The following is a 54193-nucleotide window of genomic DNA, read 5'->3' on the forward strand; positions in this document are numbered from 1 at the left end:
CCGCCGGCGAAGTCGCCGGGGGTGTAGCGGCGGCCCCGCCAGGGGACGCCGGTGCGGGTGGCCTGGGCCCGGTAGCAGTCCTTGAGCCGTCGGCCCTCGCGGCCGAGCAGTTCGTGACGGGTGAGGCCGGCCGGGTCCTCCTCCGGGAAGCGCAGCCGGTACATCTCGCGCGCCAAAGCGAGGCGGCTGCGCGGGTTGGCCCACTGCCTGGCCTGGGCCTCCATGAGGGCGGAGGAGCGGCTGAGGGCGCGGCCGGAGGCGTAGTAGCGCACGCCGTGTTCGCCGACCCAGCAGACTGCCGCACCGGTCTCGCCCAGCACGCTCATGGCCTGGTGGGTGACGCGTGTGCCAGGGCCGAGGAGGAGGGTGCCGATGGTCGCCGAGGGGATGTGGGTGGTGCCCTCGGCGTCCTGGGCGGTAATGGCGTTGGCGTCGCGGTGGACCGTGCAGCGTTCCAGGTAGACGAAGGAGAGGCGTTCGTCGGTGCGGGTGAGCTGGCGGGGGGTCAGTGCCGGGCGCTGGGCGGGTGTGCTCATGGCGTTTTCGGGGTCAGGGGAGCGAGGGTGAGGAGGCCGCAACCGTAGGCGCGGGCCCGGCCGACGCCCTGGGTGAGGGTGCGGCGCAGAGCGTCGGGGTCGGTGATCTCCAGGCGTCCTTCGAAGGTGACGGTGACGACGGTGACCGGCTTGTCCCGGCGGCCGCCCGGGCTGCGGGACTTGTCGAAGGCGAGGGGCCGTGTGTCCCGGATGGCCAGTTCGTAGCGGTCGCCGGGGTGGGGGCGTTTTTGGTGGGTGGTGCCCTCGGGCAGGAGCCGGCTCTCGGCGGGTTTCTCGCAGATGCGGAAGCCCAGGCGGTTTTGGCGTTTCTCGTCGAGCAGCCAGCCCATCTGGTGGATGGGGGTGAGATGGGCGGTGACCTTGCGGGGTTCGCCTTCTGTGCGGCGGATGGTGTGTACGGGGTTCGCGGTCAGGCGGAAGGCCCAGCGGTCACCGGCGGCCAGCCGGTCAAGGAGGGGGGCGTAGGGACGGGTATGCCAGCCGGGGTTGTCGGGGCCGGTGACGGCGGGCCATCCGGCCTGCTCGACCAGGTGGGTCAGGTCGGGGCGCTCAGGGCTGACGATGTACAGCAGAACCTCGGCGCGGGCTTGCTGGTCCAGGCGCCACAGCACGCGCGGTGCGCCGGGCTGCGGGGTGTCGGAGGGCAGGATGTGCGGGAAGGACGACATGACGGCGGCGTGCATGGCCTGGGGTGAGGACAGCAGGCGGCGGGCGCCGGGCCGTGCGGTGTTGACGCGGAAGCGGGTGAGGAACATCAGGCGCTGTCATCCTCCAGGGCAGCGAGTGCGGCGAACGGATCGTGCGTGCCCTGCGGGCTGCCGCCGGCCGGGACGGGGGCGGGGGTGGGGACGGTGGTGGTGGCGATGGTGCGCAGTGTGTGCCGCCGGTGTGCGGCGTCGAAGCTGACCGGCTGGTCGCGCAGGACGTCCGCCGCTGCGACGGATTCGCCGGGGGCCGTCTCGCGCAGCACGGTCAGGGTGCGCGGGGTGGGGTGGCGCCTGCGGTACCAGGCGGATGCCTGCCAGGGCACGCGCGTCAGTACATCCTCCAGGCGGGTGTCCTCGTGCAGTCCGAGGCCGACCGGTTCGGTGGGCGGGCAGGAGCGTCGTCCGAGGTAGGGCGGGTACGCCGGGGTGCGCAGGGCGTTGTGCAGGGTGGTGAGCAGGTTGTGGTCGCCTTCGAGTGCGGCGACGAAGACGGCGTCGGCGAGGTAGATGCGTTCGGACAGGGGCATGGACGTGCCGGTGACGCCGTGGTGGGCGGTGTGGAAGTCCCGGACGCGGGTGCCGGGCTGGTCGACGCGGACGCCGAAGCGGAGCCCCGCCAACGGGGCGAGGCGCATGTCGTCGCCGCGTTCGATGCCGGCGGCCGCGGCGAGCAGGCCGACGACGCCGCTCTTGGTCGGTGCCGATTCGGTGGTGCGCCGGGTGAAGCGGGAGGAGGCGCCCCAGGACTGCAGGGGGCCCGCCAGGCGGAGGGCGAGGACGCCTGTGCCGCTCATGCGGGCTTCTCCAGGCGTTCGGCGACGGCCCGGGCGACGGAGGCGGCGAGTTCGCGCTGGGTGCCGGCCTCGGTGCCGAGCTCGGCGAGCTTGAGCGTGGCGGGGCCGACACGCAGGACCCAGGTGAGGGTCGTCTCGGGGTCGCCGTAGGCGCGCTCGACGTCGGCGGCGTAGGCGGCGAGCCGGTCGGCGGCCTCGCGCAGGTGGCCGCCGTTGCTGCGGACCGGGTCCTCGAAGGCGGCGACGTAGCTGATCGGCCGGGTGGTGCGCAGCCTGACGACGACGGCGTCGGGCTGGGTGTGGTGCCCGAAGGTGTTGATCTTCCCGGTGGGCAGGGAGGAGACGAAGGCGTGCACGAACGCCTCGACGGCGCGGCGTACCGGCTCGGTGCGCGGTTCTTCCTCGCGCAGGCCCTGCCCGAGGTTGGCGGCGAGCTGATGCACGCCGAGGGCGGCGTAGCGGTACAGGGTCGCGGAGTTGAAGTCGACGGTGCCGATCATTCCGGCGCCGGTCTCCTCGTCCCTGTTTTCGTCGTCGACGGCGGTGTAGTAGTCGGACTCGTTGTCCACCCGGTGGACGCTGAGGGCGTGCGCGACCTGCACGGCGGCGTCGACGTTGATGTCGGCGACGTCGGCGACCATGCGGCCGAACAGGGCGATGTCCACGGAGTGGCGACTGTCCGCGAGTTCCCTGGCCCGCGCCTTGTTCTCCTTGGTCTTCAGAAACGCGGTGATGTCGGCTGCGCCTTGGAGGGCGTGGCGGGCCAGGCCGTCGAGCTGCCGGGAGCTGAGGAAGACCAGGTACTTGCTCTCGGGAGCGGGGAGGGGCCCTGCGTCCTTCTTCGCCTGATCGACTTTCCGCCTGGGGACCTCGGTCTTGATGCCCGCGGCCCTGATGGTCTTGTCGGCGAGCGTGAGCGCCGTCTCCTGTGCGACGGACGGGTCGAGGGCGGTGATCCGGTCGGCCAGGAGTTCCACGACCTTCTTGGTCCGCACCCCCAGCTCGGAGGGGTCGAGGAGGTGCTCGTCCTTGAAGTAGGTGCGGATGGCCCGCTTCCACGCCTGGCTGGAGACACGGGCACGGGGGACGCCGCCGTAGACGGCAGTCTTGGGCGCGCCCGTGTCGTCCCGGTTGAGATTGCTGGGCGGGACGGTCTGCAGGGCGTGTACGTCCAGGAAGATACGGTTCACGAGGCGTCCTTATTCACTGTCCAAGGTGGTGTTCTCGTCCGAGGCCGGCCGGGTCTGCCGCTGCTCGTGAAAGGAGCGGCCCCACGCGCGGCGGACGGTGGCGGGCCCGTCCGGCCACTGCCAGACATAGAGCTGGCCGGCCAGGAGGGCGTAGTCGAGCGGGATGTCGCCGCGGCGCAGCAGGGCGACGATGTCGCGCAGCCGCTGGGCGAGCGTGACGAGGTCGGAGGCGGTGCCCGCCCGGACCAGACGCTTACGGGCCGGCTCGTCGGTGCCGTCGGCCGGCATCAGACGCCGGACCGCCGCGCCCAGACCGCCGGGCCGTTCCCGGCTGTGCCGGCGGTGCATGGGCGCGCCGCGGGACTGCTGGTGGAACGCCCACAGGGTGCAGGCGGCGTGCAGCGCGTTCTCGGCGCGCACCAGCTCCACCTCGCTCAACGGCCGCGTCCCCTCGGGCCGGGTGTGCAGCGGATCGGTGTCGATCAGGCCCCACAGGTCGGGCGTCTCGCCCGCCTCACGGCCCGCACCGCGGCGCAGGCGGGCCAGGGCGGCCACGGCCTGGGGTCTGTCCTGGAGGTATCCCTGCTGCCAGGATCCGATGTGCGCGGCGGCGAGGTCCGCGACCCGCCGGTGCACCGGGACCACGGCGGGCGCAGCCGCTGGGGATACGGGCGTTACGGACGTCATACGGGCACCTCCGGGTCGGTCGCGGCGTGATCGGTTTCCGGCAGCAGGCCGGGGCAAACCGTCGTCGTCCGGGACGGCGGTACTTCCGCCGGTGCCCGTGGAGTTGGGAGCGTCGGGGTCCGCGAGCGCTCTGGCCAGGCGTCCGCGGAACCACACGTCGGCCAGGCCCGCGTTCAGCCAGTAGGTGCCGCCCTTGTCGCCAGTGTGGAGTCGCCCCTGCCACGCCGCGTCGCCCGCGCCGGCGATGAGACGGTTCCCGAGACGGCCCACCGTCTGCCGTACCAGGCGCTGCCAGGTCTCGCGGTGCTCGAACGGGTCGTCAACTGTCGCCAGTTCGGACAGCCAGCCGCGGTACGGGTGGTCCAGCGCGTCGAACCCCTCGGCACGGGCCGCGGCCTTCGGTCCTTCCTGCTCGGCCCCGGTGGCTCGGGCCAGGTCGGCCGCGAGGTCCCCCAGGGCCCGCACCGCCCGGTCGGCGTCCTCCGCCGCGGCGATGGCCTGCCGGGCGTACGTGGGGTCCTGCCCGTGGAGCAGGACAACCGGCATGACCAAACGGTCATCGACAATCTCCTCGATCACGGACTGCTGGGTCCCGTACCTGACCCCGGCCACCCGGGCCCGGATCAGGAAACGGCGGGGCAGGTGGCCTTCGGTCACCACACGGGCGACCCAGTCCAGGATCCGCGGCCGCAGACGCGACGGCCCGCCGGCACCGCCACTCTCCTCCAGCCGGTCGGCCAGGAGCGCGGCGATCCCCCGCCAGGCCGAGCGAGCCGGATCGTGCTCCAGGGGCAGGTACACGGGTGACTGCCCCAGCTTCTTCTCCTGCGCGTGGCTGCGCCGCCACGCGGTCATCGGCTCACTGCGGTGCCTGTTGCGCCAGGCGAGCGGGTCACCGTAGCCGAGGACGACACCGTGGACACCGTCCGCGTCATGATGCAGCCGCACCCGGCGCGACTGCCACGTGTACAGGTCGCGAAGCCCGCTCGCGGCGCGGCCGTCCGAGCCCGGCCCGCACGGCTCCCGGCGCCAGGCCGGCCGGTCGCCGTCAGAGAAGTCGAGGGCTTCGGTGTCCGCCGCCACCAGATTGAGCAGCAGCGTCTCGCGCAGCGTCGCGCCCTCCACGAAGACGCCGCCGAGCCCGCCCGCCCAGCCGGTACCCAGCGGATACACCTTGCCGCCCTTGACCCGGGCGTCACCCACCATGCCGGTCTTGATACCGGAGGTGTCATAAGCGTGGACGTGCACGAGCCAGCGCGCGGCCTCGGCGAAGGACAGCCGCTCCACATCCGGCATCCGCGCGGTGAAGAACGGCTCCCCGGCGGGCACGTCGGCCACGATCCGGTTCAGGGAGAACACCTCGTCCTTCCCGGTACGCAGCCCGGCACTCTGCAGAAACGGCGTGCGCGGGTGCAACAGGTCGAACCGCTCACGGTGCTCCTCCAAGTACCCCTGGACGGGAGCGAAGCAGTCAGGGTCCTCCCACAGCTTTGCCCACTCCTCGACGCTGCCGGGGCCGTCCAGAGCATCGTGCGCGACGGCCAACAGGAGGCGGATGAGAGCGAATTCCTGAGTGGCCAGGTCACCCACCACGCGCCGCAGATCACCTGCCTGGTCGAAGACCTGGCACAGCGACAACTCGTGCTGGGAACCGTCGCTGTGCAGCACCGGGATCCACGGCCGGCGGGTCAGGTCGAAGGACGGAGTCTCGCCCGCACCGACATTGGGTAATTCAGTCTGCATGCTGGGTCACCTTCAGACCGTCGTCAGGGCTGTACTGGAGCGAGAATCCTGCCAGCCGGGTCTGACAATCCTCGTCGAGAGCGAGAATCAGCTGGTCAGAGAGCCAAGGGCTGTCCTTGCCCTGCCACGTGGGCATGTACAACTGCTCCAGCTCCTGGATGGCTTGGTCCATGGTCTCGCCGGAGAACTGCATGGGCAGCCGCAGGGCGCAGCTCGCGGCCGTGCGGGCCGCGAACCGTGTCGGTGTGGCGTCCTGCGGCAGGGCGAGGCCGGCGCGTTGCCGGTTCTTGCTGTCCGGCTTGAGCCACGGCAGGGTGACGAGACTTCCATCACCGCGGCGCTGGACGACGACGACCTCCAGGCTGTCGCGGCTGTCGCGGACCTGGGCCCGCCCGGCGGGGGTGTCGTCCGTGTCCCCCACCCCGGCGGCGACCCAGCCGAACAGCGGACGCCCCGGTTTGCCGACGTCTCCGAGGCGGAACACGGCGGCGCGCGCGGCCTGGTCGTCGCGGTGACGCTCGAACTGTTCGCGTGCCTTCTTCAGCGCGTCCTGCCAGTGCTCCGGGCCGACCGGGGTCTCCCCGTAGGCGCTCTGCACGAGAGGGCTGATGTCCTCCGGGAGCCGCACCGGCCGCCCGGACGCGCCGTCCAGGTGCGGGAGGAGCACCGCGGCCGATCGCAGCAGGGTGTACTGCCCGTACACGGCGACCGAGCCCCGCACCGGGGCAGGCACGTCCGCCGTCCAGTCGGCACCCGTCACCAGGCAGCGCGCCGCCCGCAACCGTACGGGCCGCTGCCCTTGCCCCGGGCCGCGCTGGTGGCGGTGCAGGCGCCCCATGCGCTGCAGGAGCAGGTCGACGGGGCACAGGTCGCTGACCAGCAGGTCGAAATCGACGTCCAAGGACTGCTCGGCGACCTGGCTGGCCACCACGATGTGCCGGCCCGCGGGCCTGTGACCGGGCTTCTCCGGCGGCCCGAACAGGCGCAGCAGCGAGTTGTCCTTGTCGGCCCGGTCGAGGTCGACGAAGCACGAGTGGGCCACGGTCACGTTGTCGGCCCCGAACCTTTCGCGCAGCGCGTGAGCCGTCTCCAGCACCCGTCTGACCGTGTTGCGGATCACCAGGGCGCACCCGCCGTCGGCGAGCTCGCTCTCCAGCCGGTCGGCAAGGACGTCCAGGCCGTCGTCGAGGCGCTCCAAGCAGACGGCCGTCGACCGGGCCGACGCCTGCGGGCGGCGGCACAGTGCGGTGCCGCCCGGAGCGACGGCCGTCAGCAACGGGTACGCGTCCGGTGCGGCCGTGTACGGCTCGGCATCGGCCCGGCCGGAGTACGCCTCGACGAGTTCGCGTCTGCGGGAGGCCGGCAGGGTCGCGGACAGCACCACCACCGGCACCCGGTAGGCCCCCAGCCAGGACAGCACCCGGTCCAGGTACACGCTCATGTACGTGTCATAGGCGTGCGCCTCGTCGATGACGACGACCTTCCCCGCCACGGCCAGGTGCCGCAGCGCCAGGTGCCTGCTCTTCAGCCCGGTGAACAGCAACTGGTCGATGGTGCCCGCGACGAACGAGGCCAGCATGGCCTTCTTGTGGCCACGCAACCAGGCATGTGCCACGAGTTCGGCAGCCGCGCGGTCTTTCTCGTCGTTCCGCTGGTGTCGAGGTGCGGGCGCCGCTTCGTCCAGGCCGACAGCCACGACTCGCCCGGCGCGGGCCATCAGGCCGGCGAAGTCCTCGTTGAGAGCGGCCTTGGAATGCGCCAGGTGCACCGAGCGGCGCGCGCCGGCCACTCCCGGCAACCGCTCCAGCCAGTCCAGCAGGCGCGGGAACATGGCGTTGCCAGTGGCCATGGTCGGCAGGGCGAAGAACACGCCTCCCGCACCCGAACGCGCCGCGAAGATCTCGGCCACGGCGAGCGCCGCCTCCGTCTTTCCCTCCCCCATCGGCGCCTCGACGATCATCAGCCCGGGCGCCTCCATCTCCCGGGCGAGTTCCACGGCCGCTTCCTGGACCGGGCGTATCCGCGCCTGCGCCGGCAGCTCGAACCGGGAGGCGAACAACTCCTGCGCGCTCTGGGCTGTTTCCTCGGCCCGCCAGGGTTCCGGCAAGTCCAGTCCCTGCCAGGCCGCGGCGAGACGCTCCTGGTCACTGCAGGACGCGCCGTCGGGGAAGTACGGGAAGAGGTCGGGGTTGCTGGCAATCCAGTCGGACACGATGACCAACGCGGTGAGCAGCACCTGCACCGGCTGCGGCAGCTTCACCGTCCGCCATCCCGCCAGCCGTTGCGTCACACCGAAACGGTCGGTGCAGGCGTCGAGCAGCTCGGTCTGCACCTGCCGCCACACGCGGCCGCTCGCACCAGGAGTACGCAGCAGCTCCTCATGCTCGTACAGGGCGATGATCTGCGCATGTTCGGGCGGCACCCCATGATGCCCGCCCACAGCCACCGTGAACTGCCCGGTCCGGACGGGCGCCCACCCGTGCCGCTCCTCCAGCCACTCCCCCAGCAGCACCTGCCCGGCCAGGCCGTGCGGCGCGATCCGACGATCCGGCCCCATCGCCTTCGCCGAGCGCATCTCCAGCCCATGCTGACGCATCACGTCGGCGAGCTGATCGACCTGGCAGGCGAACGCCGGCGTGGCTTTGCCGATGTCGTGCACACCGGCCAGCCACACGGCGAGAGCACGGGCGTCCGCATCACCCTGCGGCAACACCTCGGCCACCAGGGCGCGCACCCCTGCCGGCAGCCACCGGTCCCACAACAGACCCGCCACCGCGGCGGCATCCTCCATGTGCCGCCACAACGGCAACCACCCATCGCTGTCACGGTCATACTTCGCCCAGACCGACCGGGCCGGCCCCCCGAGCCGGCGCAAGAGGCCGGAGCCAGCGCTCCCCTCATCGCTCATGAGCGATTGATACAGGCAGCGACCACCACCTCACACCAAAACAAGCCAACCAAAGCATCGGCACGCAAACAACCGCCCCCATCCCGTAGGATCACCTGCTTGCTCTGAACAGCGAGAACCACCCGCCAGACCGAAAGCCCCCAATGCCCCATTGGCCGGAATTCGTTATAGTTACTGAAAACGTGTCCCTGCGGCAATAAACCCGCAGGTCAGCAAGTCTGCTCCCCGCACCCGCGGGGATGGTCCCCGCCCTTCGGTGCAGCCGGGGCAGCGCTCCCTCTGCTCCCCGCACCCGCGGGGATGGTCCCGCGGTCGATCGCGTCGCGGCCAAGCTCCACCACTGCTCCCCGCACCCGCGGGGATGGTCCCTACCGGCACGAGATGAAGACCGAGGCCGAACACTGCTCCCCGCACCCGCGGGGATGGTCCCCAGACAACTCCGGTACACAACGGGTTGGTTAGCTGCTCCCCGCACCCGCGGGGATGGTCCCTCGCCGAACTTCGTCTCCGGATCGCCACTGGTCTGCTCCCCGCACCCGCGGGGATGGTCCCCCGTCGGCCCGATGAAGCTGACGTGCTGGCCGCTGCTCCCCGCACCCGCGGGGATGGTCCCGGGCACTGAGGTTGAACGATCACCGATGGAGGCTGCTCCCCGCACCCGCGGGGATGGTCCCTCGGCGACGTCGGAGTCAGGGTCGAAGGCCGGCTGCTCCCCGCCCCCGCGGGGATGGTCCCAAGTGGACGCCGTGGGAGGCGTACACCGGCCACTGCTCCCCGTACCCGCGGGGATGGTCCCGCCCCCGTCCCGCGCGTGGGAACGGGGGCGTCCTGCTCCCCGCACCCGCGGGGATGGTCCCACTTTCTGTTCCTCGGACAGATCGGCAGTCGTCTGCTCCCCGCACCCGCGGGGATGGTCCCGCGGCCACGCCCAACGCCTGGTCGAGCTGGGCCTGCTCCCCGCACCCGCAGGGATGGTCCCGGCATCCCCTTCATTGCCCTTTTCGCCACGGCCTGCTCCCCGCACCCGCGGGGATGGTCCCATCCACACGGCCAACTCGGGTGCGCGGGCAGGCTGCTCCCCGCACCCGCGGGGATGATCCCCCCAACCCGTCCCGGGACGAGGCGCCATCCCTCTGCTCCCCGCACCCGCGGGGATGGTCCCCCGGGCATGTTCGTTGTGCTCGGGAAAGAAGACTGCTCCCCGCACCCGCGGGGATGGTCCCTGCCCTCGAGACCCGCGGCCCGATCGTCCTGTCTGCTCCCCGCACCCGCCGGGATGGTCCGGCGTCCAACGGGACCGGGAGACGAGCATGGACTGCTTCCCGCACCTGCGGGCATGGTCCGCTGTTCCCCCAAGGAGTGGATGCCACCGGGTGGCGGGTAAGGGCCACTCGGTGCAGGCCACCGGATGAGGTGGGACAGAGGAGCCCACCGAGTGGAGTGGTGCGCGGCATCGCCGGTGCGAAACGCAGCATCGGATGCACTCAGTGGCCGGCCGGCCGCCCGGCCGCGGTGCGGTCCGGGTTTCTGCGGGCGGTGGACCTGCTGGCCGTCCGGGAGCACCGGGCCAGTGTCGTCGCCCTGGACAATGTTGCGGTTCGCACGGACGCAGGAGTCGTCGCCCGCCTTGGCGAACGCGTCCTGGAGGCGGCGCAGCCGGTCGGCCGTGAGATAGAGGGCTTCCACGTCCATACGAGACTTCCGCAAGGCCCGCAGCGCGGTCATGTCGATCACCTTCCCGCGACCGGCCTCCGGCTCCTGGTCGTCGTGCTCGACTTCGGTGGCGGCCGGGGGCGCGAGCATCTGCTCGGGCATCGCTGCCTGCTGATGGCCCTGTACGAGCGCCTGGACCGGCTCACCGAGGCCGAGCTGCCCACACCGGCCACGGACCACAGGAACGGCGGTGAGCCCCGGTGACCGGCCTGCTGCACCACAGCCACCCCTGGATCGGCCGGGAAGTCGAAGACACCCGGACCGGCCGCCGCGGAATCCTGCGCGCCCTCGCCCCCGACGGCGACAGTCCCCGCCTGGTGGCATGGCTGCGGCCCCCCAGGCGGCGGCGTGGAATGGACCACCGCCCCCGAGGCCCTGGCCAACCCCGCCCCGATCACCCCGCACACCCGCCCCCGGCCGCGGAAACGATGAGCGACGCGCACGCTCGCACCCTCCGCTCGGGCCGTGCCGCGCTCGCCCTGGCGGCCTTGGCTCTGACCTCGCCCGTGGCCGTGCTGGTCCCCCGCCCGGATGCCACACAGCTCCCGGCCTCCGCGCCGGACACCGCATCCGAGGCGGACTCGCCGGCCCAGTCCAGCCATCCGTCGGACCGGATCGGCCGGCACACCGACCGCTACGGCGCCCGCCCACGTCTTCTCCGGGCGTCCGCGTTATGACCGACCATCACCGCAGACCCCGGCGTAGCGGACCGCCCTGGTGGGCCTGGTGGCAGACCTGGTACTTGTGCGGCGCACTCGTGGCCCTGGTCCTCATCACCCTCCGGCCCCTGTAGACACTGGCTGGCCGGGAACGTGTCCCCCCGGCCGAAGGCTGACCGCCAGACCAGCGATCCAAGGTGCCAGTCTCCGACAGCGGCGCGCCCGGCAGTCGGGAGACGGGCTCACGCTGGCCAGAGCGGGTGGAGGCCGAGGACGGCACCGGGAGATCAGTCCTCCTCCTCGAGTGGGTGTGCCACATCGGCCGCGTCAGGCAGCCAGCTGGGTTCGCGGTGACGAGGGCGTGGGCGATGGCTAGGCCGAGACCGGAACCGCCTGGTGGCACGGGTGCGGGAGTCGTCGGTGCGGTAGAAGCGGTCGAAGACAAGGGCACGTTCGGTGGCAGTGAGGCCGGGGCCCTGGTCGGCGACCTCCAGGACCGCGTGCCGGCCGACGGCGCCGACGCCGATACGGATGGGGGTGCCGGGAGGAGTGTGGGCGACGGCGTTGCCGATGAGGTTGGTGACGACCTGGCGCAGTCGGGCCGCGTCGGCTGTGCCGGGGCGGTGGCGGGTTTTCCGCCGCTGGGTCCGGTCAGGGCCACCGGGCGCGTGGTGTCCAGGGCCTGAACGTCGTGGAGGGCGTCGACGGCGAAGTGCGGATGGGGGCGAGGTTGGGGGCGAGCCGAGTTGCCTGGCGGTACGCGTGCCGCCGGTGGCCGCGCCCTCGGTGTCCTCGTCCAGGCGGGCGAGGAGGAACATCTCCTCGACGAGCCGGGTAAGTCGTGCGGACTCCTCGGCGATGCGGGTCATCGTCTGGTCGACGTCCTCGCGGGTGGGCATGGCGCCCATGCGGTACAGGTCGGTGTAGCCCTTGATGCCGACGAGCGGCGTCCGCAGTTCGTGGCTGGCGTCGGCAGAGAAGCGCCGGATTCTCGCCTCGGCCTCCGCGCGGGCCCGGAAGGCCGTGTCGATGCGGCCGAGCATCTGGTTGATGCAGGTGGTCAGGCGTCCCACCTCGGTGTGCGGAGCGGACAGTTCGGGGACGCGATGAGAGTAGTCGCCGGCGGTGATCGCCGTCGCGATCTCCTCGATCCGGGTCACAGGGCGCACCTTCCACGACCTCCGTCACTCGACCGCCACCCGGCTTCTGGAACAGGGCGACGAACTCGTCGTGATCACTGACGTTGCCGTCAACTACTGCCGTCACCCCATGCTGAAGGCCCACCGGGCATCGCCCGGTGGGCCTTCAGACTTACGCTGCCCAGAAACGAGCGCTACTACCTGGGCGTCACGTCTACGCCGAATTCCCTCAGAACGCCCATAACGGACGCTGCCAGCGAGGCGCCCATCCTTTCCTGCGCACCGGAAAAGTGTTCCCACACCAGCTCGAACGGGACGTCAGCACTCCGGGACGCCGCAAGGCAATCAGCAAGTCCGTCAAGAGTGGATCCAAAATATCCACCGGGACCATTAACTGATTCACCAAGTGCACAATAGAAGCTGCTTTCACCGAGGATCTGCCTGCCATCGATTACGCAGATTTCTCCGACGCCGTACCTCTTAGCCGCATGCCCTGTTTCGAACCAGGAGTTCTGAACAACATGGAGCCAGCTATCATGCGATTCGGTGGGATACCGCACCCATTCTCCCTTTACGGGCGGACTACCCGAAGCCCATCGACGCCAAAACGCTCCCGCTGCGGCGTACGGACAGGTATGGCCATAGAAGGTCGCGACAAAGCCGCCCTGCCCGCGACCGCCCTCACCCTCGAACGTAGAGCGCAGGCCAACCCGACCGATGTAATACGACCCGATCGCCTTGCCAAGCGAGTTGACCACGCGCAGCTCCACGTCGGACAAATCCTTGCCCAGGCGGGCCGGTTCTCGCGCCGATCCATAGATCAAGATGTCCTCTGACTGTTCGTGATCGGACTCCACAAAGAACCCGCTGATTTCGCGCGCCGCGACGATGACTTTTCCGGACGCTTCTTCGACCAGGTGATAGAGCGGAGTAATCGAATCGCTTTCACTCATCCCGCACCTTCCCACTGCCGACTAGGCAAATTCTAGCGGAAAGTCCGGAGAAGCATGACGGCGGCCGCCCCGGACTCTCCACTACGTTCACTTCCGCCTACTGCCACCCAGAGTCAGGAAAGTGGGGCCCGCTGAAGGGCTTGATTGTCTTGTAGTGGTCGTTCGTCCACCCCATCACTAGCCGACCATCGGGCAGGGTCTTTGCTAGAATCCGAGCATTGTCGCCCTTAGATCCGGGAACTCGATACTCCAGTGCACCCGCCCAGCGCTTCTCGTGAGTCGCCTTGCCTTGGAATACCTTTTGTGCGCCGGTGGCAGGGTCCGTCTGAGGAACGCCCCTCCCGGCCCTGATGTCGTCATAGGCATTCACGAAGTGCCTCGACATCCCCTGCGGGAGCGGATCTGACAGCTTTCCGTTGGAGCATCCGCCGCTGTTGTGAACGAGTACCGGCGTCGTGCCCGCCAGCACATAGTACGTGTGCAGGTCGCGGACGGTGAGGTCGTGTGTGCGTTGCGGACCCTGCCGGTCGCGGACCCCGGTCACGGTCACGCTGGTGCCGTTCGGGGTGCGCAGTTCGTCACCGACCTGAAGATCACCGGCATTCTTCCACCGCTGGTCGTCCACAAGCCAGAACGGGTGGTTGTCGGTCACCGTGACAGTGGCGGGGCCGTGGCCGGTGGTGACGGTGAGCCGGGTGAAGTCCTTGTCGCCCTCGGTGGTGAAGGTGTGGGTCACCGGCAGCGTGGCGGTCAGCCCCGTCTGCGGGTCACTGGCGGCGATCCGGTCCCCGATACGTACGTCCTCGATGGCCCGGGTGGTGCCGTCGGCGAGCAGCACCCGGGTGCCGGAGGGGAAGCTGTGCGGCTTGGCGCAGGCCGCGGCGTCGCGTTCCCGTTTGGCCTGGTCGGCGAGCTTGTCCGCCTCGACCCTGGCCAGGGCGCGGGCGTCGATCCAGGTGTTGGCGCGGAGTGGGTAGGTGAGGCGGACCTTGCAGCCGCAGGCCCGGGCGTCGGCTTCGGCCTGCGCCTGGACGCGGGCCGCGACCGAGGCGTAGAGCGGTCCGGCTCCCGGGTCGGAGCACTTCAGGGTGCCCGAGACGTTGTCGCCCCGGACCGGGAAGGTGCGCTGGGGGCTGGTGCACTGGCCGGCGGGCTTGCCGTCGATGGAGAAGGCCGCGCTCAGCACGGCGGTGACCTCTCCCTTGGTGACGCGTTCCTTACGGGCGATGGAGGAGACCTCGCCGGTGAAGTTCTGGGTGGCGGTGCAGCCCGACGGGCTGCAGTCCATCTCGCCCGCGCCGTTCAGGGTGAAGGTGATGCCCCGGTCGGTCGCGTCCTTGAGCCGTTCCGTGTAATCGACCAGGGTGTCGTACATCTTGTCGACGGCGTCGGCGGGGATCGGGGTCAGGTCCATTCCCTCGGCGTCGCCGGACGCCAGCGGACCGGTGGTCACCTTGGGGGGAGCTGTCGGCTCCTCTCCGTTCTCAAGCTGGTCCCTCATGCCGGAGAGCCCTTCGCGGACGTCGTAGGCCTCCAGCCGCAGCACCCGGTGCGGCTTGGCCTTCGTGACCAGCAGGCGACCGGCCGAGGTGTCGATGCCGAGCGCGGGCTTTCCGTTCACCTTCAGGGGCTGCTGCCCGGACGTGCCCGACGTCTTCGACTCGCTCGCCGGCGGCGGTGACTTCTCCAGGTCGGTCAGGGCCTTGTCCAGCACGGCCGCAAGCTTCGACGGGGCGATGGTGCGGGCCAGCGCCTCGTCCGTGAGCGTTGAGCCGTCGTCCATGCCCACCGTCCACTCGCTGGGCGGAGCCTCCTCGACCGCTTCCACCTCCTCCCTGGGAGCGGGGTCGACGTGCCACCGCATGAACGTCTTGCCGCCGATGCGCAGTACGTCCCGGCCGTTCTCCTTCCGCCCGGAGGAGGTGCTGCCGAACTGGCTGCCGGCGGCGGTGACGGTGATCTCGTTTTCGGTGATGCCGAAAGCCGAGGTGTCCTTGTAGCGCAGGCCACGGGCGACGGCCAGGTCGTCAACGGCTTCCCGGAACGGCTCGAGGTTCCGCTGAGCCGCTTTCACCTCGTCGGAGTCGGAGGATGAGGACGTCAGCGTCAGGAGCCCGGCTACCAGCGCCACGACGACGGCACCGGCCACACCGGCCAGGAGAGCCCGTTGGCGTCCGGCCAAGGCATGGAACCGCGCCGTCCACGCACTGCCCGAGGGGCGGCCGGCGGGCAACGGGGGCTGGGTGGGGGCCGCGGGCGCGGTTGCCCCGTCCGGGCCGGCGGCGGACGGCGGCGAGTGATCCCGACGGGGCGGCGTGCCAGCGGGGAATGGTGGCGTGCTCGGCTCATCCGGCGCGGGGCCGCGCGGGGACGGTTGCTGTTCGCCGGTCGGTTTCGGGTCAGTCATGCTTCCACCTGTTCCACCTGACACGCGTGCTTGACGCGCCTTGCAAGGGCTGGAGACGGGCCTTTGCGGCCCCCGTCTCCGTGTTGTCCGGCGACTTCGCGGGGCCGGGCCCAACCGTCCGTGTGAGCGGGGGGAGGGGGGCGAACGCCGCGTTCCGGTCGGTCGTTGTGGATCCACGTCACTCGTCCCGGGCCGTCCCCCGGCCGCGGCATCAGGGGACCCGCACGAACGTCGTTTCCACCGAGGCCAGGAACGGCTGGACGCAGACACACTGCCGACCCACCGCCTCCACGGCGCCGACGAGTTCGTCCACCGCGGCGCGCAGCTTTCTCCTGGAGGGACGGGCGCGGACCTTGATGTCGATGACGGCTTCGAAGGAGATATCGCCACGCCTGCGGGCGAAATGGGCGTCGGAGACGACCTTCCTGACCTGCCGCCGTTGCATTCCGTTGGGCATGCCTGGCTCCAGACGTGCGGGGCGGTGCTCCGGCACCGCGTGAATGCGGGTGGTACGCCGTCGATGTCCGCTCATGGCCTGATGCCGGTCCGGCACGCGCCTTCCGGCAGGCGCACCGGCCCCCGCCCGGCGCGCCCGGCCACGGCCCGCCCCGTGCCCGGCGATTTTCATGCCTGGCCCTTCCATGCTTCCCAGCGGTTCTCAGCCGTGCCTTGCCAACCGTGCCAGAAGACGCTGCAATGCAGATGAAATTTCGATGATGCCCGGAAGCGGAGGCTTCAGGTGGACGGAGGATCTCCGCAAGGGCTGCGGATCGCGGTGCTCGGGCCGGTCCGGGCCTGGCGGGACGGAACGCCGGTGGATCTGGGCCCGGTTCGGCGGCAGGCCGTGCTGGCCGCCATGGTGCTGCGGCCGGGAATCCTGGTGAGCCACGAGCAGTTGCTGGACGGGGTGTGGGGCGAGCATCCGCCGGGCTCGGGCCGCCGGGTGCTGCCGAGTTACGTCTATCCGCTGCGGAAGGCACTGGACGCGGCGGGCGCCGGCCCCGCGGAGTCGGTGATCCGCGGCGGCCGGGGCGGCTACCGCTTCGTCCCGGACGGGGTCCGGCTCGATGCGGCCGAGGTGGCCGAGCGGGCCGGCAAGGCCCGGCGCGCCAAGGGCTCCAGCGGCCCCGCCGCGGCCGTAGACGGATTCGCCGAGGCGCTCGCCCTGTTCACCGGCGAGCCCCTGACCGGGCTGCCGGGCCCGTTCGCGGAGGAGGAGCGGCTGCGCCTGTTACGGCAGCGGCGCGCGCTCCAGCTGGAACGGCTGGAGTGCCTGGTGGAGCTCGACCGCAGCGCCGAGGCCCTGGACGGCCTCGCCGCGCTGTCCGCGTCCGACCCGTACGACGAGTCGCTGCTGGCGCTGCGCATGCGCGCCCTGTACGGCAGCGGGCGGCCAGCCGAGGCGCTGAACGCCTACCAGGGCATCCGCGAGCGGCTGCGCGACGAACTCGGGATCGATCCCGGCGACGAGCTGCGCCGGGTGTACGAAGCGGTGCTCCGCCGCGACGACGCCTACCTCCTCGGCCGGACGGTGACGCCCGCCCGGGTGGAGGACCAGGAGCGCGGGCAGGCCCACCCCCGCCACGCCGTCAACGAGCTGCCGGGCGACGCCGGGCACCTCACCGGCCGGGAACCCGAACTCGCCCTGCTGACCCGGCCCTCCCCGCCCGAATCCGTGACCATCGCGACGGTGGACGGCCCCGCCGGGGTCGGCAAGAGCGCGCTCGTCGTACGCGCCGCCCACCGGCTCCGCGCCCACTACCCCGACGGCTGCCTCTTCGTCGATCTGCGCGCCTACAGCGCGCAAGGGCAGCGGCTCGCCCCGCAGCGCGTGCTGCGGCGGTGGCTGCGCGCCCTCGGCGCCGCCGACAGCGAGGTGCCCGACGACCTGGACGAACTCGTCGCCGCCTGGCGCGCGGCGACCAGTTCGCTGCGGCTGCTCCTCGTCCTGGACGACGCCCTGGACACGGCCCAGCTACGGCCGCTGCTGCCCGCCGGCCCGGGCAGCACGGTGCTCGTGGCCGGGCGGCGCCGGCTGCCCGGCCTTGACGCCGACCGACGAATCACCCTGGAGCCCCTGGCGACCGGCGAGGCGGTGGCCCTGCTCCGGCACATCCTCGGGGAGGAGCGCGCGGACCGGGAGCCGGAGGCGACACAGGAACTGGCCCGGCTGTGCGACGGCCTGCCGCTGGCCCTCCGCATCGCCGGAACGCGGCTGCAGACCCGGCCCGCCTGGACGCTGAGCCACCTGGTCGACCGCATGGCCGGCGACGAGCGCCGGCTCGGCGAACTCAGCACCGGCGACCGCAGCGTGGAGGCCGCCTTCCGCCTGTCGTACGACCAGCTCACGCCGGAGCAGCAGCGAGGCTTCCGCACCCTGGGCCTGGCCCCCACTGTCGAGTTCGACCCGCTGCTGTCGGCGTCGATGCTGGGCCGGCCGCCCCGCGACGCCGAGCTGGTCCTGGAGGACCTGGTCGACACGAGCCTGCTCCAGCAGCCGCGCCCCGGCCGCTACCGGCTCCACGACCTGGTGCGGGTGCACGCGCGGCGGCTCGCGGAAGCCGCCCCTGCCGAGGCCGGCGCGGCGCGCACCGCCGCGCTCCGCCTGTTCCTGGAGGCCGGTCGGATCACCAGCGACTGGGGCCCCAGCGGCTTCCCCACCGGGCGAGGCCGCATCACCGAGGCGCCCTTCGCGGACGGGAAGGAGGCCGAGACCTGGCTGGACGCGGCCAGCGGAGAGCTGGCCGACGTCGTCGGGCACGCCGCGGCACTCGGCGAGGCCGACTACGCCTGCTGGATCGCCGAGGCGCTGAGCGACTACTTCCTCGGCCGCGGCCGCTACCACGAATGCCGGACGTCCCTGGAGATCGCGCTCGCCCACGCCGACCAGGCCGCCGACCAGCGGATGGTGCCCGCGCTGCGGAACTGCCTGGGCGTCCTCGACATCTACACGGGCCGCCTCCCGGAAGGGCGCGCCTGGTTCGCCGAGGCGCTCGAGATCAGCCGCCGCCGCGCCGAGCGGCGGGAGGAGGCCCGGGCCCTGGCGGGCCTCGGCACCGCCGAACTCAACCTCGGCCGGGGCGACCAGGCCATCCCCCATCTCACCGCCTCGGTGGAACTGTCCCGGCGGCACGACGACCACTGGACCGCCGCCATGGCGCTCTGCGTCCTCGGCGTCGTCCGCCACGCCCAGGGGACCGATGAGGAGGCGCTGACCTGCTACGAAGAAGCGCTGCGGCACGCCGAGAAGAACGCCCGGCCCCGCATGCTCAGCCGGGTCCTCACCCTGGCCGCCGACGTCCACCTCGGCCGCGGCCACTACGGCGAGGCCAGAAACCTGCTGCTCCGGGCCGCCGAACTGGTCCGGCAGGCCAAAGACGTCTTCATGTACGCCCTCGCCCTGTCCCGGCTGGGCACGGCCGAACAGGGCGCGGGCGACCTGGAAGCCGCCATCGCCATCCACCACCAGGCCCTCGCCCAGCACCAGCTGCTGTCCCCCCTCACCGAACCCCACTACGACCGCGTCGAGATGGACATCCGCTGCCGGCTCGGCCGCGTCTACGCGGCGGCCGGCCGCGTCCGAGAGGCCCGCGAGCAGTTCCGGACCGCGCTTGCCGTGCCCGGGGCCGACGCGTACCCCGGGGAGCGCGCGCAGGCCCTCGCGGGGCTGGAGCAGTGCACGGCGGATTAGCAGACGCTACGACATCAGCGCCGCCCGCACCGATCCGGGAGCAGCTGCGCGCCGCGGCGAAGGGCCGGCGCTCTGCACAGGCATCGCTGCACCCGGAACCGGCGGCGGCATCCGCATGAGCCTGCCGGAACAAAAGCGGCCCTCACACCCTGAACGTCGGGTGCGAGAGCCGCCTCTGTCACTGTGGTCAGGGTATGCCGCCGGAAGTGGTGGAAGCGGCAGCTCACCCCGGGGCCCCAAAGAGCGCACCTCGCCGGGGCACGGGTCGTACAGGGCCCGGCCGCCGGGGCCGAACCGGCCCCAGCTCGGTGGCCAGCGCAACGCCGGTACCGGCCTCGCCGGGCGCCCAGCCGTTGATCTCCAACAGCAGGGGCCTCCAGCGGGCCGCCGACCAGTACGGCACAGGTTTGGTGCACAAGCGGGCCGGGACCGGGAACGTCATGGCCGGCGCCGTAGACCCGGCGGCCCAGCAACTGTTCGTCTTCACGGTCCACCGTTCAGCTGGCAGCCGCCGCTGACAGCCGGGGTGCGGTCGCTTCACCTGCGCCAGCGGGATAACCAGCCGCCGGTCTTCCGCTCGGGCACGGCCTGGCCCTGCCGCTCCTGACCCTGGTCCTGGTGCAGGAACCGCCCCGCCAAGCCTGCTCCAGGCCGACATCGGCCTCCCCGTCACAGTCCCCGCACAGCGTCGGACGGGGCTCCGGAGGAAGGGCCACCAGCCGGTGCGCTCCACCGCCTGCCACCGCTCGTCCGCGAACGCCGCCCCACACTGGGTGCAGCGGGGACAACGGGGATAGCGCATGAAGTGCTCCCGTTCCGCCCAGGCGGGAATCGGCTCCGGTCACTCCTGCCGGTCATCGGCCTCGTGGACGGCGGCGACGGCCGCGCGTGCACCCCTCGCACAGGCGCGCACGGCAGTCCTTCAGGGCTCCCCAACCCTTGCGGATGGGAGTCCTTCAGGGCTCCCCAACCCTTCGTCTGTCCCTGTGCCGCCTCGCACCGCTCGTCGGTGAACCCCGCCCCGCAGGCAGTGCAGACGGGACGACGGGCCTCTCGCTCGGCCGCCTGCTTCGCCGCCTGCTCCCGGGCCGCCCGCCGCACCCGCGCCTGGCACTCCTCCTCCCGGACCCTGGCCGCTTCGCGGGCGCGGGCCGGGGCCACCTCACGACGGGGATTGCCGATCGCCTCCCGCAGGGACTGCAGGCGGCCACGGCCGAAGCGTAGGAACGCCGGTCCGGCCGGGCCGTGCTCACGCAGCTCCTTCAGGCTGGCGGCGACGATGGGGATCCTGCCGTCGTAATCGTGGAAGCCCCCCGCCCGCTCCCCCAGTGCTCTGACCGCATAGGTTCGCGGGATTGAGGGTCGTGGCGGTTGGATGTGCGGTGACGTCCGATCCGACCGATGGAGGTGCGGTGGCCGAGCCTGTCCGTGTGCGCAGACTGACGGACCAGGAGGGGCAGGAGCTGCAGCAGATCGTGCACCGGGGCAGCACCGACTCGGTGCGCTACCGCCGCGCGATGATGCTGCTGGCCTCGGCCGGCGGCAATCGTGTGCCGGTGATCGCCCAGCTGGTGCAGGCCGACGAGGGCACCGTGCGCGATGTGATCCACCGCTTCAACGAGATCGGCCTGGCCTGCCTGGACCCTCGATGGGCGGGAGACCGTCCCCGCCTGCTCAATGGCTTCGTTCATCTCCAGGAGCAGCGATTGTCGACCGGTCTGGAGTCAGTTGTCGATCAACCGGCTCGCGAGTGTCGAGGAGAAATGACGGCACTGCCGAGTGAGTGAGGGGAACGCGGGACGGCCAGCCGCCCGTCAGGGCGGCTGGCCGTCGAGGCATGTAGCGGCGGAGGCGGTGCTATGAGATCAACAGAGCCAGCGCTTCCTTCGCGTTGTGCTCAGCGATTTCCTGCATCACAGAGCGGTGCGGGAAGTCGCCGTCGAGGAGGCGAAGAGGGCCGGCCACCAGTGAGAGACGCATCGCGAGCATGTAGAGGTCGAGCCGTGCCGGATCGAGTCCGGGGCGGGACAAGGCTGAGTACTGGTCACCGAAACGAAGCTGCAGGAACACGTGCTCCCACTCGACATCGAAGAACATCAGGCCCTCGATGTCGATGAGGACGGGGTGTCCGGACGCATCGACCAGGACGTGGTCGGGCCCGAGTTCTCCGTGAATCAGCCCGTGCTGCGTGCGCGGAGCCACTCGTGTGGCCAGCTCCTGCAAGCGATCGTGCAAAGACGCTGCGGCTGATCCGATGCTGGGATCGCGTTCGGCCGCCTCGGCGAGGTCCTCGATGGCACGTTCGAGCACCAGTTGCTCGCATGAATCGCCACTCGCTTTGTCGCCCCGTTCGAGCATGTCCACTCTGCCGTAGCGCTGACTGTGCTGCTGGTGCATCACGTCGAGCATTGCGGCCAGCTCGCTCAAGGCATGTGATGCGCGTGCGGGATCTGTCTTCAGGAGCGCTTCCAGAGTGCCGCCGGCAACGTCCTCGACAACTGCCACGTCCGCCGAGTAACGGCGTCGGCTGTCATCAGCGAGAAGCACCCCTGGAACCCGGACTCCAAGGCCGTCCAGTCTCCGCTGGGCCGCTAGGAAGGAGACCAGCCCGGAGGCGGGAGCGAACGGGTGGGCCGCATCGATGGCTTCCGCAGCCGGCCAGAAGTTCTCGGCCTCGGCCCAGCTGTAGACGATCACACTCGCTGCACGTGATCCGCTCGTGTGAACCCGGTAGACCCCTTTCTTGCTCCCGCCGCGCAACCGGTCCACTCCGACAATGTGGGCCTCCGCCCCCAGTGCCTCATGCACGATCCCTGACAAGGCTTCTCTATCCGTGAACCGGCGCATCCGCCGACCCTATCCACGATCAGATGCACCGTCGGGCGGGGGTCTGTCAAACGAACGGTGTAACCAGGATGGTTGGGTTACTGGCGGGCCGCTGAGAGCCGGCCGTCGAAGGTGATGTCGAAGGCGTTCAACGCGGTCTTCCAGCGCATGGTCCAGCGGGCCTGGCCCTTGCCGGTGGGGTCCAGCGACATGATCGCCATGTAGACGCATTTCAAGGCGGCCTGCTCGTTCGGGAAGTGTCCGCGAGCCTTCACCGCCCGCCGGATCCGCGCGTTGGCCGACTCGATCGCGTTGGTGGTGCAGACGATCCGGCGGATCTCGGTGTCGAACCGCAGGAAGGGGGTGAACTCCTCCCAGGCCGACTCCCACAGTTTGAGGATCGCCGGATACTTCCTGCCCCAGGCGTCGGCGAACTCCGCGAATCGTTCCAGGGCGGCCTCTTCGGCCGGTGCCGTGTAGACGGGTTTGAGGGGCTTGGCGATCTTGCCCCAGTCCTGGCGGGCGGCATAGCGGAAGGAGTTCCGCAGCAGGTGGACCACGCAGGTCTGCACGATCGTCTTGGGCCAGACCGTCTCCACTGCCTCGGGCAGGCCTTTGAGGCCGTCGCAGACGAGCATCAGCACGTCGCTCACGCCGCGGTTCCTGATCTCGGTGAGGATGTGCAGCCAGTGCTCGGCGCCCTCGCCGCCGTCACCTGCCCACAGCCCGGGAATCTCGCGCCGGCCCTCGGTGGTGACGGCAAGGGCCACATAGATCGGCCGGTTGGCGACGGCGCCGTCGCGGATCTTCACATGGATGGCGTCGATGAAGACCACCGGATAGACGGAGTCCAGAGGGCGGCTCTGCCATTCGGCCATGCCCTCCAAGACCTTGTCGGTGATGGTGGAGATGGTCTGCCGGGAGACCTCTGCGCCATAGACCTCCGCAAGGTGGGCCTGGACCTCACCGGTGGTCAAGCCCTTCGCGGCCAGCGAGATCACCATCTCGTCGACGCCGGTCAGGCGCTTCTGCCGCTTTCTTCACGATCTTCGGTTCGAAGGAGCCGTGCCGGTCGCGGGGCACGGCTATCTCCACCGGTCCCACGTCGGTCAGCACGGTCTTGGAGCGCTTGCCGTTGCGGGAGTTGCCGCCGTCCTTGCCCGCTGGATCGTGTTTGTCATGGCCGAGGTGATCGCTGATTTCGCCCTCCAGGGCGGACTCCAGCAGCCGCTTGGTCAGCTGCTGGAGCAGTCCGCCCTCGCCGGTCAGCTGCAGGCCCTCGGCCTGGACCCGGCTCACCAACTCGTCGATCAGCTGGTCGTCCACGGCCTTCGCCGACACAGCCGCTGCGGACTCGACATTCTCGTGCTCGGCCACGTTCTCACTGGTCATCGATGTATCTTCCATGATCGGGAGTTACACCGAACGATTTACAGGCCCGCTGCCGGTGCTGCTGCTCGCACACCCTACTCGGCGCCGAGGAGACCGCCGGGGCGCGGCACAGCAGCCCGTCGATGAAATGCAGCAACTCACCTCTTCGGTGGTTTCGGTGGTGCAGAACGCCGCAGCTGCGGCAGTGTCGGTGCCGGCACTCTGCCTTGGGCGCGCCGGGCGGGTTCGGCATGGGATGCGGGAGGGCTTGATGGGTGTGGGCGAGCGGGAGTCGTGGGCGACGGAGGAGTTCGGTGCTTCGCACGAGGGCGCGGTTGGTGTGCTGCTGGCCGACGGCAGCGTGCCGGACCCGGTCTTCATCGCGATGACCTCTGTGGGCGGCGGGCAGGAGGTGTCGCAGTGGAGCGTCTACGACGGGGGTGACGGTTTCGTGCGGGCACCGCGGGCCGCCGCGTTGCGGGCTGTGTGCTCCTGCGGCTGGAGCGGCCCGCCCCACACCTTGCAGTGGGAGGAGTTCGGCGAGAAAGCCCTGGCCGAAGCGGACGCAGATGTTGCGGATGCGTGCGCGCAGGATTGGGACGTGCACACCGTGGAGGTGGAGCGGTCGGCTATCCCCGTGCCGGAACCACTGGCCGGCCTTCTCGTGCGGGTGGAGTCGGAGATCGAGAAGCTGGCGAGGACGGCGCCGCTTGTGGCCCTGCGGGCCGCGCGCCGGCTGGAGGTGATCGCCGTGCAGACGGCGTACTGGCCGGCGCAGGACGTCAGCCGCGACGCCACCGCTGAGCAGACGGCCGCGGCCCTGGGACTGAACGAGGATGCCGCGCAGGACCTCTTGGCTCGCTTCGGCCGCCTGAGCCGTTAGCGCTAGGCACCCCATCTCACCCTGGACAAGCGACTTTTGCGTGCCACCGGTTCGAGCGCGGCAGTCGTCCGCGAGGCAGGCCGGGCTCCTGCTCCCGGCCGGCGCCGCAGGACCTCGACCGTCTGTGGCCGCAGTGACAGGCTGTGCGTCGTGAAAAACGTGAGCAACAACCTGCCCCAACCGCTCGTGACGTGCTGGCCGTCCTGGGTCGCCATACCGACTGGGGACCAAGCGGGGCTCATGGCTGCCTTGGGTCTTACGCGCCCCGTTCCTGTGACGTTCGCCGAGGCGGAGGCTGCGATCGAGGAGGACGGTCACGCAGGGGCGGAAGATGATCCGGACGGGTGTGCCCGGGTGTACGTGAGTCCGGAACTTGATGGCTGGACTCTGGCGATCGGCCCGTGGTGCGATCCGAGCGACAGGGAGAGAAGCGACGATGTCCTGCGCTTGTGCACCGAGCTGAGTTCCCGCTACGGAGCGGCGCAGGCGTACTTCTTTGGTGCTCAGGGCGATGGTTCGGCCTGGCTCGTCGCAGAGAAGGGTGCCGTCGTGCGTCGGTACTGCGAGACCGGGGAGGCCGGCGACGCTTCGCTCACGCTGGGACGTCCGCTCGAACGAGAGCAGGCGGAGCGGGAGCGGATGGGCCTGCCGCCGGTGTGGGACGAGAGCCTGCGTAACGGTGCGGCCGAGGAAGAGTGGAAGTGGCGGGCGTTCGACATGGCGCCTGAGATCGCTGCGGCGCTTGGCACCAGTCCGCTCGCGCTGACGGAACGGACACGGGTACGGGGCATCGGTGTTCTCGCTGACACCCCCGCCGCCGACTGTCCCCTCCCGGTGGTCCAATAGGGCCATGTATCGCGCAGTTTTCAGCTCCCTGGCCACCGCCGCGCTCCTTGTCGCGGCCGGACCGGCGCCCTTGGCCAACGCGGCCGGTGCGGCCCCCAGACAGTGGTACCTCGGCGCCATGGGCGCTGACGAGATATGGAAGGCCAGTACCGGCAAGGGCATCAAGGTCGCCGTCATCGGCACGGGGGTGAACCCCGACACCCCCTCCCTGCGCGGGCAGGTGCTGCCGGGGAAAGATGCCCTGGTCGCCCACGGGCTGGTCAGCGGTGATGTCACGGACACGCGCGACACCACCGGCGCCGGCACCACGGCCGCCGAACTCATCGCCGGCACGGGCCGCGGAGGCGGGATCAAGGGCCTCGCCCCGGGAGCGAAGATCATTCCGATCCGGGTGCCTCCGGTCGGTCACGACGAACTCCCCGATCCCAACTACCCGCTGTCCACCGCCATCAAGGTCGCCGTCGACGCGGGCGCGCAGGTCATCGACATCACCGTCGGCAACCAGTACGTGATCGGCAGCGACTACGACCATCAGGCCCTGGAGTACGCGGTCAAAAAGGGCGTACTGATGTTCGCCGGAGTCGGGGACAACGCCGAGGAAGGAAACAAGCCGCAGTACCCGGCAGCGTACGACGAGGTCGTCGGAGTGACCGCCATCGACCACACCGGCACGGTCGCCCCCACCGCCCAGTACGGTGATCACGTCGACATCGCCGCACCAGGAGTGGACATACCCCGCTGGTGCGACACCAGCTTTAGCCGGTACTGCCCGCACGGCGGCGGTACCGCGGCGGCTTCCGCCCTGGTGGCGGCCCAGGCGGCGCTGGTGTGGTCCAAGCACCGCGACTGGACAGCCTCGCAGGTCTGGCGCGTCCTGGAGGACACCGCGGTCCGGGACTGGCCCGTGGACGCCCTGAGCAAGTACCTCGGCTACGGGGCCGCCCGCGCCCGGCAGGTCGTGTTCCTCGGCCGTGGCCGTCCCGGTCCCCCCGACCCGAACACCCCGCCGGCATACATCCACCCCCTGCCCGCACCCCCCAGCAACACCCCCAAGCCGTCGAAGACGAGCACCAAATCTCCCTCTCCGGCCACCAAGGCCGGCCCCCAGCACGATTCCGGTCTGCCACTGACGGGAATCGCCATCGGCGCGGCCGCGATCCTCATCCTCGGCGGCGCTGTGTGGGCCGCGCTGCGCCGCCGCCCCCGATGACCCGGGCCGGGAACGCACGGCCACGGGAGGACCGTGGCCGAGTCACGTCGGCAAGGTGCCGAGTACCGCTGGGATGTGCTCCATCGCGTGCAGCTCACATCTGAGGCAGCTCCATGCCCACGGCCGCAAGGCCCTGACACCGGCACCGGCAACCGGAAACCGGTCGTCGAGCTCACGCAGTTGATAGAGCACATCCGCTGCGGAAGGCGTTCCGGGCCCAGCTGATGGTCGCCCTGCACCGCAGCGGCCGCGAGCCGAGGCCGTCGAGACGTTCCACGCGGGCTGCGCGCCAGCTTCCGGATGTACCTGACCGAGCGTGCCTTGGAGCAAGCGGCCGGCGTGGACCCGCAGGCGTGGAAGCAGCGCGGCGAGCATGAGCGGCGTTGCCCAGGCTGCGGTGTCCGCGCCGTCCGGGACCACGACCCTGGGCACGGGCTCGGCTGGTGGACGGAGTACGCGATGCCGTCCGGCTGGTCCTGGTCGGCGCCGGACGTCTTCCGCCGCACGCGCCGAACTCCGGGCGGGCCAGAGCAGCGAGCACGGCGGGAACGTGGGAGGGTCAAGCGGGGCCGGATCGGCACCCGCCACCAGACTCTGCAGCACGGTCGCGTAGCCGACGACGCCCGCGTCCGGGACGCCGGCCAGAGCGCCCGCGGCCTTGAGCGGGCCGGCCCGGCGGCCACGCACGCAGGTTCCGGCTCAGCGTGACGACGCGACTGCGGGCCGTCCGGCCAGCTCCGGCGTGGCACGGCCAGCAGCGGGCCGAAGCCGGCCAGCAGCGGACGGTTGGTCACCGCTGCGGACGGCGCCTCACCGGGGCCGCCCGCACCCGCTGCCGCAGACCGGTGACTCGGGCAGCGGCCGGTGCTCGGCGTGCGCGCCGGCACCCATCCCGGCAGGACCGGTAGCCGGCGTGCCCGGACTCGGCGCTGTCCTTCGGCAGCGCCTCGGCGACCATGACCCGGACCCCCGCGCCCGCTCGGGCCCCGGGAGGATGCCCGACCAGCAGGCCACCAGCTGACGCCGGCACGCTCACCCGCTCGGCGGGCTCCCCGGCCCGGGCCGGGTACGACACGTGTGGGAGCAGCCGGCGCACCCGGCGTGGGCAGGACGATTTGATCGAGCGGGCGGTACGCGAAGGCGGCCGGTCGGAACGCGGGCCCGGATCAAACCCGGGGAGGACGCGGCGCAGTTCGATGTGGATGAGTTCCGCCTCCGCCCGCAGCATAGACCGTTCACCGCTCTCGTCCAGGCACCTCGCCGATGCCATCAACGACCTGCATCACGACTCACATGAGCAATCCAAGGCCCGCCGACAGCCGTCGCGTCGGTGATCCGTCTTGGACGACCTCGGTGCGACCGTCGACCTGCTCAGGCGTCGGCAGCCCCGAGGGGTTCAGCGTCCTGAAGACACCCCCTAGCTAGGGACGGCGGGAGGGCAGCCGTCGTGCTAGGCGAAGGCGATCACCCCGGTGAAGGTGTCGCCCTTCGGCCGTTGCCCGTCGGCCACCAGCTCCAGGAGGCGGTCGTGCGACCAGCGGGCGGCGCCGAGGTTGAGCCGCCGCCGTCCCGGGTGGAGTACCGCCGGGCCGGCACTGCGGTCGACACCGGCGCGGCCGAGGGGGTGGACGCCGAGTGCGACCTCGCTGCCTTCGCCGCGGCAGAGAACGAGCCGGAGGCTGGTGGAGCGGTACTGCCGCCATCCGGTGCCCGACGCAGGTGTCCGTCCAGCGCCAGCGGCACGCGGAGACGGTGACCGCCGAGGGCTACACGAACGACGCCTGGTCCAAGCTGACGGACGGCTCCTGGGTGACCAACATCTACATCAAGGGCCCGGTCTGGCTGGACGGCGTGGCCACCTGCTGATCCCGCCCCCCGCCCGTCCGCCCGGGCCGGCCGGCAGCGCACAGCCGGCCCTGACGGAAGGCTCACCACCCGTGAACAACAGGTGGTTGAGGAGCAGCGCCAGCACGGCCTGCCCGGCGATCTGCTCGGCGCGCAGCCGCTGGTCCTCCGGCGCCGTGCCGTAAGCGCTGGTATTGCTGCGGCCTCTTCCTTCATTCGCTGGTCTCGGCTGCGCTCCCGTCGGGCGGTTCGCTGCTGTCGGCATAGACGACCAGTGTCTGTTCCGGCTGTTCGGCCAGGTGAAAAGCGGTGTACGCATAATCGATCGCTCCCCGTTGCGGGTGCCGCGCGCGACCGGCAGGACCGCGGCCAGGGCGAGCCGGCATCCGGGGGCGCTCCACCAGCCGCCGGCCCCGGCCGGAGCGCCGGGGGCCGCGGGCTCCAGGAACCCCAGCCAGGAGTGGCGGCGGACGCAGGTGCGGGCGCCAGCGCACCTCGGGGCAGCGGCAGGGGGCGGCCACGGTGGTGCTGACCGGCGGGGTGCGCACCCCGTCGGACTCGCTGGTCGGTCCGGTGGCCGACCAGGCGATCGCGGCGCTCCACTTCGATCTGCTCTTCCTCGGTGTGCACGGCATATCGGTGGAGGCCGGCTTGTCCACGCCGAACCTCGCGGAGGCCGAGACCAACCGGCGGCTGGTGCACTCGGCGCGCCGGGTCGTGGTGGTCGCCGACCACACCAAGTGGGGCGTGGTGGGACTGAGTTCCTTCGCCGCGCTGGAGCAGGTGGACACCCTGGTGACGGATGCGGGGCTGCCGGCCGAGGCGCGCGCGGAGATCTCCGAGCACCTGCGGGTGGTGGTCGCGGGCGAGACCGAGGACGAGGACGGCGCAGACATCTGAGAGCCCCGCAGCTAAGGTGACGGTGCCCAGTCAGTCGCTCTGCGCAACGGTCACCAGGGGGTTCGTCCATGGCTCGCCGTCTGCGTCCGGTGGAGATCGACTTCGTCGGGGTCGCGCCCGTACGCCTGGTCTTCGCGCGGAACATCGCCGCGCCCCCCGAACGGGTCCTCCAGGCGCTCGCCGAGGACGTGTCCGGCTGGCCCCAGTGGTTCTCCGCGGTGACGCTCGCCCGGGCCACCGACGGCGGGGCCGGGCGGGAGATCCGGCTCCGGGGCGGACGCGGTTCGCGGAGACGGTGCTCGTGGCGAAGGCGCCCGAGGTGTACGCCTACCGCGTCGACGTCATCAACGCGCCGGGCGCCCGCGCCCTGGTCGAGGAGTGGCGCCTGACCCCGCACGGCACGGGCACACGCGTGCGGTGGACCTTCGCCGCCGACGGCACGGCGCCGTTCCGGTTCGTCCTCGTACTGGCCCGGGCGGGGCTCAAGCGGGCCTTCCGGGACGCGGTGACGTCCCTGGACCGGCGGCTGTCCCGGGCCTGATCAGTAGCCGCCGCGGGCGTGGTGCGCCTCGGCGACGACCGCCGCCATCAGTTCCGCGTCCAGTGCGGAGACGTCGGCCAGGCGGGAGGCGGCGGACAGCGAGTTCAGCAGGGTCTTGGTGACGCGCAGGGCCGCCGGGGGGCGGCGGACGATGGGCCGGGCCCAGGCGGCGACGGCCGCGTCCAGCTCCTGTGCGGGGACGACCTTCTGCAGGATGGACAGGGACTGGGCCTCCGCCGCGGTGAAGGCCCGGCCGGTGAGGACGAGTTCACGGACCCGGGCGGCGCCTACCTCGTTGATGAGGCGGGGCAGCAGGCCGCCCCACGCGGTGGGCAGCCCGAGGGCCAGTTCGGGCAGCCGGAAGGTGGCGTCCTCGGCTCCCACCCGCAGATCACAGGCCAGTGCCAGGGCCATGCCCGCCCCGATGACCTTGCCGTGGACGCGGGCGATGGTGACGGCCGGGTTCCCGGTCAGGGCGTCGCAGACCCGCCGCGCCTTGGTGCCGGACCTGCGGATGCCGCTGCCCGTGGGGTCGTCGGCGAGGTGCCGGCCGAATTCGCCGCGGTCCCCGCCCAGGCAGAAGTCGTCGCCGCATCCGGCGAGCACCAGCACCCGGACCGCCGGATCCTGGTCTTGGAGGACCGCCAGGAGGTCGTCCAGCAGGGCATCGGTCACGGTGTTGCCGTCCTCGGGGGTGTTCAGCTCGATCCTGAGGACAGGGCCCTCCCGGTGGGTCCGCAGGGTCTGCTGTCCGGAGCCGGCCGGGGGTGCCGTGAGGGGAAGGGCGGTCATGTCGTCGCTTTCCGGGGGTCAGGTCGTCGCGTGCCGGGAGTCGGTCAGGCCGTCACGTACAGGGAGGTGATGCGCCGGAAGACCATCCGGCGCGCGTAGGTCGGCCCCGCGGTGGGCCGCAGGGTGGGGAATCGTTCCAGCAGCTGGGTGAGCAGCTGCCGGGCCTCCAGCCGGGCCAGGGCCGAGCCGAGGCAGTAGTGGGCGCCACCGCCGAAGGTGAGGTGGCCGCCCTTGCGGCGGATGTCGAAGACGTGCGGCTGGTCGTTGCGGCGCGGGTCGTGGTTGGCGGCGCCGTAGAGGACGTGGACGGTGGTGTCCTTCGCGATGGGTACGCCGGCGAGCACGGTGTCGTCCGCGGTGAAGCGGGAGTTGAGGTGGATCGGCGGGTCGTAGCGCAGCACCTCGTCGATCGCGTCGTCGATGTGCTCGGGGTTCCGGCGCAGGAAGTCGGCCCGGGCGGGGTCCCGGGTGAGGAACCACACGGCGTTGGTGAGCAGGGTCGCGGTGGTCTCCAGGGAGGCGATGGTGATGAACATCGTCAGGTCGTACAGCGTCTGGTCGACAGCCGCGCGGTCGTCGGGGTACTGGGCGTCCCAGTGACGGATCCAGCCCGAGAGGACATCGTTGCCGAGGTGGGCGCGCCGATGGGCGAGGAGGCCGGTGAAGAAGGCCCGCATCTCCCGGGTGGCCTGGGCGGAGATGGCCAGGTCGCTCTTGGTGGGGAGCAGTTCCTGGGCGTGCACCTGGCGGTGGGTGAAGTCCAGGATGTGCGGGTAGTGCTCGGCCGGGATGGCCAGCCACCGGCCGACGGTGTGGATCGGGAGCTGCTCGCCGACGGTGGTGACGAAGTCGGCCGCGCCGTGGCTGCGCAGCCGGCGGCCGAGGCGGTCCAGGAGCCGGGTGACGTGGTCGGCGATCTGGGGCCGCATGGTCTCCAGGGTGCCGCGGTCGAAGAGGTTGCCCAGGGCACGGCGCTGCACCGTGTGCGCGGGCCGGTTGAGGCGGGAGAGGGTCCGTGTCATCTCCCGCGTGGCCGGCTCCTGCCAGCGCCCGGTGTCCGGCTGGCGCTCCTGCCAGGCGAAGTCGGGTACGAGCCAGTTCCGGCCGCGCAGGACCTGGTTGCAGGCATCGAATCCGGTCACGAAGTACCCGCCCCAGGGGGCGGGCACCACATCGCCCAGTGCGCGCAGCTCCTCCCAGACGGGGAGGGGGTTGGCCTGTCCCTCGGCGGACCGCAGGCGACGGAGGAGGGGAATGACGGCTCGGCGGTCGGGGGTGGTACCGCGTATGGCGCCAACGGCGGTCACGCAAAGCTCCTTTGTGGCTGGGCGCTTCCGTTACCGCCGAAATCTACCCTTCCCCTCTCCCTCGTCATGCGCCTGTCAGTGTTGCTCCCGTCACATAGAGCACATCAGACCCGGAAGATATCCAGGAAGCTGCTCCAGAAGCCCTTCTTCCTGGCCGGTTCCTGACGCACGGCGGCGACCGGAGCCGTGGGCAGCGGCTGCTCCGCCGCGGCGACGGCACGGTTCTGCAGCGCGGAGGCCATGCGGGTGGCCGGGGTCGGGCTGAAGGCCACGGGCAGCGCGACCAGGGCCCGGTGGAACGGGCCCGGCCGCCATTCCAGTTCCTTCTCGTGGACGGCCAGCGTCAGGTCGGGCAGGGCGTTGAGGATCTTCTCGATCGCGGTGACGGCGATGACCTGCGCCGGGTCCTTGGCCGGGCACGCGTGCGGACCGGCTCCCCAGGCCAGGTGAGCGCCCTTGCTGTGCATCCGGCGGGCCTCGGCCAGCGCCGGGTCGCTGTTGGCCGCGGCGAAGCTGATGACGACCGGGGTGCCCGCCTCCGCGACCACTCCCCCGAGGTCCACGTCCTGGACCGGGTAGTGGGTGGCGTAGTTGGCGATCGGCGTCTGGTTCCACAGCACGTGATCGATCGCCTCCTCGATCAGCATGCCGGAGTCGCGCCCGCTCGTGTCGGGCGACAGCAGCAGGAGCAGGGCGTTGCCGATGAGGTTGCGCTCGGGTTCCACGCCGGCGCCCATCAGCATGACCAGCTGGTCCTTGAGTTCCTCGTCGGTCAGGCCCGCAGGGTGCTGGATCAGCCAGGAGGTGACGTCGTCACCGGGCCGGCGGCGCTTGAGGGCGATCAGCTCCATGAGGCAGGCGGTGAGTTCCTCGTTGGCACGCTGGGCGTCCTGGCCGTCGAAGATCGCCGACATGGCGCTGGTGAGGGTGTCGCCGATGTCCGCCGGGCAGCCGAAGATCTTGTTGAACAGCAGCAGCGGCAGCAGCTTGGCGTAGTCGTTGAGGAGGTCGGCCCGGCCCCGCTCGCTGAACTGGTCGATGAGGTAGTCGGCGAGGGGCTCGACGTCACGGCGGATCCGGGTGATGTTGAGCCGGGCCAGGCTGTCCGTGACGGCCTTGCGCAGCCGCAGGTGCACGGCACCGTCGGTGAACAGGCAGTTGGGCCGGTACGCCATCATCGGCAGCACCGGGTTGTCCAGCCCGATCCGTCCTTCGTTGAGTGCCTTCCAGCGTCGGGCGTCCCGGGCGAAGAGCGTGGAGTTCTGCAGCACGCGCAGGGCCGTCTCGTGGCCGACGACCAGGGTGGCGTCGACGCCGGGTGCGAGTTCCACCGGCCCGGCCGGAGCGTGGGCGCGCAGCCGGTCGTAGACCTGGTGGGGGTCGGCGGCGAACGCTGCGTCGTGCATGGGGCATCTGGCGCCGGCGGGGGCGGGGGCAGACTGGCAGTCCATGGGGTTCCTTCTGCTGGCTCCGGGCCGATGGTCCGGGGAACGGGGGTGTCAGGGCCGGAGGTCCGGGCGGATGGGGGTGTCAGGCGGCTCGGGTGAGCAGGTGGCGCACGAGGGCGATCAGCGCGTGGGCGGAGGACTGCCGGTCGCGGGCGTCGCAGTAGACGACGGGGGTGTCGGGGAGCAGGTCGAGGGCCTCGCGCACCTCCGCCTCCGCGTACACCGTGCCCTGCTCGAAGCTGTTGACGGCGATGGCGTACTCGAGGCCGTACCGCTCGACGAGGTCGATGACGGGGAAGGTCTCCTCCAGCCGGGCGGGGTCGACCAGGAGCAGCGCTCCCAGCGCGCCGCGCGCCATGTCCTCCCACAGCTGCATGAACCGCTGCTGGCCGGGGGTGCCGAACAGGTAGAGCACGAGGTCGTCGCTGAGCGTCAGCCGGCCGAAGTCCAAGGCCACGGTGGTGGTGGTCTTGTCCGCGACGCCCCGGAGGTCGTCCACGTGGAGCGACGCCTGCGTCATCTTCTCCTCGGTGCGCAGCGGGGTGATCTCCGACAGCGAGCCGATGAAGGTCGTCTTGCCCACGGCGAAGTGCCCGACGACCAGGATCTTCGCAGCGTTGGTCACCGCGCTGGAGACGTATATGGATTCGGGGGCCGTCTCAGCCGATGAGGGATTGGAGTCCATTCAGAACCTTTTCCAGGGTCGCTCTGTCAACGTTCTGAGCCCGGGGCGGCTCGGCGCGGCGCAGCAGGTGTCCCTGCTCGAATAAGTCGGTCAGCAGCAGCCGGGCCACCCCCACCGGCAGTCCCAGGTGGCCGGCCACCTCCGCGACCGACAGATAGCCGCCCGCGCACAGCTGCCAGATCGCCATCACCTCGGGGCCGGCTCCCAGCGGGGGCGTCCGCTCGGGAGCCAGGGTGACCAGGGTGTGCAGCGCCAGGTCGTCCGCGGCCGGCAGGCTCCGGCCGCCGGTGATTACGTAGGAGCGCACGAAGTCGCTGGTGACGGAGGCTTCCTCGCCGGGGCTTGTCATGCGCCCACGCCGTTGTCCGAGCGCGGTGCCACGCTCATCGCCTTGCTCAGCGCGGACACCGTCTTCTGCATGCGGAACGACATGGCCTCCATGTCGACGTCCAGTGCGGCCGAGACGGCGAGGTACGAGCCCTGGCCGGCCGCGATCAGGAAGATCCAGCCGCCGTCGTACTCCAGCAGCGTCTGCTTCCAGATTCCGTGTCCCGCTCCCACGAACCCCGCGACGGCCCGGCTCAGCGACTGCATCGAACTCATTGCGGCGGCGTTCGTCTCGGCGTCGTCCCGCCCGATGTCGTCCGAGCGCTGCAGCAGCAGGCCGTCGCCCGAGACGAGGATCGCGTGCCGGGCCCCACGTACTTCGAGTACGTCGTTCAGCACCCAGGACAGGTCGATGTTCACTTGTTGTCAGATCCTTCCGTGGTGTTCGTGGTGCGCCCGAGCTGAGTTCCGCGCGCGAACGCGCCGAGCCGTGACGCCGTCACCTCGCTGACCGGTTCGGGCGTCCCCTCCTGGCCGGCGTCGAGGGCCGGGACCACCGTGACGGGGCCGCCCCGCCGCCGGCGTTTGGGCAGACCTCCGGAGGTCTGCCCCACCACGTGCGAGGGGGCCACGACCGGGACCGGTGCCAGGCGCTGCGGGGGCGCCTCCGGGCTCGCGGTGTCCTGGGCGTCGGCCACGGGGGCGGGCGCGTCGGCCGCGAGGAGACTTTCGGGCACACGAATCACTGCACGCACTCCGCCGTAGGGGGACACGGAACCGACGGAGACGGCGAAGCCGTAGCGGGCGGCGAGCATGCCGCACACGGCGAAGCCGAACCGCGGCGGATCGCCGAGACCGGTGATGTCGACGGGACCGTCGACCGACAGCAGAGCCGCCGCCCGGTCCTTGGTCTCCTGGTCCATGCCGAGACCGGCGTCGTCCACGATGAAGCACAGCCCGGTGGGTACGGCCTGGATGTTGACCTCGACCGGCGTTCCGGGCGCGCTGTAGTTCGTCGCGTTGTCCAGCAGCTCGGCCAGGACGACGGCCACCGGCTCGACGGCCTTGCCGACGAGGGAGACGTTGGCCTGCGAGTGGACGCTGACCCGGTCGAAGTCCTTGATCCTGCCCTGGGCGCTGCGCGCGACGTCGTAGACGGTGGCGGCGCGCTCGCGCCGGCCCAGCCAGCCGCCGCACAGCACGGAGATGCCCTTGGCGCGGCGGCTGAACTGGCTGCCGGTGTGGTCGACCGTCATCAGGTCGGCCAGGACGTCCGTGGTGTCGCCGTACTTCTTCAGCAGGTTGTCCAGGAGGACCTGCTGCTCCTCGGCGAGCGACTGGAGCGTGCCCATCGCGGACTTCAGCACCGCCTTGGTCGACGCCTCGGCGTCCGCCCGTACGTCCGCGAGGTCACGCTGGTGCTGTGCGGTCAGCGCGGCGATGTGCGCGTGGAGCTGACCGATGTCGCCGCGGGCCTCCCCCAGCCCTGCTTCCAGGTCCTTCCTCGTTCTTCGGAGCGCCATGTTGGTTCTCCGGGCCCGCAGCACTGCGACGACCGCAGCGACGAGCACCACAAGCAAGATCCACAACAGTGGATCCTGGGTCAAAGACGTCATGAGACTCTCTTCAAGTCGCTTCGCGCCAGAAGCGTGAGCAGCGCGATGGTGCCTTTGAGACTGTCCCCCGAACGCGTTCATGACACGCCGTCAGCCCACTGAAAAGTGGGATGATCTTATCAGTCACACAGGTGCAACCCGCTTGCCCAGGGCCCCAATTGAGACGTCACCAAATCCACACAGCCCCGCAACCCGCCCGTCGTACGGCGGTTGCCGAGGGACCGGGCCTCTCAGTTCGGCCACTCGCCCGTGGCCAGGAACGAGTCGAGCGCCGCCGCGTACGGCCCGATGTCCAGGCCCTGCTCCGCGAGCCACCCGTCCGAGTAGTACTTGTCCAGGTAGCGGTCGCCCGGGTCGCACAGCAGGGTGACGACGCTGCCCGTGCGCCCCTGGGCCACCATCTCGGAGACGATCTTCAGCGCGCTCCACAGCCCGGTGCCCGTGGAGCCGCCCGCCTTCCGGCCGATGGCCCCCTCCAGGGCCCGTACGGCGGCGACGCTGGCCGCGTCCGGGACCTTCATCATCCGGTCGATCGCGCCGGGCACGAAGCTGGGCTCCATGCGCGGCCGGCCGATGCCCTCGATCCGGGAGCCGCAGTTGCAGGTGACGTCCGGGTCGCCGGTGGTCCAGCCCTCGAAGAAACAGGAGTTGTCCGGGTCGGCGACACAGATCCGGGTGTCGTACTGCATGTAGTGGACATAGCGCGCGAGGGGCGCGGAGGTGCCGCCGGTGCCCGCCGTGGCGACGATCCAGGCCAGCTCCGGGAACCGCTCCAGGCGCAGCTGACGGAAGATCGACTCGGCGATGTTGTTGTTGCCGCGCCAGTCCGTGGCCCGCTCGGCGTAGGTGAACTGGTCCATGTAGTGGCCGCCGGTCTCCACCGCGAGGCGGGCGGACTCCTCGTACATCTTCCGGGAGTCATCCACGAAGTGGCACTGTCCGCCGTGGAACCCCTCCTGCCCAATGGGCTGCGCCTGCTTCACGTCGAGGGCTACCGCCCGCCCAACCTGCAGCGGCGCTTCTTCGAGGAGTACGCGGACGAGCTCCGCGCGGCCAACCCGGCCTGGTCCGACGACCAGGTCCACGAGGCCGCCAGCCGGTACGTTTCCCCGCCGGAGATCGCCCCGCACAGCGCCGGTGCCGCCGTCGACCTCACCCTCGTGGACGCCGACGGCACCGAGCTCGACATGGGCACGCGCGTGAACGCCAGCCGCGAAGAGAGCGACGGCGCCTGCTACACGGACGCCGACTCGATCAGCCACCAGGCCCGCACGAACCGGTCCCTGCTGGCCTCCGCCCTGTCCGCCGCCGGGTTGATCAACTACCGCACCGAGTGGTGGCACTGGAGCTACGGCGACCGGTACTGGGCCCTGATGACCAACCAGCCGGCGGCCCTGTACGGACCCCGCTCCCTTCGCTGACCGGGGCTGCGACCGGGCCCGGCCGATCGCGACGACGGCCTTGCGAGGCATGCCTGAGAGCTGTCTGCCGGTCACCGCCCCGCTGGTGCGGGGCGGCGGCTGGCCGGTGGCCGGGTGGTGGGCGTCTGTCAGGTCAGCTTCGGGCTTTTCCCGCTCAGGAACTCGCGGGCGCCGCGGAGCCGGGTGCGCAGCTTCTGCTGGGTGGTGCGGCTGTCGAGTCGTACGTCGAGGCCGCCGGGCAGTTCCGTATCGGAGCGGCGTGCGGAGGGCAGCCGGGCGGGGTCGAGTCCGTCGCGGCGGGCGATGAGCTCGCCCAGCTCGTAGCGGCTGAGCGCGTCCGGTCCAGCGAGGTGGAACACGCCGACGGCGTCGGACCGGGTGATCTCCCACAGAGCGGCAGCCAGGTCTGTCACGTGGACGGGGCAACGGATGTCGTCGGTGAACAAGGCGCCCTGCCGGGTGCCGTCGGCCAGCGCGTGCACCAGCCGCTCTTGCTCGGACCGGCCGTTGCCGATGATCAGGGAAGTACGGGCCACGGCCGCCGTGTCGGGGCACAGGAGGCGTACGGCGGTCTCGGCGGCTGCCTTCGCGGCCCCGTAAGGGGTGAGGGGGTCCGGAAGGCGCGATTCGTCGTAGCGGTCTTGGCCCATGCCGGAGAAGACGGCGTCGCTGGAGACGTGCACCAGGCGGATGCCGCGGTCGGCCGCAGCTTGGGCGAGGCGGATCCCGCCTTCGGCGGTGACTGCCCAGTCCGCTCCGCCGCTCGTCGCGTTGATCACCACGGCCGGAGCCACCGTGTCGAGGGCTTCCTCCAGGCGGGCGGGGTCGCGAAGGTCGAGGTGATGCCAAATCACCCCGTCGTGGTCGCCGGGGCGGGAATGGAACGTGGCGGCCGGATGCAGGCCCGCGGACACCGCTTGGCGTACCAGCTCGGCGCCCAGGAAGCCATTGCCGCCGATGATTAGCACAGTCATGCCGCCTCACGCTACGGGCGAGCGCCACCGCTCCGAGCCACTTCGGCAGAAAGCATCGGTCTGCCAGCCAAGGAGTCATGAGCGCCGGCCCGGACCACGCATACCGCTCCGGCCGTCGGCCGGCCTGGCCAGCCGGTCAGTGCTCGCTCCTCAGACGAGAACGCCGCTGCGTTCGGCGAGGCCACGCAGTTCGGTCGACGTGGGGCCGGACACGAGCAGGCTGGAGATCAAGGCCTTCGTTGCCGGGCGGGAGTGGGTCTCCTGTGGAGCGCATCTCTCGGCGGCCAGGAGCGTGCGGACGCAGTCGCTGCGGCGGCCGAGGCGGTCGTAGGCGACGGCGATGTCGCCGAGGGCGCGGGAGCGGCGTTCGATGCTGGGCAGCGCTTCCAGTGAGATGGTGCGAGCGGCATCGAGTGCGGCCCGGGGATCGCCTGCGTGGTTCTCGGCGGATTTTGTGCAGTTGTACGGTGAGGGGGCTGAAGCCGCCGCTGTGGTCGCGTAGCAGGGTGGCGCCGCCGAGCTCGTTGGCGATGGCTGCGGCTTCGTCGGTCAGTTCGCGCATCCCGTCGCGGTCTCCTCGGCGCGCGAGGGTGTATGCGGCGCTCTGGACCAGGAGCCCGCGGACCGCGGTGCCGGCATGTCCGATGGCTCGAAGTTGCGGTTGGTCAGCGGCGCAGAGCGCGATGGTCAACGCCTGGTCGTGCCAGCCTGCCTTCCTGGCCAGGACGGCCATCTGGCGGGCAGATTCTGCGAGGGCGAGGATGTCGCTGGCTGCTTCGGCGAGTTGCCGGGCGCGGTCGGCGGCCATCCAGCCGAGCTGCTGTTCGTCCATCTTGACGAGCATGCGGGTGGCCAGCAGGAACGCCAGGAGTGCCAGGTCCTCATGCGTTCTGCATAAGGGAGCGCATGTCGCGAGCCCCGTGACGAGGGCGGCCGTCGCCGGCGTATGAATCTTGCTGTCTCCGATCCGCATCAGGGTGTGCGGGCCGAGCCGGGGAATGAGGCCTGCTGTGCGCCATCGCTCCAGTTGGTAAGGACTCAGCTTCAGCCCGTTTCGTTCCAGGATGCGGAGCAAGTGCCGGTCAGCGGCGCTGGGTTGACTTCTCACCATGGGCCCAAACTACGTACGCGGCCTACGTCGTCTGAGCGGGTGAGCGCGGGGCACGGACTCCGGGTGTTGGTGTCCGGCTGGGATCAACAACACCCTCGGCGCAGCCGCCGGTACGGCCGCTCCTTCCGGACGCCGGCCCGTCACTGGCAGGCCGCGTGGGAAACCCTGGCGCGAACGGTGGACGAAAGCGGTGCCACAGGCCGCCAACGGCGCCGCTCCTCCGCGCGTAACCGAATGTCAGTCCCTTCCGGCACGCTATCGGTGCAACCGCCATCGCAGAGAACTAGGACGATCCATGGCTGAGGTTCCCCCGCTGTGCGGGAGTGGCTGACTAGGGCCTGTCTCTCATACCTGACTTTGGGTTTGAGGAACGCGGAACTGGCCTCCGGGTAGTGCCGGAGGCCAGTTCGCTGTGGGTTCGTTGGCGGGGTGCCGGTCGCCGGGAGCTCAGCTGATGGCGTCCAGCATCGCTGCTTCGACGCGGTCGGCGGCGTTGCGGTGGCCGAGAGCGTTGGGGTGCACGAAGGACAGCTGGTCGGGGAGGGTGACAAAGCCCTCGACCCACTTGGTGTCGTCGCAGACGCTGTGGTTGCGGGAGGCGGCGTAGAGGTCGACGAAGCTGGCGGCTTCCTGGGTGCCGGTTGAGTTCGCGATGGCCTTGTTGAGGGGTTCCAGGACGTCATGACGCAGCCAGTCCAGGTCGCCCTGGGTGATCGTGCCGAACTGCGTCAGGTCGCCGAAGCCGCACTTGGAGGTGTCCTTGGGGATGACCGTGGGGTAGCCGACGGCCAGGATCTTCGCGTGCGGGGCGCGCTCGTGGAGCACGGTGAGCATCCGGTCGTACTCCTGGTGCACGTTCTTCAGCCGGGCCGAGATGCCGGCGGCCAGGGCGTCCTTGCACGGGGTGCCCTTGCCGTCGCTTTCGCCGCCCAGGTTCGAGCACTTGGTGAGGAAGTCGGCGAAGCCGAGGGTGTTTCCTCCCACGCCGACGGTGATGACGTCGGTGTCGGGGCCCACCGCCTCGGACTGAGGAGGCACCGGGGGGAAGGGGTAGTCGGGGTCCTCGGAGATGGGCGGCAGGTGACGGCCGATCGGGTGCTGGGGTGTGTCGGTGACGTTCTCGATGGTGGCGGCGCCGCAGCTGACGTTGGTCAGCTCGAAGAGACCGCGGAGGTCGCGGTCGATGACCTGGGGGTAGGAGCGGTCGGTGCGGTCGCAGCCATCGCGCGGGATTTCGAAGATGTTGCCCGCGGCCCGGATCACCCCGGCGGTGTAGGAGTCACCCAGGGCGACCCACTGCTTCGTCTCGGCCGCGGCGGCGGGTTGGGCCCCGGCGAACTGCGCGGGGGCAAGAGCGCCGGCGGCGAGGGCTGCGGCCGAGCCGAGCAGGGCCAGACGAGTGCGCAAGCGTGCCACGAATCCTCCAGGGATGCGGGGTTGGCGTTGCTTTGACCATAGAAAGACAGTCACTCAGTGCACTAGATCCAATACAGTCAGTAGTCGGCGGGATGTGGGATGCGCCTGTGTGGGGGACTTAGGCTCGACCTGTCGACCGGGCGCGCTCTATTCGTGACTGCCTTGACGCGGCATTTGCCGAATACGGAGAGACCCCTGACTGGCTGGGTGATCACGGCCTGAGATGCACGTTCGTTGTGGCTGTCTTGTTCTCGATCACTGACAAGCTGAACCTCCGGCCGAGCAGGGCGGCGGACTACTCAGCACGTGACTGACACCGATGCTCTGCAGCCCTCTATCGGCGGGCCCATAGGAGGATGGCAGCGAGGTGGAGGGCGCCCTCGTAGGCGACGGCGAGTTTGTCACTACGCGAGGCCAGGCCGCGCCATTGCTTGAGCCTGTTGATGCATCGCTCGACCGTGTTGCGCTGCTTGTACATCTCGACGTCGAAAGCCGGTGGCCGCCCGCCGGTACGGCCTCGCCGCAGGCGGTGGCGGACCTGGCCAGAGGGCTGAGGGATGACTGCGCGGATCCCGCGCCGACGGAGATAGCTTCGGATCGCGCGGGACGAATACGCACGGTCCGCCAGGACGATGTGCGGTCGGGTCCGTGGTCTTCCCGGTCCGCTTCGAGGAACACGGATGCGAGCCAGGACGGCCTCGAAGGCTGGGGCGTCACCTGCCTGGCCTGCGGTGACACGGAGGGCTAAGGGGCGTGCACGGTCGTCGCTGGCGAGGTGAACTTTCGTGCTCAGGCCGCCACGGGAGCGTCCGAGCGCGTGGTCTTCGGGCTCGGCCCCTCCTGGCGCACCTTCTCTCCTGGCTCCGGCGGCGTGCTGGTGCGCCCGGCAGACGGTGGAGTCCACCGATACGGTCCAGCCGATGTCATCAGTACCGTCGGCTGCTGCCAAAAGCGCAACGAGAATCCGCTCCCAGGTGCCGTCAACGGCCCACCGCATCAGCCGTTTGTGAGCGGTCTGGAACGAGCCCAGTTCGCCCGGCAGGTCCCGCCAGGGCGAACCGGTGCGGTACTTCCACACGATGGCCTCCAGGGTTCGACGGTGATCGGCCCACCGCCGACCGCGAACCGGATTAGCCGGCATCAGCGGCTCGACCCGCTGCCACATCACATCAGTGATCACTAACCGGACGGACACATCCGATCAACCGACGAGCAGGTCAAAGAGACACGCTCTAGCTGGTCAGAGCGGGTTGACGTGGTTTCAGGTTCACTTGTTCGGCCGCTGCCTGGTCGGCGTAGTGCTTCTCCTCGTACTCGATCGGGCTGAGGTAGCCGAGCCGTTTCTGGATGCGGCGGGGGTTGCAGAAGCCGTCGAGGTACTCGAAGAGCGCGAGGTTCGCTTCGGCCCTGGTGGCGAAGACGCGGCTGCGGATGCACTCGGTCTTGACGACCATCCACAGGTTCTCCGCGAGAGCATTGTCGAACGAGTCGCCGACCGAGCCCATGGACGCCTGGATACCGGCCCTGACCAGACGTGTTGTGAGCTTCACGGATGTGTACTGACAGCCGTGGTCGGCGTGGTGAACGAGCTCGCCGGGGGCGACTTCGCGGCTGGCCAGGGCATACTCCAGCGAGGTGAGGACCAGGTCCGCGTCCGCGCGGGCGGAGGTCTCCCGGGCCACGACCCGGCGGGAGAACGCATCCCGGATCGCGGACAGCCATAGCGGCCCCTCCCCGGTGGGGATCATGGTCAGGTCGGTGACCCACAGCCGGTTCGGCCCGCTCGCGGTGAAGTCGCGTTGCACGAGGTCAGGGGCCGGATCGGCATCCGGGTCGCGGCGAGTGAGGCCCCTGTCCCGGCGGGGGCTGATCCCGGCGGGGCCGGCCTGGCGCATGAGCCGCTCGACGCGCTTGCGGCCGACGTGGACGTCCTCACGCTTGAGGACGGCGTGCACGCGGGGTGAGCCGTAGATCCCGCCGGACTCGTCGTGGACCTGCCGGATCCTGCCCGTCAGCTCGGCGTCCCGGAGGCGCCGCTCGCACGGCTCGGTCTCGGCCCGGCGCCACCGGTAGTAGGTGGAGGAGGGGATGTTCAGTTCCCGGAGTACGGGCTCGACCCCCAGATGCGGGTGTTCGTCAACGAGCGCCGTCACCTGGGCCGGGTCGGGTCGAGCTGGGCCGCGAAAAAAGCCGAGGCCGTCCGCAGGACCTCGTTCGCACGCTTGAGCTGGGCATTTTCCTTGCGCAGGGTGGCAAGTTCCTCACGCTCGGCGGTGGTGAGCATGTCACCTCGCTCGCCGGCATCGGCCTCGGCCTGGCGAATCCAGTTGCGCAGGGCTTCGTGGTGCACGCCGAGTTCTTCGGCCAAACGGCGGATCACGGGCTTCGGCTCGGAAGCGCGGTACATCCGCACCGCACGCTCACGCAACTCCAGCGGGTACTTCCTCGGGGCAGGCATCGTCAGAGCTCCTCTCGTGAGCCCCATCTGACCTACTGTCACCTATCCCCGCATCTCGGGGGAACCCCAAACGAAGCCGAGCAGCTCAGGCAACGATTTCTGACTGGAGTACTAGCGGCGGCCGGGGAGCACGCCCCGGTGGCGCCTCCGGTCACCGTGGCAGAGCCGTGCGCCACCACCCACCGAACCCGTCGCGGATCCGACGCTTCCTCTCGCTCAGGGGAGCAGGGTGTCGACCCGCACCAGAGCAAACCGCGGGGCCTGTTGAGCGAGGCGACCGTGCATGGCTGAAAAAGCGATTTCCGATCGGATAGTGACTGGTAGAAAAGAGATGTAGCCGATTTCTTTTATGTCGCGTCCGGGCCGGGTGGCGCCTCCGCGCCGGACGTACCCGCGGCGACCCCGCCCTGGTCGCCGTGCACCCCGTCCTCTGGCGCCGACCTCGCTCGTGGTCCGGTCGGCGCCCTGTTCGTACGTACGCGCCGCACCCGGCCGCTACGGGACGTCACCAGCGGCTCGAGGCGGCTCGCACACCCCGCGGTTCCGCCGGGCTTCCTCGTTCCGACCGCCTTTGCGAGGACGGAGAGAGGACCCTGACGCGCACATCGGCAGCCGGGCGTGACCGGCCGGGTTCCTGCGGGCCCTTGGGAGAAGCGGTGAAGGAGGGACCGTCGTGTCACGCCGTCATGGCGACAACGCCGCGCTCCGGGGCCTGTTGAGCGAGGCGGGCATGAGCGCTGCGGAACTGGCCAGAAACGTCAATCGCCTGGCGGCCGGCGAGGGCCTGACACTGCACTACGACCGCACCACCGTCGCTCACTGGCTCTCGGGATCACGTCCCCGTGATCCCGTCCCCCAACTCGTGGCCGAGGTACTGACCCGGGGCATCGGCCGGCTGGTCAGCGTTGCGGAGACCGGCCTGGCCGGCGCCCGTTCACAGGCATCCGGCGACGGATCGGACGAGGACCGCGCCGATCCCCTGCTGCGCCTGGTGACTTTGGCCAGGACGGACGTCGATCCGGTACGCCGTGTGCGGCTGGCGCGCTTGGTGTTCCGCCAACACGGCGTCCCGGACACGGACATCCGGGACATGCTCGAAACCCCCGGCCCCGCCTCGCTGCGAGGTGGGATCGGCGGCCCAGACGTGCAGCGGGTCCGGTTCGTGATGTCCCGGTTCGCCGTCGGCTGGCCGCGCTACGGAGGCGGTCACGCCCGCGCGGCCCTGGCCTCCTACCTCGGCGACGACATGGGCCGCCTGCTGGCGCAGCCCGCGCCTTCGGCCGAGCGACGGGCGCTGCTGTCGGCTGCGGCCCAACTCGTCCATGTCCTGGGGGACATGTCGGCGGACGCCGGCCTTCAGGGGCTCGCCCAACGGTACTACCTGATCGCCCTCGACATCGCCGCCGGAGCCGGGGACAGCCGGACACGCGCCATCACGCTGAGGGCGATGAGCGTCCAGGCGGTCCGTCTGTCAGCGCTGCGGCACGCGGCCGACCTCGCCGACGCGGCGGTCACCTCGGCCAGGGGGCAGTCCGGTGACCTTCAGTCGTTCGTCCTGGCGCAAAGGGCCTACGTGCGGGCCCTGGCAGGCGAACGCCGCGGCGCCTACCGGGACCTCGACGATGCCGAACGGCAGCTTGGCTCCTCCGTCGTTCACGACGATCCCTTCCTCCGGTACCCGAGAGCCGGCTTCGCCTACCGCAAGGGACACACCCTCCACCGGCTCGGAGACACGGAGCCCGCTCTGGACGCCCTGCGGTACGCGGCGGCACGGCGTCCCCTCCATGAACACCGCACCAGGGCACTCGGTCAAGCGCGCCTGACACTGGTGCTGCTGGGGCAGGGGCGGGTGGACGAGGCATGCGAGACGGGCCGGCTCTTCGGCGAGGAACACCGCTTCCTGCGTTCCCATCGTTCCTCGCTCATGCTGCGGGAGATACGGGCGCGGCTCACGCCGTACCGGCGGGTGCCCGAGGCGGCGGACCTGCTGCAGCGCCTCGCGGCGCTCGCCCGCACGACGCCCGGCCCCTGACTCTCCTCCGAAAAGGCCCGTCGCGGCAGCGGCGCGCGGAAGGACGCCTGTCCGATCCGTCACCACGCGACGACGGGCCACGGGTGCGCCCGCGCCCGCAAGCCCGGCGTGTTCCCGAACACCGCGTGCGCGGCGGGCGGGTCCGGACGGCGCGGCCCCGGCAGAGCGCGCGGTTCGCGGCTTCTCCCCGCCGCCGTCGAACGAGGGAGCCGATAGGGCCGCATCGACGCGTCACCCGCTGAACCGGAGGCCACCGGACCGCGTCCGGCGTCGCCCCGTCCGGCGTCGCCCCGTCCGCCGACGAGGGGTTCGAGGCGGGTCAGGCGGGCCCGTCGGAGCCGGTCCCCGCTCCGCCTTCCGCCCCCGACGCCGCCTGTCCCCCGCGCGGTTGCCCGGCCCGGCCGGTCTCGGACGGACCGGCGTGCGCGTGGCGGCGCGCCCGCTCGGTCGTGGCGGCGCGCAGGGCGAGGCCGGCGACGCGGTCGAAGAGCGGATCGTTCATGGGACCACCCTGTGATGCAGGACAGACGACCGCGCGGTGTGGGGAGCCGTACGGGTGAGGGGGCCGCGCGGGGGCTGACGCGGGGCGCGCGTTCAACGCGTTCACGCTTCATCGGCACCGTGCGGGTGTGCGCCGCACGCCCCCGGGGAGCCGGTACAGGGTCCGAAGGAGTGCCGCCCGGCGCTCCGCCTGGGTGCCGGGGCCGATGGGGCGTGGGTGACATGTCGGCATGGCCTCTGCAGGGAAGCGGCGGGTGCCCTTTCGCCCTCTCCCCGTCGGCGTGACGGAGCGTCCGGAACGGAGTACCGGCCATGACCATGCAAGAACAGGTGAGCGGTGCGGGACATACGGGAGCGAGGCCCGGCGGTGTGCACCGCGCCCGCCGGACGGCGGCCCGCGACGCGGTGTACGGACCGCCGCCGGGCTTCGGCGGGGCCGCGGACCGTCGCGGCTCGTCGGTCTCCGCTCGCGGCCCGGACGGCCGGCGTCGTGCCTGACGCGACCCACGCCCGTCACGACATGTCGTCCCTGATCCGAGGAGTCCCCTCCATGCCTGCCACCGAGTTCATCGACACCGTGGGAATCAACCTCCCCGAGCACCTGAGTGCCAACGAGTTCCTTTCCCTCGCCCGCGAGGGGATGATCGAGGAGAAGCACCTGCGGAGCTTCGCCCTCGCCGAGTTCCAGTCCCAGGAGGCCGAGTTCACGGCGTACGGCCTGTTGCTGGCCCGCTACCCGCACGAGGTGCCCGGCGGGTTCTTCTCCTTCGTCGCGCACGAGCTGATGCGGGCCCGGCACCGGATGGTGAACGGTCTCGCGCCCGCGCTGCGCCTCTCGCCCGACGAGATGCGCCGTGCTCCCCGCCTGGAACCGGTTCGGCGCTTCACCGAGTTCATCTCCTGGGTCGCTCTGCACGCCGGAGCGGCGGAAGCCGCTCTCGTGGCACGCACCGACTTCACCCTGTGGTGCAACACCTGCGCCGTTCTGGCCGACGTGCTGAGCGAGGCGAAGCAGGTTCCCGAGGCCGCGATCGAGTACATCGGCGCCTACCGCGAGAACCCTCCGGAGGTGGCGGACGGCGTCCTGGAGGTCATCGAGTACGGCAGGGCGTGCGACGAACCCGAAGAGTGGATCACGCGCAGTGCGGTGCGGATGGAACCGGCGCTGCGGTCCTGGTGGCGGGCGGTCGCCACGGCCGGATGAGGGCCTCGGGAACGAGCACGGTCGGGCGGGGTCACGTACGGGAGGAAGTGGATATGGGCCGCGAGGTCGGACGAGTGGCATTCACGGAAGAGGAGTACGCACGGTTCCGCGTCCGCCTGGCGGACTGCCTCACCGCGCTGGAGAAGCTGGTGGTCCGGCCCGGGTTCGGACAGGTGCCGAGCACGTTGGGCGCCGAACTGGAGCTGTCGCTCGCCGGGCCGGACGGCCGTCCCGTTCCGGTGAACGCGGCCGTACGCGAGGGACTGGGTGACGACGGTCTCGCCCTGGAAGTGGCCCGCTTCAACCTCGAGGCCAACCTGGAGCCGGTTCCTCTGCGGGGGCGTCCGTTCACGGAGCTGGCCGCGCAGGCAGCCCGGACGCTGGCGCGGATCACCGCCTGGTCGCTGCCGCGCCACGGCGCCCGGGCGGTACCGATCGGGACGCTGCCCACGCTGATACCGGCCGACCTGACGGCACGGGCGCTGACCGACCTGCCGCGCTACCACGCGCTGGAACGCGCCTGGGCCCGGCGGCGTCCCGCACCGTTCCCGCTGTGCGTGGGGGACGGCGAGCAGGGACTGCTGCGGGCCGAGTCCGTGGCGGTCCAGGGCGCGGCCTGTTCCTGGCAGGTGCACCTGACCGTGGCCCCGGACCTCTTCTGCCCCACGTACAACGCCGCCCAGCTCGCCACCGGACCGGCTCTGGCCGCCGCGGGCAATTCGCCCTTCCCGCTGGGCCGGCGCGGCTGGCAGGAAGCCCGTATCGCGGTGTACGAACAAGGCTTCGGGGAGCGTGGTGCGAGCTGCCGCGGGACTTCACGGCCGCGGGTCGGTTTCGGGCACGCCTGGCTGCGGGGTGGTCCGCTCGCGGCGTTCGAGGAAGCCGTACGCGGCTACGACGTCCTGCTTCCGGCGGTTCCCCCGGCCGAGGACGTAGACGTCTCGCCGGACGGCTGCCCCTCGCTGGAGGAACTGCGCCTGCACGTGAGCACCGTGTGGCCGTGGAACCGGCCGGTGTACGACCCGGTCGGACACCTGCGGATCGAATTCAGGGCACTCCCCTCCGGGCCGACCCCGCTCGACATGGCGGCGAACACGGCGTTCCTCGTCGGTCTCACCCTCTCCCTGGCCGCCGAGGGCCGCGATGTGGCCGGGGAGCTTCCCTTCTCCCACGCCAGGGAGAACTTCTACCGGGCCGCGCGTGACGGTCTGCGGGCGAGCCTGTGGTGGCCCTCACCCGGCTCGGCGCCCCGGAGACACGAGGCGGGCGCCCTGGTGGAAGAGCTGCTGCCGCAGGCACGGGAAGGACTGGTCAGGGCCGGGGTGGACGCCGCCGAGGCGGATGCCGTGCTGGACCTGCTGGACCGCCGGACGGCGTCGGGCCGTACCGGGGCGTGGTGGCAGCAGCGGACACTGGAGGCACTGAGCCGACGGGAGCAGCGCGCCCCGAACACCGACCGGGAGACGGCCGGGCTCACCGCCACGGCACCGGAACGAGACGTGATCCCGCCCGCACCGGGAGGCGCCATCGCGATGCGGACGGCCGGTCAGGCCGGACGGACCGGTGACAGGGGCGCACGCGTCACCGGTGCCGGCCGGCCCGACCCGCTCCTCGAGGAGCTGACGGTGCGCTACGCCCGGCTCGCCGAGGCAGCCCGCCCCGTGCACACCTGGAACCTTCCCGCCCTTCCCCGACGGAGTCAGCGATGAGCCCCGGCACACCCCCGCCCGCCAGCGACTTGCAGGTCGACTTCCCCTTCGACTACGCCGCGCACGTCGGTGGCGGCCGACGCATGGGACGGCTGCCCGAGAGGACCGCGGGCGCGCGCGTCGCCGTGATCGGAGCGGGCGGCAGCGGACTGGCGGCCGCCTACGAGCTGCTGCGAGCTGGCTGCCGGCCCGTCGTGTACGAGGCCGAACGGAGCCAGGACGGGCCGGGGGGCCGGCGTCTGGGCGGCCGCATGTACAGCCGGCGACTCGACGAGGCGGACAGCGCCGTCGTGGAACTGGGCTGCCTGCGGTTCCCCGAATCGGCACGGCTGCTGCGCCAGTACGGTCACACGTTCGGCGTACGGCTGGAACCCTTCCGTGACAACTACGCGGCTCCCACGCCGTTGACCGTGCTCGACGTCGACGGCCGGCAGTACCCGGCGAGGAGCCTGGAGGACCTGTACGACCTCCACGAGGAGTTCCGCGAGGCGCACACACACTGGCAGCAGGCGCTTGCCCGCATCGGTTTCCTCCAGATCCAGCGAGACCTCGCCGCCCGTGACCTCACCGCGGTGCGCCGCCGCTGGCGCACGGTGCTGACCAGGTTCGAGAGGTGGTCCTTCTACCGCTTCCTGCGCGACCCGGAAGGCGCGGACCTGAGCCATGACCAGGCACGACTGCTGGGCACCGCCGGGATAGGACCCGCGGTCTGGGACTCCTTCTTCGAGCTCAGCGTGATCGAGATCCTGCGCCTGCTGCTGTGCACCGAGGGAAGCGGACTGCTGTACGCGCCGGACGGCGTCAGCCGCCTGGCCGAGGGCTTCTGGGCACACCGCACCACCGGCCCCGACGGGCGTACCCACAGCCTGGAGGCCGCCAACGAGGGTGCGTTGCGTCCCGCGGTGCGCGCGATCGACGTCGAACCGGACGCCGCTCGCGGGGTCGTGGTGCACAGCGAGGACGGGCGCAGCGAACGGTACGCGGCCGCCGTGTTCACCCCCCAGCTGCGTCTGCTGGAGACCGGCGTCGAGGTGCGTTCCACCGCCGCTCACACCCCCGCGCTCGGCCCGCGCCTGTGGCGGGCCATCCGCCGGCTGCACTACTGGCAGTCCTCCAAGACCGCGCTCGTGGTGGACAGTCCCTTCTGGGAGGGAACGTCCATGGACGGGGTCACCCTCACCGACCGGCTGCCGAGGGCCGCCTACACCGTGGACTACGGCCCACCGCGCGGACCCGGGGGCCGGCGCGGTGTGGTGGACCTCAGCTTCACCTGGGCGCAGGACGCCATGAAGGTGGCACCCTCCGCCCCGGAGGAACGTCTCGCCCTCTTCGTCCGCGATCTCGCCGCCATCCACCCCGAGGTGGCGGACGAGCTGCGCGCCCACACCGACACGGCGGCGACGGTGACGGTGTCGTGGGAGGACAAACGCAACTTCCGCGGTCTGAGCCGCTTCTCGTGTCCGGGCGACCACCCCTACCAACGTGATCTGTTCGCCCACTTCATGAAGGACTTCAACGGCACGGCGGCCGTACCGGGAGAACCGCCGAACGCCCTCTTCCTGGCCGGTGACGACACCTCGTGGTCCCCGGGCTGGCTCGACCACGCGCTCGCCTCCGGCCTGAACGCCGCCTGGGGAGTCCTGCGGCAACTCGGCGCCCGGCCGGAACCGGGCAACCCCGGACCCGGCGACCTGTGGGACGACCCCCGGTACACACCGCTCACCGTTTCCTGACCAAGGACACCGCCAGGCACTCGAGGTGCCCTGCCCACAGTGGCCGGTCCCCGCCCGCCCGACCCGCCCCCGCACCGCCGTCCCGGAGGTATCCATGCACGCACCCCCCGTCAGAGACCTGCTGCTGCGGCCCGACCGCGTGTGGGACGCGGTCGCGGACACACCGGTGGACGGCCTGTCCGTCCTCGTACACGACGGCCGGATCGCCGAGATCGGACACGACCTCCCGGCCGGCCCGGAGACGGACGTCGTCGAGATGCCCGGCTGCACCCTCCTGCCCGGGTTCATCGACTGCCACGTCCACCTCCTGGACGAAGCCGCGGAGACGGCACCCGCCGCCTACCAGACCCTCACCGCGGTGCCCGTCCTGCGCGCACTGCTGCACCGCGGCTTCACCACCGTACGGGACCTGGGCAGCGCCCACCTGCCTCTGAACGTGTCCTTGCGCCGGGCGGTCGAGGACGGCCTCGTCGAGGGACCTCGCATTCTGGCGGCGCCCAACATCCTGTCGCCCCGCGGAGGCCACGGGGACAAACAGCCCGACCTCGCGCTGCGGTACGGGCACCAGATCGGCACACTGGCCGAAGGCGTCGAAGGGCTGCGCCGCGCGGTGCGCGAGCAGTCCCGGGCCGGCGCCGACTGGATCAAGTTCGCGGGCGGTGGCGGTTTCTCCTCACCCGTGGACAGCCCCACCAGCACCTCGTACTCGAGCACGGAGATGCACGCCATCGTCTCCACCGCCGGCGATCTGGGACTTCCCTGCGCGGCGCACCTCTTCACCGACCGTGCCATCCTGCGCGCCGTCGAGGCCGGAGTGCGCAGTGTGGAACACGGCTGCTTCGCCACCGCGCCGACCTACCGGGTGATGGAGGAGGCCGGTGTGTTCCTGGTGCCGACCCAGTACGCCCAGACGTACTTCCTCGACCGGCTGGACGACGACGACTTCTGGGACGGCTCCACGGCGACCGTCCGCGCCAACTACCGGGCACACGCCCAGGCACTGCGCGAAGGACTGCTGCGTCCCGCCCGGACGAACGTGAAGACGGCCTTCGGCACCGACGCCGGGATGTTCCCCCACGCGGAGAACTGGCGCGAGTTCCCCACCATGCTCGCCCACGGATACACCGCCCTGCGTGCCCTGAGGGCGGCCACCTGCGTCGCCGCGGACCTTCTCGACCGCCCCGACCTGGGCACGATCACCCCCGGCGCCACGGCCGACCTCGTCGCTCTCGAAGGCGACCCGTTCGAGGACATCACCGCCACCGGCCGCAGCCGGTACGTCTTCCAGCGGGGCCGGATGGTCACCGGACCGTCCGGCCCCGTCCCGGAGGCTCCGCGCCCGGTGGCGCCCCGCCCCTCATCCCACCGATCGAACACGGGAGATCACATGAAGGCCGAACAACTCATCGAAGCGATGAAACCGGATGTCGAACGGTTCGTCAGCGGGAACCGGCTCGTCGAACTCGCCCGCACCGGGGAGATAGACACCGAACACTTCAAGCGCATCGTGCTCGCCGAGTACCAGTGCCAGGAAGCCGAACTCTCCACGTACGCGCTGCTGGTGTCCCGGCACCGCCACGAGATCCCGGCCACCCTGTTCTCCTTCGCCCTGCACACCATCGCCACCGCTCGCGGGCTGCTGCGCGAAGCCGCCTCGTCCGTCGGCCTCACCGGTGGCGACATCCCGCCGGTACCGGTCGACCAGGGTCTCTTCCGAGTCGTGCGCGACCTCACCTGGATGGGCACCCAGGCAGGCCCCGCCGAAGCCGCCCTCTACCTCCACACGGACCTGTCCACCTGGTGCACCCTCTTCTCCGGCCTCGTCTCCGCCGCACGCCGGCTGCCGGACGTCCCCCGTCCCGTCCTCACCTACATGGAGAGCTGGGGCGACCGGCCGCCGCCCGAGGTCGCCGAGGGAACTCTCCGGGTGCTCGAGTACGGCCTCGACCGGGGAGAGGAACCGGACCGCGTCCTCCACACCGCCCGGCAGCTGGGGGTGCTCGTCGAACCGTACTGGTCCTATGTCGCCGGGGGTTGAAGGGAGGGGGCACCGCCGCGGCTACGGCCTCCGGCGTCCCCCGTGACGCGTCCGGTGCCGTCCACGCCGCCCGTCGGTGCCGCCGTCCGGCGCCACGACCCCGGACGGCGGGATTTCACCAGCGACAACTGCTCAGGTGCCCACCCGGAGATCCTCTCCGCGCTCCACGTGGCCAACGGCGGTCATCAGCAGGCCTACGGCATGGACCGCTACACGGCTCACCTGGAGGACACCTTCCGCCGTCACTTCGGGCCCGACGCACAGGTGTTCGCCGTCTTCAACGGAACCGGAGCCAACATCATCGCGCTGCAGGCCGTCACCAGCCGCTGGGGAGCGGTGATCTGCGCCGAGCAGGCCCACCTGAACGAGGACGAGGGGGGTGGTCCGGAGCACATGGCGGGGCTGAAGCTGCTCGGCGTGCCCGCCGTGGACGGCAAACTGAGCCCGGAAGCGATCGACAGGACGGTGGCGGAGGCGAACGACGTGCACTCCGCCCCGCCCCGGACCCTTTCCCTGGCCCAGGCCACGGAACTGGGTACCTGCTACACCCCCGCGGAGATCCGTGACCTGACCGCCCGTGCGCACGCCCATGGCCTCGCCGTGCACATGGACGGCGCGCGCCTCGCGAACGCGGCGGTGTCCCTGGGAGTCCCCCTGTCCGCCTGCACGACGGACGCGGGGGTCGACATCCTGTCCTTCGGCGGCACGAAGAACGGACTGCTGTTCGGGGAATGCGTGGTGGCCCTGCACCCGTCCCGGGTGTCGGGCATGCCGTACCTGCGCAAACGCTCCGCGCAGCTCGCCTCCAAAATGCGTTTCCTCTCCGTCCAGTTCGAGGCGCTCCTCGACGGGGACCTGTGGGAGCGGAACGCGAGGCGCGCGAACGCCATGGCCACACGGCTGGGAATCCACCTGTCCCGTGTGGAGGGAGTGGCGGTCAGCCGTCCGGTCGAGTCCAACGCGGTGTTCGCGACGCTGCCTCGGGCGGCCCGCGCCCGCCTTGCGGACCGCTACACGCTCTACCTCAATGACGAAAGCCGCGGCGAGGTACGGCTGATGTGCTCCTACGACACCACGGAGGAGGACGTCGACGACTTCGCCGCCGCTGCCGAGGCGGCGCTCAGGCGGGCCTGAGCCGCAGCCGCCGACGGTCACGTGCGCCGTGTCGCCGAGCCGCGTCACACGGCTCCGGCCTGCCGGGGCGTGCGCGAACAGCCCGCGCACCGGACCCGGTTCACGCGCCCACGACCTGACATCACCGACGTCGTCACCCACAACCGCACCAGCGGCCGGCTCGCCCCCCTTGTCGCGAACACCGTCGCGGCAGTGGGGCGGGAGACGCCCCCACACCGGTGGATCACACCGCACGGGCAAGTTAGATTTGCGCCCCTCAGAGGGATTGATGGTGCCATGAACAGCTCTAGCCCATCCGGCGTCCTCTCACCGTGTTTTCCTCCGGAGACGCGCAGTGCACCGCTGGCCCGGCGGTTCGTGCGGTCCGCGTTGCGTGGTGTCGCGCCGGAGGTGGCGGACACCGCCGAGCTGCTGACCAGTGAGCTGGTGACCAATGCGGTGCTGCACGCGCGAACCGAGGTGGAGGTGCGGATCTGGTCACACGAGGGACAAGTGCGGGTGCGAGTCGGCGACGCGCGCCCGGACCGCCCGCTCGTGCCGCGGGAGCCCAGGCCGTATGCCGGTACGGGGCGGGGCCTTGCCGTGGTCGAGGAGCTGGCCTCCAGCCATGGAGCCCACGTCGGGGAGGGCCGCAAGACGGTCTGGTTCGAGCTGTGGCCCAAGGCCCCGGCGCCGCCGACGTCCGGGTGGGAGTCCGTGCCCACGCGCGGCCGAACC

40 protein-coding genes, 8 pseudogenes and 1 CRISPR repeat array are annotated in these 54193 nt (G+C 71.0%); of the genes and pseudogenes, 20 read left to right on the forward strand and 28 right to left on the reverse strand.

Features of this window, described 5'->3' with window-relative positions:
* From AB0E62_RS36495 to cas3, 7 genes and pseudogenes are all read right to left on the reverse strand, one after another.
* Positions 1-536 (reverse strand): CRISPR-associated endonuclease Cas1 (locus AB0E62_RS36495; protein ID WP_362204212.1); only part of this gene is annotated, 536 nt, incomplete at its 3' end.
* Positions 533-1312: a type I-E CRISPR-associated protein Cas6/Cse3/CasE gene (cas6e, locus tag AB0E62_RS36500; RefSeq protein ID WP_362204215.1), complete on the reverse strand. Its 780-nt coding sequence runs from the start codon at positions 1310-1312 to the stop codon at positions 533-535. The genes AB0E62_RS36495 and cas6e, both read right to left, overlap by 4 nt.
* Positions 1312-2058, reverse strand: coding sequence for a type I-E CRISPR-associated protein Cas5/CasD (gene cas5e / locus AB0E62_RS36505; RefSeq protein WP_362204218.1), 747 nt, complete (start codon positions 2056-2058; stop codon positions 1312-1314). The genes cas6e and cas5e overlap by 1 nt, the downstream gene beginning before the upstream one ends.
* The gene (gene cas7e / locus AB0E62_RS36510) at positions 2055-3248 is read right to left on the reverse strand and encodes a type I-E CRISPR-associated protein Cas7/Cse4/CasC (RefSeq protein WP_362204221.1); all 1194 of its coding nucleotides are present in this window, start codon (positions 3246-3248) and stop codon (positions 2055-2057) included. Before cas7e ends, cas5e begins: the two co-directional genes overlap by 4 nt.
* Before the next feature lie 9 nt (positions 3249-3257).
* Entirely contained in the window at positions 3258-3935 is a 678-nt protein-coding gene (casB, locus tag AB0E62_RS36515) for a type I-E CRISPR-associated protein Cse2/CasB (protein WP_362204324.1), read from the reverse strand.
* Between the two features lie 267 nt (positions 3936-4202).
* Positions 4203-5678 (reverse strand): annotated as a pseudogene (gene casA / locus AB0E62_RS36520) (type I-E CRISPR-associated protein Cse1/CasA); the annotation flags it as partial.
* The gene (cas3, locus tag AB0E62_RS36525; protein WP_362204224.1) at positions 5668-8586 is read right to left on the reverse strand and encodes a CRISPR-associated helicase Cas3'; all 2919 of its coding nucleotides are present in this window, start codon (positions 8584-8586) and stop codon (positions 5668-5670) included. The pseudogene casA and the gene cas3, both read right to left, overlap by 11 nt.
* Before the next feature lie 218 nt (positions 8587-8804).
* Positions 8805-9930: direct repeats of the CRISPR family, unit length 29 nt; unit sequence CTGCTCCCCGCACCCGCGGGGATGGTCCC.
* 168 nt (positions 9931-10098) lie between these two features.
* Here cas3 and AB0E62_RS36530 point away from each other — a divergent pair.
* Together AB0E62_RS36530 and AB0E62_RS36535 are read left to right on the forward strand one after the other, a co-directional pair.
* Positions 10099-10503 (forward strand): hypothetical protein, encoded by a 405-nt coding sequence (locus AB0E62_RS36530; protein WP_362204227.1) that lies wholly within the window; start codon positions 10099-10101, stop codon positions 10501-10503.
* Positions 10504-10727: 224 nt separating this feature from the next.
* Complete coding sequence (locus tag AB0E62_RS36535; protein ID WP_362204230.1) at positions 10728-10976, forward strand: hypothetical protein; 249 nt, start codon at positions 10728-10730, stop codon at positions 10974-10976.
* A gap of 269 nt (positions 10977-11245) precedes the next feature.
* Here AB0E62_RS36535 and AB0E62_RS36540 read toward each other — a convergent pair whose 3' ends face one another.
* The 4 genes from AB0E62_RS36540 to AB0E62_RS36555 all read right to left on the reverse strand — a co-directional run bounded on the left by AB0E62_RS36540 (position 11246) and on the right by AB0E62_RS36555 (position 15914).
* Positions 11246-12118, reverse strand: a complete 873-nt coding sequence (locus tag AB0E62_RS36540; RefSeq protein ID WP_362204233.1) for a HAMP domain-containing sensor histidine kinase — start codon at positions 12116-12118, stop codon at positions 11246-11248.
* 176 nt (positions 12119-12294) lie between these two features.
* Complete coding sequence (locus AB0E62_RS36545; protein ID WP_362204236.1) at positions 12295-13050, reverse strand: barstar family protein; 756 nt, start codon at positions 13048-13050, stop codon at positions 12295-12297.
* 97 nt (positions 13051-13147) lie between these two features.
* Positions 13148-15199 (reverse strand): polymorphic toxin-type HINT domain-containing protein, encoded by a 2052-nt coding sequence (locus AB0E62_RS36550; RefSeq protein ID WP_362204239.1) that lies wholly within the window; start codon positions 15197-15199, stop codon positions 13148-13150.
* A gap of 469 nt (positions 15200-15668) precedes the next feature.
* Entirely contained in the window at positions 15669-15914 is a 246-nt protein-coding gene (locus AB0E62_RS36555) for a hypothetical protein (protein WP_362204242.1), read from the reverse strand.
* A 282-nt stretch (positions 15915-16196) separates the two neighbouring features.
* Here AB0E62_RS36555 and AB0E62_RS36560 point away from each other — a divergent pair, with 282 nt between their 5' ends.
* The 3 genes and pseudogenes from AB0E62_RS36560 to AB0E62_RS36570 all read left to right on the forward strand — a co-directional run.
* Entirely contained in the window at positions 16197-19148 is a 2952-nt protein-coding gene (locus AB0E62_RS36560) for a BTAD domain-containing putative transcriptional regulator (RefSeq protein WP_362204245.1), read from the forward strand.
* Positions 19149-19456: 308 nt separating this feature from the next.
* Positions 19457-19666 carry a hypothetical protein gene (locus tag AB0E62_RS36565; RefSeq protein WP_362204248.1) on the forward strand — a complete coding sequence of 70 codons (210 nt, stop codon included), beginning with the start codon at positions 19457-19459 and terminating at the stop codon, positions 19664-19666.
* 894 nt (positions 19667-20560) lie between these two features.
* Positions 20561-20827 (forward strand): annotated as a pseudogene (locus AB0E62_RS36570) (helix-turn-helix domain-containing protein); the annotation flags it as partial.
* Positions 20828-21005: 178 nt separating this feature from the next.
* Here AB0E62_RS36570 and AB0E62_RS36575 read toward each other — a convergent pair.
* Together AB0E62_RS36575 and AB0E62_RS36580 are read right to left on the reverse strand one after the other, a co-directional pair.
* The gene (locus AB0E62_RS36575) at positions 21006-21995 is read right to left on the reverse strand and encodes a phosphotransferase (protein ID WP_362204251.1); all 990 of its coding nucleotides are present in this window, start codon (positions 21993-21995) and stop codon (positions 21006-21008) included.
* Positions 21996-22072: 77 nt separating this feature from the next.
* Positions 22073-23366 (reverse strand): annotated as a pseudogene (locus AB0E62_RS36580) (IS256 family transposase).
* A gap of 127 nt (positions 23367-23493) precedes the next feature.
* On the opposite strand from AB0E62_RS36580, the gene AB0E62_RS36585 reads away from it, so the two are divergent.
* From AB0E62_RS36585 to AB0E62_RS36600, 4 genes and pseudogenes are all read left to right on the forward strand, one after another.
* The gene (locus tag AB0E62_RS36585; RefSeq protein ID WP_362204254.1) at positions 23494-24228 is read left to right on the forward strand and encodes a hypothetical protein; all 735 of its coding nucleotides are present in this window, start codon (positions 23494-23496) and stop codon (positions 24226-24228) included.
* 273 nt (positions 24229-24501) lie between these two features.
* Positions 24502-25074, forward strand: coding sequence for a hypothetical protein (locus AB0E62_RS36590; RefSeq protein ID WP_362204257.1), 573 nt, complete (start codon positions 24502-24504; stop codon positions 25072-25074).
* Between the two features lie 4 nt (positions 25075-25078).
* On the forward strand, positions 25079-26284 hold the full coding sequence (locus AB0E62_RS36595) for a S8 family serine peptidase (RefSeq protein ID WP_362204260.1): 1206 nt from the start codon (positions 25079-25081) through the stop codon (positions 26282-26284).
* A gap of 1710 nt (positions 26285-27994) precedes the next feature.
* Positions 27995-28150: pseudogene (locus AB0E62_RS36600) on the forward strand (peptidoglycan endopeptidase); the annotation flags it as partial.
* Between the two features lie 191 nt (positions 28151-28341).
* Here AB0E62_RS36600 and AB0E62_RS36605 read toward each other — a convergent pair.
* A pseudogene (locus tag AB0E62_RS36605) lies at positions 28342-28482 on the reverse strand (transcriptional regulator); the annotation flags it as partial.
* Between the two features lie 133 nt (positions 28483-28615).
* On the opposite strand from AB0E62_RS36605, the pseudogene AB0E62_RS36610 reads away from it, so the two are divergent.
* A pseudogene (locus AB0E62_RS36610) lies at positions 28616-29029 on the forward strand (DeoR family transcriptional regulator); the annotation flags it as partial.
* On the forward strand, positions 28932-29570 hold the full coding sequence (locus tag AB0E62_RS36615) for an SRPBCC family protein (protein WP_362204263.1): 639 nt from the start codon (positions 28932-28934) through the stop codon (positions 29568-29570). The pseudogene AB0E62_RS36610 and the gene AB0E62_RS36615, both read left to right, overlap by 98 nt.
* Here the strand turns inward: AB0E62_RS36615 and AB0E62_RS36620 are convergent, their stop codons facing one another.
* The 8 genes and pseudogenes from AB0E62_RS36620 to AB0E62_RS36655 form a co-directional block, all read right to left on the reverse strand.
* Positions 29571-30362, reverse strand: coding sequence for an enoyl-CoA hydratase/isomerase family protein (locus AB0E62_RS36620; RefSeq protein ID WP_362204266.1), 792 nt, complete (start codon positions 30360-30362; stop codon positions 29571-29573).
* Positions 30363-30406: 44 nt separating this feature from the next.
* Positions 30407-31669, reverse strand: a complete 1263-nt coding sequence (locus AB0E62_RS36625) for a cytochrome P450 (RefSeq protein ID WP_362204269.1) — start codon at positions 31667-31669, stop codon at positions 30407-30409.
* Positions 31670-31773: 104 nt separating this feature from the next.
* Entirely contained in the window at positions 31774-33120 is a 1347-nt protein-coding gene (locus AB0E62_RS36630) for a cytochrome P450 (RefSeq protein WP_362204272.1), read from the reverse strand.
* A 79-nt stretch (positions 33121-33199) separates the two neighbouring features.
* Positions 33200-33802, reverse strand: coding sequence for an ATP/GTP-binding protein (locus AB0E62_RS36635; RefSeq protein WP_362204275.1), 603 nt, complete (start codon positions 33800-33802; stop codon positions 33200-33202).
* Positions 33777-34151 carry a DUF742 domain-containing protein gene (locus tag AB0E62_RS36640; RefSeq protein ID WP_059247800.1) on the reverse strand — a complete coding sequence of 125 codons (375 nt, stop codon included), beginning with the start codon at positions 34149-34151 and terminating at the stop codon, positions 33777-33779. The genes AB0E62_RS36635 and AB0E62_RS36640 overlap by 26 nt, the downstream gene beginning before the upstream one ends.
* Entirely contained in the window at positions 34148-34549 is a 402-nt protein-coding gene (locus AB0E62_RS36645; RefSeq protein WP_030340335.1) for a roadblock/LC7 domain-containing protein, read from the reverse strand. The genes AB0E62_RS36640 and AB0E62_RS36645 overlap by 4 nt, the downstream gene beginning before the upstream one ends.
* Positions 34546-35745: an ATP-binding protein gene (locus AB0E62_RS36650; RefSeq protein ID WP_362204279.1), complete on the reverse strand. Its 1200-nt coding sequence runs from the start codon at positions 35743-35745 to the stop codon at positions 34546-34548. The genes AB0E62_RS36645 and AB0E62_RS36650 overlap by 4 nt, the downstream gene beginning before the upstream one ends.
* A 230-nt stretch (positions 35746-35975) precedes the next feature.
* Positions 35976-36695, reverse strand: a pseudogene (locus AB0E62_RS36655) (pyridoxal-phosphate dependent enzyme); the annotation flags it as partial.
* Positions 36696-36698: 3 nt separating this feature from the next.
* Here AB0E62_RS36655 and AB0E62_RS36660 point away from each other — a divergent pair.
* A pseudogene (locus AB0E62_RS36660) lies at positions 36699-37166 on the forward strand (M15 family metallopeptidase); the annotation flags it as partial.
* A gap of 128 nt (positions 37167-37294) precedes the next feature.
* On the opposite strand, the gene AB0E62_RS36665 reads toward AB0E62_RS36660, so the two are convergent.
* Entirely contained in the window at positions 37295-38140 is an 846-nt protein-coding gene (locus tag AB0E62_RS36665; protein ID WP_362204282.1) for a sugar nucleotide-binding protein, read from the reverse strand.
* 637 nt (positions 38141-38777) lie between these two features.
* Between AB0E62_RS36665 and AB0E62_RS36670 the strand changes: the two genes are divergently transcribed.
* A complete protein-coding gene (locus AB0E62_RS36670) occupies positions 38778-39038 on the forward strand; it encodes a hypothetical protein (protein WP_362204285.1) in 261 nt (86 codons plus the stop codon).
* A gap of 660 nt (positions 39039-39698) precedes the next feature.
* Here AB0E62_RS36670 and AB0E62_RS36675 read toward each other — a convergent pair.
* The 4 genes from AB0E62_RS36675 to AB0E62_RS36690 form a co-directional block, all read right to left on the reverse strand.
* Positions 39699-40667: an SGNH/GDSL hydrolase family protein gene (locus AB0E62_RS36675; protein ID WP_362204288.1), complete on the reverse strand. Its 969-nt coding sequence runs from the start codon at positions 40665-40667 to the stop codon at positions 39699-39701.
* 334 nt (positions 40668-41001) lie between these two features.
* Positions 41002-41862 (reverse strand): IS5 family transposase, encoded by an 861-nt coding sequence (locus AB0E62_RS36680; RefSeq protein WP_362204291.1) that lies wholly within the window; start codon positions 41860-41862, stop codon positions 41002-41004.
* Positions 41863-41899: 37 nt separating this feature from the next.
* Complete coding sequence (locus tag AB0E62_RS36685) at positions 41900-42820, reverse strand: IS3 family transposase (RefSeq protein WP_362204294.1); 921 nt, start codon at positions 42818-42820, stop codon at positions 41900-41902.
* Positions 42817-43125, reverse strand: a complete 309-nt coding sequence (locus AB0E62_RS36690) for a transposase (RefSeq protein ID WP_362204297.1) — start codon at positions 43123-43125, stop codon at positions 42817-42819. Before AB0E62_RS36690 ends, AB0E62_RS36685 begins: the two co-directional genes overlap by 4 nt.
* A gap of 673 nt (positions 43126-43798) precedes the next feature.
* Here AB0E62_RS36690 and AB0E62_RS36695 point away from each other — a divergent pair.
* Complete coding sequence (locus AB0E62_RS36695; protein ID WP_362204300.1) at positions 43799-45157, forward strand: hypothetical protein; 1359 nt, start codon at positions 43799-43801, stop codon at positions 45155-45157.
* Positions 45158-45476: 319 nt separating this feature from the next.
* Here AB0E62_RS36695 and AB0E62_RS36700 read toward each other — a convergent pair whose 3' ends face one another.
* Entirely contained in the window at positions 45477-45659 is a 183-nt protein-coding gene (locus AB0E62_RS36700) for a hypothetical protein (protein ID WP_362204303.1), read from the reverse strand.
* Positions 45660-46208: 549 nt separating this feature from the next.
* Between AB0E62_RS36700 and AB0E62_RS36705 the strand changes: the two genes are divergently transcribed.
* From AB0E62_RS36705 to AB0E62_RS36730, 6 genes are all read left to right on the forward strand, one after another.
* Positions 46209-46862, forward strand: a complete 654-nt coding sequence (locus tag AB0E62_RS36705; RefSeq protein ID WP_362204306.1) for a hypothetical protein — start codon at positions 46209-46211, stop codon at positions 46860-46862.
* A 74-nt stretch (positions 46863-46936) separates the two neighbouring features.
* Positions 46937-48571 carry a glutamate--cysteine ligase gene (locus tag AB0E62_RS36710; protein ID WP_362204309.1) on the forward strand — a complete coding sequence of 545 codons (1635 nt, stop codon included), beginning with the start codon at positions 46937-46939 and terminating at the stop codon, positions 48569-48571.
* On the forward strand, positions 48568-50304 hold the full coding sequence (locus AB0E62_RS36715) for an FAD-dependent oxidoreductase (protein WP_362204312.1): 1737 nt from the start codon (positions 48568-48570) through the stop codon (positions 50302-50304). The genes AB0E62_RS36710 and AB0E62_RS36715 overlap by 4 nt, the downstream gene beginning before the upstream one ends.
* A gap of 94 nt (positions 50305-50398) precedes the next feature.
* Positions 50399-52342: an amidohydrolase family protein gene (locus tag AB0E62_RS36720; RefSeq protein ID WP_362204315.1), complete on the forward strand. Its 1944-nt coding sequence runs from the start codon at positions 50399-50401 to the stop codon at positions 52340-52342.
* Between the two features lie 42 nt (positions 52343-52384).
* A complete protein-coding gene (locus tag AB0E62_RS36725) occupies positions 52385-53476 on the forward strand; it encodes a low specificity L-threonine aldolase (RefSeq protein ID WP_362204318.1) in 1092 nt (363 codons plus the stop codon).
* A gap of 276 nt (positions 53477-53752) precedes the next feature.
* The coding region (locus AB0E62_RS36730) for an ATP-binding protein (RefSeq protein ID WP_362204321.1) at positions 53753-54193 on the forward strand (441 nt) is incomplete at its 3' end.

Source organism: Streptomyces sp. NPDC038707, assembly GCF_040636485.1.
Lineage (GTDB): Bacteria > Actinomycetota > Actinomycetes > Streptomycetales > Streptomycetaceae > Streptomyces.

Excerpts from the sequence above, each read along its gene's own strand:
- AB0E62_RS36700 (WP_362204303.1), bottom strand. The coding sequence starts at position 45,659 with ATGAACGATCCGCTCTTCGACCGCGTCGCCGGCCTCGCCCTGCGCGCC.
- AB0E62_RS36595 (WP_362204260.1), top strand. The coding sequence starts at position 25,079 with ATGTATCGCGCAGTTTTCAGCTCCCTGGCCACCGCCGCGCTCCTTGTC.
- AB0E62_RS36670 (WP_362204285.1), top strand. The coding sequence starts at position 38,778 with ATGTCCGATGGCTCGAAGTTGCGGTTGGTCAGCGGCGCAGAGCGCGAT.
- AB0E62_RS36705 (WP_362204306.1), top strand. The coding sequence starts at position 46,209 with ATGCCTGCCACCGAGTTCATCGACACCGTGGGAATCAACCTCCCCGAG.
- AB0E62_RS36545 (WP_362204236.1), bottom strand. The coding sequence starts at position 13,050 with ATGAGTGAAAGCGATTCGATTACTCCGCTCTATCACCTGGTCGAAGAA.
- AB0E62_RS36555 (WP_362204242.1), bottom strand. The coding sequence starts at position 15,914 with ATGCCCAACGGAATGCAACGGCGGCAGGTCAGGAAGGTCGTCTCCGAC.
- AB0E62_RS36630 (WP_362204272.1), bottom strand. The coding sequence starts at position 33,120 with ATGGACTGCCAGTCTGCCCCCGCCCCCGCCGGCGCCAGATGCCCCATG.
- casB (WP_362204324.1), bottom strand. The coding sequence starts at position 3,935 with ATGACGTCCGTAACGCCCGTATCCCCAGCGGCTGCGCCCGCCGTGGTC.
- AB0E62_RS36635 (WP_362204275.1), bottom strand. The coding sequence starts at position 33,802 with ATGGACTCCAATCCCTCATCGGCTGAGACGGCCCCCGAATCCATATAC.
- AB0E62_RS36575 (WP_362204251.1), bottom strand. The coding sequence starts at position 21,995 with ATGCGCCGGTTCACGGATAGAGAAGCCTTGTCAGGGATCGTGCATGAG.
- AB0E62_RS36715 (WP_362204312.1), top strand. The coding sequence starts at position 48,568 with ATGAGCCCCGGCACACCCCCGCCCGCCAGCGACTTGCAGGTCGACTTC.
- AB0E62_RS36620 (WP_362204266.1), bottom strand. The coding sequence starts at position 30,362 with ATGACCGCCCTTCCCCTCACGGCACCCCCGGCCGGCTCCGGACAGCAG.
- AB0E62_RS36690 (WP_362204297.1), bottom strand. The coding sequence starts at position 43,125 with ATGCCTGCCCCGAGGAAGTACCCGCTGGAGTTGCGTGAGCGTGCGGTG.
- AB0E62_RS36640 (WP_059247800.1), bottom strand. The coding sequence starts at position 34,151 with ATGACAAGCCCCGGCGAGGAAGCCTCCGTCACCAGCGACTTCGTGCGC.
- AB0E62_RS36665 (WP_362204282.1), bottom strand. The coding sequence starts at position 38,140 with ATGACTGTGCTAATCATCGGCGGCAATGGCTTCCTGGGCGCCGAGCTG.
- AB0E62_RS36720 (WP_362204315.1), top strand. The coding sequence starts at position 50,399 with ATGCACGCACCCCCCGTCAGAGACCTGCTGCTGCGGCCCGACCGCGTG.
- AB0E62_RS36535 (WP_362204230.1), top strand. The coding sequence starts at position 10,728 with ATGAGCGACGCGCACGCTCGCACCCTCCGCTCGGGCCGTGCCGCGCTC.
- cas6e (WP_362204215.1), bottom strand. The coding sequence starts at position 1,312 with ATGTTCCTCACCCGCTTCCGCGTCAACACCGCACGGCCCGGCGCCCGC.
- cas3 (WP_362204224.1), bottom strand. The coding sequence starts at position 8,586 with ATGAGCGATGAGGGGAGCGCTGGCTCCGGCCTCTTGCGCCGGCTCGGG.
- cas5e (WP_362204218.1), bottom strand. The coding sequence starts at position 2,058 with ATGAGCGGCACAGGCGTCCTCGCCCTCCGCCTGGCGGGCCCCCTGCAG.
- AB0E62_RS36650 (WP_362204279.1), bottom strand. The coding sequence starts at position 35,745 with ATGACGTCTTTGACCCAGGATCCACTGTTGTGGATCTTGCTTGTGGTG.
- AB0E62_RS36615 (WP_362204263.1), top strand. The coding sequence starts at position 28,932 with ATGCGGGGCTGCCGGCCGAGGCGCGCGCGGAGATCTCCGAGCACCTGC.
- AB0E62_RS36585 (WP_362204254.1), top strand. The coding sequence starts at position 23,494 with ATGCAGCAACTCACCTCTTCGGTGGTTTCGGTGGTGCAGAACGCCGCA.